Raw genomic sequence first — 57,671 nt, 5'->3', positions numbered from 1 at the left:
TTACAAACTACTAAGAAATCAAATATGTAATTCTCTTTTGCATATATAATACCTGTATTGTTACCATATCCATATCCTTTGTTTTCACTCTCTATAAATATGCAGTCATTAAGTTGTGAAATCTCCTTTATCTTTTTCAATGAATTATCGTCAGCGTAATTATTAATAACAATAATTTTGTACGAGAAGTTTTCACCGCCGGCTATGATTAACTTTGCATTTTCAATGAACTCAACCAAATCGGTATGATTTTTATATGTTACTACACAAAAAACTACATTAACTTGCTCCAAAATACACCCCTCCTATGATAATTTATCAATGTGGGGTCTAATCCCCTTCAAACGTAACCTACAACCCCTTTAAACTCTAAGTAGCATCATAGAATTGTTATAAATGTCCGGCGTTTCAAACGAATCATTGTACCACTTGCTCGGTGATACTATAATCTTCGAATCATTATCCGATAAATATGCCCCCCACCAAGAGAAAGAACTGTTCGATATAATAAAATTACTACATGAATATAACAATCTTAAACTCTCATAGTCTTTAAATCCATCAACATAACATACATTATATTTAAAGTTAAATTGCTCCTTTACTCTATCAATACAATCACTAAATATAAAAAAAACAACATTTTTATTCTTCTCATACATTAAGTCCATGGCTCTATAGTAATAATCATGATTGCATACGTTTAAAGACGCTGAATTAATATAATCGTCCCCTAATCTAATGCTAACTCCAACTGAATTACATTTTGTTATTTCATCTAAGAGCTCTTCTTCATACTTAGTCGGTTTTGTTTTTACTTTTAATTCCTTTACAATTATTGATTTGTATTCTTTGAAATATTTTTCACTTTGGAAATAACCATATATATATTTCACTTTTTTATTGCTCATTACATCCGAATAATAATAACGATCGAAATTATAGTGCAGACCTTGCTTCACCAAAAACTTATATATCCCTTTACCGATCTTATCTTTCTTAGATATAACTTTGTATGCTTTTTGGTATACTCGATATAATTGTTGACTAATCTTCATACACAACAAGCGGGATTTTGATAGCTTAGACTCTTCAAGAGGTCTCACTGAGTCACTAATTACAAGATGTGGTAATGAATAGCTTCTTATTTTGTACCTTTTATAAACAGACGTGTCTATAAATAACTCACTTTTGCTTTCTAAAGCCATTACTCTAGCAAACGCAATTTCAAACATTTGGTTTCCTAGACCACCAATTAATTTTAAAATTACCACCTAATACCACCACCTAATAATACTTGGTATATTATTTAATCTTCTCTAAAAATATCTCTTGTATATATTTTTTCATTAACCTCAGTAATCTCATCTGTAATCCTGTTTGCAACTATAACATCTGATATCCGTTTAAACTCCTCTAAATCTTTAATAACCCTTGAATTATAAAAGATTTCTTCGTTTAGGTTTGGTTCATAGACTATAACTTCTACTCCTTTTGATTCTATACGTTTCATCACACCTTGAATTGATGAATGCCTGAAATTATCTGAATTAGTCTTCATAGTCAATCTATATATACCTACAACTTTAGGCTCTCTTTTTAAAATCATATTAGCTATATGATCTTTTCTTGTTCTATTCGCCTCCACAATAGCAGCCATTATGTTATTCGGAACATCCTCATAGTTAGCAAGTAACTGTTTGGTATCCTTAGGCAAACAATATCCACCATATCCAAACGATGGGTTATTATAATGATCTCCGATTCTAGGGTCTAATCCGACCCCCTTAATAATCTCGCTCGTATTAAGGTCCCTTATTTCAGCATAAGTATCTAGCTCATTGAAATAAGCAACTCTCATTGCTAGGTATGTGTTCGAGAATAGCTTGATTGCCTCAGCTTCAACTGAACTTGTAAAGAGCATGGGAATATCCTTTTTGATCGCTCCTTGTGCTAATAAGTTTGCAAATTGTTCCGCTCTATTAGACTTTTCACCCACAATAATTCGCGATGGGTACAAATTATCATGGAGAGCTCTTCCTTCTCTAAGAAACTCAGGAGAAAAAATTATATTATCGGTTTCAAACATCTCTTTCACTCTATTAATATAACCTACTGGTACAGTAGATTTTATTATCATTAGTGCGTCTGGATTAATTGCTAACACATTGGCAATGACTGCCTCTACACTTCTTGTGTTAAAATAATTTTTCTCAGCATCGTAATTCGTAGGTGTGGCGATTATTACTATTTCCGAATCTTTAAATGCTGTATAGTTATCTGTTGTTCCTCTTAAGTTCAATTCTTTATTTCTCAAATATTCCTCTATTTCATGATCTACTATTGGTGATTGTCTATTGTTGATCATATCTACTTTTTCTTGTATGATATCTAGTGCAATCACTTCATTATGCTGTGCTAACAGAATGGCATTAGATACTCCTACGTAACCAGTACCCGCTATAGTAATTTTCATTTCAACTTACCTCTCACTCCATATTCATTCTTTCTAGAACACCATAATCCTGTTGCTACTTCATCGGTAGTAGTACTTGTAGATTCACGGCTAATTATCCATCCTAGTCAAAAAACTCTCATATCGCCTACCTTGTAGTTTCCGCTTTTTCCCAAAAAGGTTTAGCTCTTCCTGTTAGGATGTTAAATACTCCTACCCATTGTGCACTAATTGTAACGCAGTAATAATAAACCAGCGTCAACAATTTATTATTGTTTTTAGTCACTACTTTGACCACAGCTAAAGAATAAAATAATGCCTGCCCTAAAAAAGTCATCATATAGAACCAAGATTCAGGAATTAATAAAATATTGGAGACTAATACAATTAAATGTGAGATCCATAGTAGGTACCTACACGTTCTATGTCCAAAATAAAAATACGGGAACCATTTGTACTTATAAATATTAAGGATTCTTAAATCAGGTAGAATATGTTTTAATAAATTTCTATTCATTCTTACTTTACGACCAAATTCATCTTCAATAACTTCTCCAGCTTTTTCATATGCTATAGCGTCATGATTAGCAATCGCTCGCTTTCCTTGGAGTGCATACAACGAAGGCATCGCACTGTCGTGACACTGTATTGGATTAAAATCATAATAGTCTTTTGTCCTACAAGCATATAATGCTCCATTGCCAGCAGTTATGGTTTGAATTCTACCTTCAATTTCACGGAGAGCTACATCACTATCCCAATAACTTGCTTCAGCATTACTTACATCACTGGATGCTTGATTAATAAGTGATAATCTACCTGAAACGTAAGCAATATCATCTGAAGTGAATGCTGACATAAGCTCTTTAATTGATTCCTTATCCATAATAGAATTCGCATCTGTCATAACGAGGTATTCAGTTGTCACTGTTTTTTGCGCTTCATTTTGAGCATTTGTTTTTCCTTTTCGCGCCTTAATTTCACAGAGTCTTATTTCTCTATCTGGGTGTTCTTGAATAAACTTTATGACAATTTCATTTGTTCTGTCAGTACTATTATCTGAGGCGACTAAGATATCTATTTTTTCTTTAGGATAGTTTAGCGATAGGAGATTCTGCAATTTTTTAAATATTACTTTTTCCTCATTGTGAGCTACTACCATAACCGTTACATTTGGTTGATGAGAGTAATCTTTTAGAACTTTTCTATTTCCATACAATTTTCCTATTATATTTAAGGATAACGGATAACCAATCATTGCCCACACTATAACAAAACCACTTAAGAAAAATAACACTTTCATTATGGATTCCATTGAGATTCTCCTTTACACCGTCTTCACTGAATCTAACTATATTATGAAGCAAAATTTACATTCCAACGCTATTATCTGGTCTTTTAGTCAGTTCCATTGTAACTCTAGCCTCTGAGTTAATGCCTTCTCTTAGGAGAACTGTTTTTATAGTTGCTAATATAATTTCACACTCTTTTAAGAATCCCATTGTCTCTATGTATTGAATATCAAGGTCGAACGTCTCTTCCCAACTAATGTTATTCCTTCCACTTATTTGTGCTAACCCAGTCAATCCTGGTCGAACTTCATGACGACGACGTTGATGCTCATTATACATAGGTAGATACTCAACTAGTAAGGGTCTCGGTCCTATAAAGGACATGTCACCTTTTATAATGTTAAATAACTGAGGAAGTTCATCGAACGATGTAGAGCGTAAGAAAGATCCGAACTTTGTAAGTCTGACAGAGTCAGGAAGTAACTTTCCATTTTCATCTCTTTCATCGGTCATTGTTCTAAATTTATAAACCGTAAAAATTTTCTCATTTAAACCTGGCCTTTGCTGTTTAAACAATATCGGTCCTCCAAGTTTAATTCGGGCTATACAAGCCAGCAATATTAATATTGGAATCAAAATAATGAACGAAAATAAAGATATAGTAAAGTCCATGGGTCTCTTTACTAATCTACTGTATATGTTACTTTTTGACGTCCTCATTATTAACACCACAATCCTTTAATAATCTCCACTACTCGCACTAAGTCATCATCTGTCATCTTCGTATCCGAAGGTAAACAAACCCCGTTTTCAAACAATTTCTCAGAAACATTTGTTCCTATAAAATCATGTTCCTCGAAAAATGGTTGCAAATGCATCGGTTTCCAAATCGGTCTACTTTCGATATTTTCTTTCTCCAATGCCTTCATTACATCACTAGGCCTAACTTTACCAGTTAATAAAATTGCACTTAACCAATAGTTTGGTTCATCCCAATCATTATCTGGCATTAATTTGATGCCCGGAAGCCTTGACAGCTCATTCTTATAGTATTGATAGATATATCTTTTCTTTGTAACTCTTTGCTCCAACACTTTAAGTTGTCCTCTGCCAATTCCGGCAATAACATTACTCATTCGATAATTAAAACCTAGCTCACTATGCTGATAATGCTGTGCAGTGTCTCTCGATTGAGTAGCCCAAAATCTAACTTTAGACACCCGCTCTTCATCGTTAGAAACTAGCATTCCACCACCAGACGTAGTAATAATCTTGTTACCATTAAAGGAGAAAATTCCGTAATTACCTAGAGTGCCTGTCTGCTTCCCTTTATAGAATCCCCCTAAAGACTCTGCCGCATCTTCAATCAAAGCTACATTATGGCGATTACATAACTCTATGATTTTATCCATGTCTGCCGATAAACCATAGAGATGTACTACAATAACTGCTTTTACATTAGGGTATTTATGAAATGCTTTTTCCAACTGTACAGGGCACATATTCCATGTTTCGTAATTACTATCTATAAAAATAGGGATAGCATTCTGATAGATAATAGGGTTAGCCGTTGCTGAAAAAGTGAGTGTTGAACAGAATACAATATCTTCTTTCCCAACTCCTGCCGCTCTCAAGGCCAAGTGAATAGCACTGGTACCCGATGATAGTGCTGCTGCAGTACCAATCTCAACTTTAACAGCGAATTCTTCTTCGAACTGATCGACATTTTTGCCTAATGGAGCAATCCAATTTGTATCGAAAGCTTCTTGTACATATTTCATCTCGTATCCTTCATCACTCATGTGTGGTGATGACAGAAATATTCTATCTCTCATTGCTAAGTTGCTCTCCTTTCTATGCACTCACTGGGTTTCATAAACACAAACTTTTGATATAATTAACTTTCACTTATACTTACCGCTCACTTAACAATTTTACGTGGTTATACAAATTGAATTTATTACCTACGTTACTGGATTAGTGTATCTTAGGATCTAACTTGGGATTTATACTCATCAATGATGGACTCTAAGTGCTCTAGTAAATCACTCTTCAAGTCTTCCCTCTGCAATGCAAATTCTAATTGAGTCTTAATAAAACCAAGCTTCTCGCCTACATCATACCGAGTGCCTTCGAAGTCATAAGCGTATACCGCTTCGAAGCGGTTCAAATGGGCGATGGCGTCGGTGAGTTGGATCTCACCGCCTGAACCTGGAGATTGGTTTTCTAAGATATTGAAAATACTAGGGCTAAGGATGTAGCGACCCATAATGGCGATATTCGATGGAGCTACTTCAAGCTTCGGCTTCTCGACAAGATGCGATACGCTGTAGAGCCGATCTTGGACAAGATTTCCATCAACGATACCGTAACGGGAGACTTCGTCCTTCGATACAGTCTGTACACCAATAATCGATGATTTATAACGGTCATACTGCTCAATCATCTGTCTTAAACATGGTTTATCTGCTTGTACGATATCATCACCTAGTAATACAGCAAAAGGTTCATTGCCTATAAACTTTCGAGCACACCATATTGCATGTCCTAACCCTCTAGCCTCTTTTTGACGAATATAATGTATATCCACCATTTTTGAAGATTTTTGCACTTCGTTTAACAGCTCAAACTTCCCTTTTTCGAATAAATTTTGCTCCAATTCGAATGAGTTATCGAAATGATCTTCAATAGCTCTTTTTCCCTTGCCAGTGACAATAATGATGTCTTCGATTCCTGATTCTATTGCTTCCTCTACAATATATTGAATAGTAGGTTTATCAACGATCGGCAGCATTTCTTTTGGCATAGCTTTGGTCGCTGGTAAAAATCTTGTCCCAAGACCAGCTGCCGGTATGATAGCTTTACGAACCTTCAATTTATTGCCCCCAATAACTATAATGTTACATCTTTTTATTTTTCGTTAACAACCTCATCATAAGACTTCCCTTTACTCATCCCATACTTCTTAGCCACCTGAATCAACTCATCATATTGCTCAGCAGATAACTTATCGAGGATAATGCTGCGAGCTTTTTTCTTCTCCTCTACACTCATTCCACCACTAGCAAGAGCTTGCAACTCTTTTATATCCGACATACTAAGCTCTTTAAGCAATACGGTTGAAACCTGTGCCTTCTCAGACACCGTTATTTTTTCTTGAAGATTCTTAGCTTTTTCTAGTGATACCTCGGCGCTATAGCCGTCTTTTGACTTATCGTCTTCTTTTGATTCAATAGAACCAGTTTCAGCCTTGTTCGAACCTTCTGATTCTACTTTCTCAGTATTACCTGCAGGGTCTTTCACTGTTTCATCCGTACCAACCGTAGACGAAGGATCATCCGTTACTATCTTATCCTCGGCCTGCTCATTTGGCTTCGTATCTGGAGTTACCACTTCATTCAACAAATCACTTTCAAGATCAGCAGCTAACGTGGAAATAAACTTATCCACAGCATAATTAGCTGCAAATAAGCCTCCCACTCCGAGTATTACAATAATTGATGCGACCCAGACTAAAATCTTCTTCCATTTTTTCTTACGCATATGTAATCTCCTCCGTTATGTTTGGTTGTCTGTTAGGATACATGTGAATAAAAAGGAACAAGATGCTCGATAACATCTTTAATTGTCGTTTGATTTTCTCCAATGACTTTCTCAATTCGCTTGAACTGAAGCTCAAGTTCTACTCTATTAATTTGTGTTGGCTTGCCTATGTAAATCCGTTCATGTTGAGTAGACGATACTGCTTCTTCATCCGTTAGCAGCTCCTCGAACAGCTTCTCACCTTCGCGCATGCCGCTAAAATTAATTTCAATATCCACGTTAGGCTCATAACCTGATAATCGAATGAGATCTTGAGCTAAATCCAGAATTCGAACCGGCTGTCCCATGTCTAAGACGAAGATTTCTCCGCCCTTGGCGAATGATCCCGCTTGAATAACGAGCTGAACCGCCTCAGGTATCGTCATGAAATATCTGACCATGTCGGGATGAGTAACGGTAACCGGTCCGCCTGCAGCAATTTGCTGCTTGAACCTTGGAATAACGCTGCCGCGACTTCCCAGTACGTTACCGAACCGAACTGCTACGAACTGGGTCTCACTTATTGTATTAATACTCTGTATGTACATCTCTGCTATTCTCTTGGTCGCTCCCATTATGCTTGAAGGATTAACAGCTTTATCGGAGGAGATCATTACGAACCGTTCTGCTTTATATTTATCCGCACAATCCGCTACGTTTCTTGTCCCAAACACATTGTTCTTCACTGCCTCTGATGGGTTTCGTTCCATTAGTGGTACGTGTTTGTGCGCAGCTGCATGGAATACGACCTGCGGTCTAAACCTGCGGAACACGTCATCCAAACGGCTTCGATCTTGAATATCTGCAATAACCGTTTCCAAATGAACATCTGGAAACTTCGTTTTTAGCTCCATCTCAATCGTATAAATACTATTCTCGCCGTGTCCAAGCAGAAGTAATGTTTTGGGCCTAAAAGAAGAAATTTGTCTGCATAGTTCTGAACCAATCGATCCGCCAGCACCTGTTACAAGAACGACTTTATCTGATACATAATTGGCTATGCCTTCTAAATCCGTCATAACAGGTTCTCTTCCAAGCAAATCTTCTACTTCAACATTACGTAAAGCTTTTACTGCAAGGCGGCCTTTAATAAAATCATTAATAGAAGGAATAATCTTGACCTTCGCTCCGGTAAGCTTGCAAATATTTATAATCTCCGTTATATGTACCCGCTTTGCGGAAGGCATCGCGATAATAATGTCTTGGATATGATGTTTATGTACAATCTCTTCAATGTTCATCCGAGTACCAAGAACAGATAAACCTACTACCTGCATATTGCGTTTATGTGGATCGTCATCAATAAATCCAATAATTCGATTACCAACAAAGCTGTTGCTTGTCATAATTTCCTTTGCAATTAGCGCTCCACAGTCTCCAGCACCAACGACAAGTACATTATTCGTTAAAGCAGTCTTTTTTGTTCTATTTACTCGGATTAATCGCCAGAGGAAGCGTGATCCACCCATTAATAACAGCATGAGTTCAAGCGTTCGGCTAGTAATGGAAATAGGAACTCGTTCCCCACTAATTGCGTAAGCTGCTCCGTAAGATAAGATAAGCCCGATTATTATTGCCTTAGCAAGCTCAATAATTTCCCCAATACTGGCATATTGCCACATTCGTCTGTACATTCGGAAATAGGCTAGGCTGAATCCGCAAATCACGGTTGTTAAAAAAGCGAACTGAAGCATCTGTTTTTCGTAGATGGGAGGGATATTTCCGTCAAAACGAAAGAGATAGGATATCCCTATTGCTATCCATATAATACAAATATCTACCACCAGTATGACAAGCATTCTATTTCTATTACTCAACTAACTCATCCCTCCGCACAAAGACATCTACGAGTATTTTTCTTTATTTCTCTTGAACACCATAATAATAGTAATAAGCCTCTTCATTCGCCTTGCGCTTCACATTATTCAGCACGACACCCAAAATACGTGCATTCACGCTTTCCAGGTTCTTTACTGCTTTGCTAGCGATATCCCTCTTCACTTTGCCTTGATCAACGACAAGAATAACGCCATCACTCTTGGTAGCTACAATCTGTGCATCCGTTACCGCAAGCAGCGGAGGCGTATCAATTAAGATAATGTCGTACATCTGTCTTAGCTGCTCAATAATAGAAGTCATTCTCTTTGAGTTCATCATCTCTGCCGGGTTAGGCGGTATGGCACCTGATGTCATCACATCCAGATTAGGAATATCTGTACCTTGTATTCCATCCTCTAGCGAGCATTGCTGTGAAATAACGGAAGATAAACCAAGCCGATTAGTAATAGAGAATGTATGATGCGCAGTAGGCTTACGAAGATCGGCGTCGATAAGAACGACCTTCTTCTCGGATTGTGCGAAAGTGACAGCCAGATTCGTTATGGTTGTCGACTTCCCCTCACCAGGGCCTGCCGAGGAGACCATTAACACTTGTAGCTTTTCATCTATTGAAGAGAACTCTATGTTCGTCCTCAGAGCGCGATAGGATTCTGATATGGGAGAACGAGGATTCGTTAGCGTAATGATCTGACGCTTATTTTTCAATCGAGACACCCTCTAATTCACCTGCCTTGTAAGTTTGTTTTGTTTTGCTGGTTTGGCTAGAATTAGCATCCTCCGTATTCATTCTTGAGATCATGGCAAGCGTGGGCTGGCCCAAAAACTGCAGCACATCTGCTTCGGTTTTAATCGTGTCATCCATATACTCAAGCAAGAATGTAATACCTACAGCAATCATTAAAGATACAATAAACGCAATTGCGGTATTAAGAGGAACGTTAGGAGAAACAGGACTTGGCTGTGCATCGACCACGGCTTCATTCAGAATCGATACATTCTCGACTTTAAAAATATGCTGGATCTCTTCACGGAAAACATTCGATACCGCATTTACAACTTGAGCCGCTTGCTTATAATCCACATCTTGTACGACTAATGTCATGACCTGTGTATTATTTACAGAGCTAACCTGAATTTTACGGGAGAGCTCAGTTGCTGTAAGTCCAAGCTGCGGATATTGCTTAGCCACTTTATCCAAAATAGCCGGTGTTTTGATAATCTCTTTGTAAGTATCGATCATCTTAATGTTGGAGTTAATTTGATTCAGATCAAGCTGGCCGGTTGCCATCTGTGTTGTGGTTTGATTTACGATTATTTTTGTTGAAGCCTCATAAACAGGATCTTTAAAAAACATACTAATAACGGCCGCTACTGCTGTGCAAAGGAAAACAAATACTATGATAAGCGCTAATCTCTTCTTAATGATCGCCATATACTGTCGTAAATCTAGTTCGTTAGACATACTATATTCCTCCATCGGATATAGTCATTTAGAATGAGAATATAATCCTCAAGAACTATATCTTACCACATAATAATCTATAATCTAGCAATACCCTATATATTCCCGAAAAAAATCTTCCTCTCATCCACATGAGAGGAAGATTTTGTGTATATTTTAGCTTAGTTGTCGAAATTTAGGGCACGGTAAATAATTACAGCTGCCTCTGCACGAGTCGCATTGTTATTTGGCAAGAACTTGCCTGCATTTCCAACTACGATTTTGTGAGTTGCCGCAAATGCAACGCCATCTTTTAATGACGCATTAATTTTACCAGCATCTGCAAAGTCCTTCAGAGCAGCATTTACATCAGCCACGTCTGATGCCCCTTGCGATACTTTCAATGCGCGAGCGATCATCGTTGCCATCTCAGCACGAGTAATCGTTGCATTAGGATCAAATTTGGTATCCGAACGGCCGTTAATGATTTTCAGTTGTGCTGCAGCAGCTACGTAAGGAGCATACCAAGCAGCTGAATCTACATCGGCAAAACCTTCTGTAGCTGAACCATTCTCTAGATCAAGAGCACGGATAAGCATCTTCGCAAACTCAGCGCGAGTTACTTTATCCTTCGGTGCAAATAGACCCACCGATTTACCTTCGATTGCGCCTTTAGCAGCGACAACGCTAATTTCGCGACCAGCCCAAGCTTCTACAGAAGCAATATCACTGAACGAAACTTTGTTTTCTACAACTACATAAGAGGAGAACGAATCACGAGATTCGATAATTGAGCTGCCAGATACGCGTCCACCGTGGAATACAAGCTTGCCATCAACGATTTTTGCTACTGAAAGCAGCTCTTTATCAAGGCCAGTTGTATCGCCCAGCGGGATGCTGATTACGATCGGTTGATCGAATGAAGTTTTCGCAACACCGCCAACCGTTAGGTTGAAGTCATAAACTTCCGACACTGATTTCAATGTGCCTACAACCTCTGCTGATGCATCACTCTTCTTAATGGTAAGAGCAATAGCAGAAGAGAACGAACCGCCAACTGGAACCGTCACTTCAAATTTACCAATCGTGAATGTAACACCTGATACATTGCCGTCTGCTGCAGCCTTAACAACTGCATCAGAAAGGTTAAGAACAACATCCTTCTGCGATACTGCACCTAGATCAATTTTCAAAGTAGTCTTCGCAACTGCTGATGCTGGTGCTACTTCTTTAACTTTAGCTGCAACAGCATTAATGCCGGCAATTGCTGACAACACACTTTTCTCATCCAATTGAAGAACTGCTTGACCGTTTACAATAGTAACACTCGAAGATGCGCTAATTGCAGCTAGCTTAGCAATCTCTGCTTTCGCATCAGTAACAAATTTAGCCACAATAGCAGCTTTCTCAGCATCTGTCGCTTTATCAAGCGCTGCTTTCAAATCATTAAGCAATTTGTCAGTTGATACAGGAAGTGGAGTAACTGGTGTTACTATGCCACCGCCTGGAGGATTAGTGGTTGGAGGTGTAGTTGTGTTCAGTGATTTATAAGCAGTGTATAAAGCTCCAGCAGCAGCAAGAAACTTAGTATCGTCCTTAATTGCTATTTTTGCTTGAGACAATACTTCAAGTACATCTTCAGTCGTTACGCCATAGTGAAGGAATATCTTCTCAACTGCATATTCATTGTCAGGCAGTGCAGCAAGCACATCCTGCAGCAGCGCATTAAGGCTGTTCGAATCCTTAATAATATCTAAAAGTCCCGCCAAGTCCTTAGATTCAACTTGCTTAATAAGCTCTTTTTGAATATCAAAGAAATATTTAGCAATATCATCTACTGTAAGATCAGTCACTCCTGCTTCAGTAGCAAAAGATTGAAGCAGTGTTCCATATTTTGTGCGCAATTCTTCAAGTCCAGCAACGGAAGGGTTATATGATAGCTTCACAGCATCATGGAAAAGGTTTTCCAATTGTGTTTCTTCGCTGCCCGTAGGTTTGAACTTGTCTACAATCGGCGCTACGATGTCACCTTTTACATTAACGTCCAAGGCATCCAGTTCAAGCTGAAATGCTTCAACTGCAGCTAATCCGCCAGTGCTAACAAGAGCGGCACGCAATTTTTTCAAATCCGATACTAGCTGAGTATCAGCCAACGACGAGGATGCATGAACAACCCCATTCACTCCAAGCTTCTCTGCCAAACCTTTGCTGCTTAGCGGAATGCCAGCGAGTGCCGTAAGGGCTACGCTTGCCGCAATTGTAGAAACTGCTATTTTTTTTCTTAATGTCACTTTCTTCACTCCTAATTATATGATAATAGTTGCACTCATCTAATAGATGAATGACTAATAACGCCGGTAGAAGCAATTTATGTATGCGATTCCTTCAACTGTCAATCACTCTAGCATACACTATTTTTTGTAAAAATAGGAAATAAAACGACGCAGTACCCCGTCAGAAGAAGATATTGTAACAGGCTGATTATGTATAGGTTTGTCTTCTAACACGGACTGAGCGTTCAATTGCAAATAATTCACCCACTGTTCTCCCATCCGCCTCTCAATGGACGCATAGGCTTCACCAAGACGAAAGCCGCGCCGCTCAATATGATGAGCATCGGAAGAAACAAAATGGATATGCCCCGCCTTCAACAATGACCATGCGGATTGTTCTATGCGCTTACCAAATCCCCCAAGCAGTGAATGGGTCGTAACCTGTGCGAATGCGCCTGCTTCAATGAGCTCAGCTAATCGATCTGGATGCTTCACAACCTCTGCATTTCTTTCGGGGTGCGCGATAATTGGTTTCAACTTCAACACCTTAAGCTCATGTACGAGCTCAATCATCGCCTTCGGGATACGAGAGGATGGCATCTCAACCAACACATAACTAGAGCCGGCTAAGGGAAGCAGCTCTTTTCTATACCAAGCATCTAGCAGATCATCATGAACGCGAATTTCTTGACCTGAGCGTACAGCAAGAGGCACACCCGCAGCTATCAACTGGTCGTTAATAGTGTGAGTGTGCTTGGCTACGTCATCCGCTGTATTGATATAGGTTCCATTGGCATGGTGCGGAGTTGCGATGATTGTTGTAATTCCCTCTGATACAGCTGCCCGGGCCATATTCAAAGTATCATCGAAACTAGCCGCACCATCATCCAATCCAGGTAAAATATGCGTATGGATGTCTATCATGCTGATTTCACTTCCTAGTAGAATTTACCCGATAGGTAGGTTTGAATCTATTCTACCATAGGAAAATGGATCTTTCAGCACTTCTCCCTACAATTCGACAGTAATTACTCTCACTTTTTTTATTATATCCTACTATTTCCAAAAGTGTAAGTAAAAAATTGTAAAATGGAAAAATTGTTCAAAAAGGTTTCAGACTACAGCAGCTCTTTACGCAGTTCTGCTGCGGATTTTGGTGAAAGATAGCCGTACGGAATGTCGAACACAGTCTTCGCTCCAGCTTGTCCTTCGCGAGCAAACTTATAAGCAGCTCTAGCGTAAGCAACGAGCACACTTGCCGTAAACTCCGGGTTGCTATCGAGCTTCAAGCCGAATTCAATAATTTGCGTGCTATTTTCACCTGTCTTGCCGCTGCGAAGCACCATACCGCCGTGAGGCATTGTGGAATGTTCGGCTTTCAAAGTCGCTTCATCAATGAAATGCACAGTTGTATTATAATCCGAGAAATAGTTCGGCATCGTGCGAATTTCCTCTGCAATCGCCTCTTGATCAGCACCTTCCTCTGCTACGATGTAGCAATCACGGATGTGCTTCTCACGCGTTGTAAGCTCAGGATTTTCGCCGCCACGAACTCGTGCCACTGCTTCATCGCTCGGAATTGTGTATTGAACGCCGTTCTTTACACCCTTCACTCGACGAATCGCATCCGAATGGCCTTGGCTTACGCCTTTGCCCCAGAACGTATACTCCTTGCCTTCCGGCAATATAGCTTCAGCAAGTAAACGATTCAAAGAGAATAAGCCTGGGTCCCAGCCTGTAGATATAACACTTACTTTATTACTCGTTTTGGCTACTGCATCAACCTGATCAAAATATTCAGGAATACGCGCATGCGTGTCGAAGCTGTCAACCGTATGGAATAAGCGGGCAAAAGCAGGAACCTGCTCTGGCAAGTCCGTTGCCGAGCCGCCGCATAAAATCATAACGTCGATATCATCGACAAAGTTCTCAGCATCTTCAATCGTATACGCTTTTGTAGCTGACGGTATAGATGCCGGGTCTCTGCGAGTAAATATCGCATCCAATCTCATATCTGGACTTTGTCTGATCGCAAGCTCTACGCCGCGTCCAAGATTGCCGTAACCGACAATACCGATGCGAATCTGTTCTGTCATGACGCCGCCACCTCTTCTTATTTTATAAAAATATTAGATCCAACCTCTAGCTTCCATTGCTGCTGCGATCCGTTTAATTGAAATCATATAAGCAGCCGTACGAAGATCAGTGTCATGCTCCTTAGCAAGATCACGAACAGCTACATAAGAAAGAATCATATTCGTCTCAAGCTTCTCAAGAACTTCTGCTTCGCTCCAGTAGTAGTTCGCCAAGTTTTGTACCCACTCGAAGTACGAAACCGTAACACCGCCTGCATTTGCAAGTACGTCAGGAATAACTGTGATGTCGTGGCTCCAAAGAACGCGATCCGCTTCTGGTGTCGTTGGTCCGTTCGCAGCTTCTGCAACGATTTTTGCTTTAATGCGATCTGCATTTTTAGCTGTAATAACGTTCTCTAGAGCAGCTGGTACCAAAATATCAACATCAAGCTCAAGCAAATCTTCGTTTGAAATGTAATAGGACTCGCCATACTCACGGATGGAAGTCGTATCCTTTAGTATGGATACCTGTTCGATATCCAATCCATTCGGATCGTAAATTCCGCCTCTGGAGTCGCTAACTGCTACAACTTTAATGCCTGCTTCGCTAAGCAAACGCGCAGCAATGCGGCCAGCGTTACCGAAACCTTGAATCGCTGCAGTAGCATTTTGAACAGGAATATTCTTATCTTGAAGTGCTGCCAAGATTGTGTATACACAGCCTTGTGCTGTTGCTTCATTACGACCTTTGGATCCGCCAAGGATAAGCGGTTTACCTGTAATAACGCCAGGTGAGTTAACACCTTTTAGTCTGCTATAAGTATCCATCATCCAACCCATGATTTGTGGAGTCGTGTATACGTCCGGTGCAGGGATATCTTTGTCAGGACCTACAAAGTCAGCGATAGCTTCCATGAAAGCGCGGCTAACACGTTCTAGCTCGCCTTTGCTAAGAAGATGTGGATCACAAATAACTCCGCCCTTGCCGCCGCCGTATGGCAGACCAACAACGCCGCATTTAAAGCTCATCCACATGGAAAGTGCTTTTACTTCATCAAGCGTTACATCTGGGTGAAAGCGAATGCCGCCCTTAGTCGGTCCAATCGCGTCATTATGCTGGGCACGGTAACCTTCGAACACACGAATAGAGCCATCATCCATACGAACTGGGAAGTTAACCGACAGCACGCGCTTCGGTTGCTTCAAGATGTCTGTAACATGCTTAGGCAGCTGGAGATGTGCCGCTGCAGTATCAATTTGCTGCTGTGCGATTTGGTACGGATTTAACGTTTCTTCTACTATACTCACTGTCATTTTAAGTTCAGTCCTTCTTCGTAGAGTCCGACTCCCATTCCATGGATTAGCCGCTTTTTTGATTTTACCTTTTTCGTACGTATTTTAAAAGAAAAATTTCGCTATAAAGTGCAAAAATTCAACATTTTTATCCATTGTCATGTAAGGTTTCATTCAATGTTAGTAACCTTGACACTATTTGTGCTTTAATAATCCTTTTTATGTAAAAAATAAAAGGGTTTCACGATAAGCTAGTGCAGCTTATTGCGAAACCCTTACATGAGATTTTTTTAAAGTAACTAACATTTCGTTCCGTATACTTCCAGACCAAAACACTAATTAAAGCACTTAACCGCCTATCTCCGCCGCTGGCACGGTCGGTTCGGTTCGTGGTTTGCTCTCGATGCTGATCCAAATCAATCCCGCTGCCATGCAGCCTGCACCGCACATTTGCAGCAGCGCAATTTTCTCATCGAACATCACGTAACCAGCCACAACAGCTGCTGCTGGAACCGCATAACGAAAGAAGTTCGACCGCGTCGCTCCAACCTTAAACATACAAGCATTCCAAACAACAAACGCTACTACCGTGCAAATCAACACATTATATCCAATGGATAAATAATGTCCTGTCTTAAGGCCGGACCAGTCCGTTTGCCCCCAAGCACCGAAGGTGAGCGGCAGCATAAACAACGACCCAAATGCAATCGTCCACGTACTTACCCGAAGAGCTGAATATTGCTTCATAAGCGACATGGAGCTTAGATTAAATAACGGACCAACGATACTGACTCCAAGCGCCATCGCGTTGCCGATCATATTCTCTGAAGAGAGACTGAAGCTTTCACCGCCGCCAAGTATGACGAAGCATACCCCAACAATGGATATCGCCCCGCCAACAACAAGCCTCTTCGTAATGGTTTCGCGCATGAACAAAGGTGCAAACAATGCAGCGAAGATCGGCCATGGCGCCACGTTCAGCAGCGACGCATTGGCTAAGGTTGTATATTTAATCGAGTACATTACCGTAATTTCAAGCAGCGTAATGCCGACCAGCCCAATTAAAGCAAGCTTCGGCACGATTCGCCACGGAATACCCACGCTGCCCTCAGTCAGCTTAAGAATGAGAAAGAAAAATGGAATAGCCAAACCAAATCTCAAAAACGAGAAAACGATTGGATTAAACGACTCCATGGCTAACCGCGATATGCCGAAGTTCGCCCCCCACACAACAGCGATTAGAATAAGACCGCCATAATTCATCCATTTGTTATTCATGCTCTCCGCCCCATCTATTCACATTTGTCGCCTGATCTGGAAATATCTCATCCATCATAGCATGGGAACAATCAGAAAAATGCCTTCTATTTGGTTTACTTCTTATGCATTTTAAACTCGAGGAACAACTCGTTGTAATGGGCTAACATTCTTTTGCCGAGATTGTCATAAACCTCAAGCCTTCCAGTCAGCTCCTCATTCGGATAAAAGCGCTCATCGGTCGCAATATCCTCCGGCAGCAGCGCCAGCGCCGCATCATTCGGGGTCGAATAACCGACATACTCCGCGTTCTGAGCAGCCACTTCAGGGTCGAGCATAAAGTTAATAAATTGATGCGCGCCCTCGATATTTCTTGCCGTCTTCGGAATAACCATATTATCGAACCACAGGTTCGAACCTTCCTCTGGAACGATATAATCCAGCTTATCGTTCTCATCCATAATTTCCGATGCATCGCCTGACCAGACAAGCCCCACAGCTGCTTCCTCATTCGCAAGGAGCATCTTAATCTCGTCTCCAACGATAGCTTTGACGTTAGGCGTCATCTGAAGCAACTTCGCTTTTGCCTCCTGCAAATGAGCCTCATCTGTATCATTAAGCGAATAACCCAAAGAGTTTAAACCCATGCCCATAACTTCGCGCGCGCCATCCAGCAGCAGGATCTGATTGCGCAGACTATCATCCCACAGATCATTCCAACTAGTGAAGGTAAGGTCACCCACTAGCTCTGGATTGAACACAATCCCGACTGTCCCCCAAAAATAAGGAATGGAATAAGCATTATCGGGATCAAACGACAAATTCATGAAACGTGGATCGATATACTTTAAATTCGGAAGCTTCGAGTGATCGAGCTTCAAGAGCAAACCTTCCTCGTTCATTTTGCTAATCGCATACTCAGAGGGAATACTCACATCAAACGTCGTACCGCCTTGTCCAATTTTGGTCATCATAGCTTCATTCGAATCGAAGGTTTGATAAATGACCTTAATGCCTGTCTCGTCTTCAAAACGCTCGAGCAGTTCGGGATCGACATAATCGCCCCAGTTGTAAATCGTCAGTGTATTGTCACCGCTGTAGCCCTCACTATCATTCAGATAGGCAGTCAGGTAGATAAGGCCAAATGAAACAACAAACACGACAACGAACATACGCACCAACTGTGTCATTAGTGCCCCTCCTTGCTAGACGGCTTCACATTCCGTTGGTTAATGAAGTAATAACCAACGACGAGTATGATCGTAAATAAGAAAATAAGTGTCGATAACGCGTTGATCGATAGCGACACACCTTGGCGCGCCCGTGAATAAATTTCCACAGACAACGTCGAGAAGCCGTTCCCTGTCACGAAGAATGTTACCGCAAAGTCATCGAGCGAATACGTCAGCGCCATGAAGAACCCTGCGAATATACCCGGCTTGATGAACGGAAGCACAACGCGTGTCAGCACCTGCCATGAGCTTGCACCTAGATCATGCGCCGCATCAATCAGCGTCGAGCTCATTTCCTGCAGCTTCGGCAGTACCATAATAACGACAATCGGAACACTGAATGCGATATGCGATAGCAAGACGGACACAAAGCCCAGCTTGATGCCAATCATCGTAAATAGGATTAGAAAGGACGCGCCGATGATGACATCCGGACTGACGATCAGTACGTTATTGAGCGTCAAAAGCGATTGCTTCGGTCGATTCCTGCGGATGTGATGGATAGCAATGGCGCCAACAACACCTAGAATCGTCGAGATTGCAGCGGACAACAGTGCAATGACGAACGTATTCAAGACGATGATGAGCAAACGCGTATCCTCGAAAACCTCTTTGTAATAATCGAGCGTGAAGCTCTCGAAATTGCGCATCGATCCGCCGCTATTGAACGAGTAAAACATTAAATAGAAAATAGGCGCGTAGAGCACTGCAAATACGAGTACGAGATAGATGTTCGACCATTTATTTTTTCCGCTCATCTGCCGCACCTCGCTTTCGATTGCCGGTTAACAGCATCATTGCAGCCATCGCTAGAATCAAGAACACAGCAATAGTCGAGCCCATACCCCAGTCCTGCGTCACGAGAAAATGCTGCTCGATTGCCGTACCGAGTGTAATAACCCTATTGCCGGCAATAAGTCTCGTGATCATGAACAGCGATAGTGCAGGTATGAATACAGCCATACAGCCGGACTTCACACCACTGATGGTTAGAGGGAAGATGACACGACGGAACGTCGTCCATGCCGAGGCGCCAAGATCACGCGCCGCATATACGAGCGTCGGGTTCATCTCCTCCAGCGCATTAAAGATCGGCAAAATCATGAACGGGATAAAGATATAAACGGATACGAATATAAAGCTGAAGTCAGTAAACAAAATTTGCTGTTTCCCAATGCCGATCGCTTCCAGCACGGAATTTGCAAAGCCATATGTACCGAACAAACCAATAAACGCATAAGCCTTGAGCAGCAAATTAATCCAGCTTGGCAATATAATGAGCAGCAGCCATAGCTGTTTATGCTTGGTCTTCGTCAATAAATAAGCAGCCGGGTACGCTACGAGCAATGATATTGCTGTTATCAGAAACGCGTACCAAAAGGAGCTAAGCGTCATTCGCATATATACCGGCGTGAAAAACTTCACATAATTGTCCAGCGTGAAGTTGCCTTCCACATCAAAGAAGGAGTAATAAGCGATTAATACAATCGGCGCAATAACGAAAAGCACGATCCAAGCCATATAAGGTATGAGATAAAAACTACGTGATTTATTCGACATCTGCAGCCTCACTGTACGCTTCAAGACGCTTATCGAATTCTTCTTCCGTTTCACCCAGTCTCATGACATGTATCGCTTCTGAGTCAAAGGTCAATCCGATCTGCTCTCCGACCGTCGCTTTGCGAGTGGAATGGACAAGCCACTCATTACCCGATTCATCGTAACAGCAAATCTCGTAATGCACGCCGCGGAACAGCTGTGAATCAACCCGCACCTGCAGCTTGCCGTTCTCCGATGAAGTAATTTCCAAATCCTCCGGCCTGATTACGATATCAACTGCCTCGTTCGGCGTGAGTCCTTGATCGACGCATTCAAAAGAATGACCTGCGAACTCCACTTCGAAGTCGCGTACCATTCGGCCTGGCACAATATTGGATTCTCCAATGAAATCAGCGACAAAGCGATTGATCGGCTCATCATAAATATCTGTTGGCGTTCCGCTTTGTTGAATTTTCCCTTCATTAATAACGAAAATTTCGTCAGACATCGCCAGCGCTTCCTCTTGGTCATGCGTAACAAAAATAAACGTGATTCCAAGGCGGCGCTGCAGCTCGCGCAGCTCGTACTGCATCTCTGTGCGAAGCTTAAGGTCAAGCGCAGAGAGCGGTTCGTCCAGCAAAATAATTTCCGGTTCGTTCACGATTGCGCGTGCGATTGCAACACGCTGCCGCTGACCGCCAGACATCTCAGAAATCTCCCGTGATTCATAGCCGTCCAAGTTGACGAAACGAAGCGCATCCTTAACTTTATTCGTCACATCGGCGTTTTTCATCTTCTTGATTCGCAGGCCGAAGGCAACATTCTCGAAAACATTTAGATGAGGAAATAGAGCGTAATCCTGGAACACCGTATTCACTTGCCGCTCATTCGCAGGCACGCGGTTAATGACTTTTCCATGAAAATAGATTTGACCCTCCGAGGGTTCAGTGAAGCCAGCTATCAGCCGGAGCACCGTCGTCTTGCCGCAGCCAGACGGACCAAGCAGCGTATAAAATTTTCCTCGCTCTATTGTAAAGCTGACGTCTTTGAGAACGGCAGCAGCGTTATGAGCATATTGCTTTGTCACATGTTCAAAGCGAATAATCGTTTGGTCTTGCATATCGCATTCCCCTTTGCATTTTTAGAAGAAACAATAGTGATTATACAGCATCCCCGAAAATCAGCAATACTAAAAGGAAAAATGATGTCAACAATGCTCATGACGCAACCTATTTTTCAATTCATTGAATATGAAAGCGCTATACATTACGATTAATTCAGGTTCACTTAGTGAACATTATTATACATTGGAGGTTTAAGCATGAGTAAACTGACATCCGAGCAACCGGTATCCGGCGGAGTTAAAGTTTCCGTACAACGATTTGGTCGTTTTTTAAGCGGCATGGTCATGCCGAATATTGGCGCTTTTATTGCATGGGGACTCATAACGGCACTATTTATTCCAACAGGCTGGATTCCGAACGAGAGTCTAGCAACGCTTGTTGGACCGATGATTACCTACTTGCTCCCTATACTCATCGGTTATACCGGTGGTCAAATGATTCACGGCGTACGCGGAGGCGTAGTCGGCGCAATCGTCACACTCGGCGTTATTGCAGGGGCGGATATTCCAATGTTCCTCGGAGCCATGATCGTCGGCCCTTTCGCCGCATGGGTGCTGAAGAAATTCGATCAATCTATTGAAGGAAAGATTCCTTCCGGATTCGAAATGCTCATCAATAACTTCTCGTCTGGTATTATAGGCGGCGGGCTTGCATTGATTGCATTTAAGGGCATCGGACCCGTCGTAGCCGCAGTAAGCAAACTACTCGCTTCAGGTGTGGAGTGGCTAATCAACACAGGTTTTCTGCCGCTTGCGAATATTTTGATTGAGCCAGCTAAAGTATTGTTTCTCAACAACGCCATTAACCACGGCATACTAGGACCGCTCGCGCTGGATCAAGCATCGCAAGCAGGCAAATCCATCATTTACATGCTGGAATCCAACCCAGGACCAGGTCTTGGCATTCTACTTGCTTATTGGGTGTTTGGCAAAGGAATGGTTAAGCAATCGGCGCCAGGCGCTGTTGTCATTCATTTCTTCGGCGGTATTCATGAAATTTACTTCCCGTATATCCTTATGAATCCGCGCTTGATTATTGCAGCTATTGCCGGTGGTGTAGCCGGTACATTCACCTTCTCTATCTTCGGAGCAGGCCTTGTCGCCGCACCTTCGCCAGGCAGTATTATCGCCTACATCACCATGACACCAAAAGGTGGATTGCTAGCCATGTTGAGCGGTGTAGTAGTCGCAACAATCGTTTCCTTCCTTGTCTCTGCATTGCTTCTAAAAACCAGTAAGCAGAATGAGGATGCCGATAGCGAGCTTGAACTCGCTGCACAAAAAGTTCAGCAAATGAAAGCCGAATCCAAAGGCAATGTCGCTTCACCTTCCGCAGAACAAGTACAGCTAACGAAGGAGCAAGTCAACAAAATCGTATTTTCTTGCGATGCGGGCATGGGCTCAAGCGCTATGGGGGCTTCTATATTACGCAAAAAAGTAAATGCTGCTGCGCTGCCGATCACTGTTATTAACACGGCGATCAATGATATTCCAGGCGATGCAGACATCGTGATCACTCATAAAACATTAACCGACCGCGCAAGGCTAAAAGCGCCAAACGCCGAGCATATTTCTATCGATAATTTCCTCAAAAGTCCTGAGTATGACTTGCTCGTACAAAGACTAAGTTCATAACATCATACTTAACGCTGACAGATTTCTGTCGGCGTTAAGTCCATTCTTCTGCTAAGGAGGATAGCCTATCAAAGCCTCAACTAGGCAACGTCGAATTATCGAACTGCTGCTGAGTCAAAAGCAAGAAATTACCGCAGCCGATATCGCGTCCATCGTCGGAACGAGCACAAGGACGATCCATCGCGAGCTTACCGATATTGAATCGTTACTAGCCGCAAATGGTATTGTTCTTCACAAAATAGCTGGGCTTGGCATCCGAGTAGAAGCAGACAAAGATACTCTCGAGCGATTCAAGCAATCGTTCGAGCCGTCTGATTTCTTTGAATATTCGGCTGAAGAACGCAAAATTATTATTCTCTGCAGGCTGCTCGAACATGACGAGCCGATAAAGCTATTTTCTCTCGCTCACGAGCTGCGCGTAACGATGCCAACCATCAGCCACGATCTTGATGAGCTGGAGAAAATGATTGTAAAGCAAGGGATGACCCTCATTCGAAGAAGAGGTTACGGCGTTGAAATTATTGGACCTGAAGAAGCAAAACGTCATTCAATTAGCTTGCTTGCAATGAATCATCTCGACGACTCTGATTTATTCGGGCAATTCAAGAACCTCGCGGTCTCGAATCCGATCACGGCACAGCTGCTCGACATGATCGGCAAAGAAAACTTTAAGAGACTCGAGCACACTCTATGGGAACTAAACGATGAATGGCCCATCACTTTAAACGAGTCTGACTATACAAGATTGCTTATTAAGCTGTCGGTTGCGTTAACCCGCATAGAGCAGAACTACTTCGTTTCGGCGAGTGAATATCATTCAGGCGAAATCATTTCATTACTGCGGAGCCTGCTTGATGTGCTTAATCTACAGCTTCCAATAGAAGAACAAATTTATCTTTCTCAATTGCTAGGCAGCGAAGCTTTTCCAGAGAGTGGTCTTTTGATCCATCATGACGATATGCCGACCATCGAAGGCGTCAAGCAGCTCATCCACTATGTAGAGGATCAGCTGCACATGCCGCTTATGGAGGATCGATCGCTTGAGGAAGGACTTATTCAGCATATAAAACCAGCTTTCCAACGCATTAAGGACGGTATCGCGATACGTAATCCGATGCTAGTGCCAATAAAAAAGGAATATGGCCCGTTATTTTCGATTGTTCAAAGCGGTGTGCAACAGGTTTATACACATTTAAAAGTGCCTGATGAGGAGATCGGTTATATCGTCATGCATTTCGGAGCTTCCTTGGAGCGGTTGAAGCCTTTTCCAAGAAAGATAAGAGCTGTTCTCGTCTGCACGAGTGGCATTGGTTCCTCCAAGCTTTTAGCTGTCAAAATTGCTAACGTACTGCCGCAAATCGACCTGATCGGTCATTATTCATGGTATGAAGCGACAAGACTTCCGCCTAGCCGCTATGACTTGATCATTTCAACTGTTGATTTGCCTTTAGAGCCGGACCGCTACATTAAGCTGAGTCCCATGCTCACGCCGGAAGAAACAAATAAGCTTCGCAGCTATATAGAGGGCACAACCTTAAAGAAGGTCAACCCCGCCCTTTCAGCAGACGAAGACAAGGCCGGTCAATCACCTATGGATCGCTTGCTGCAGCTTCAGCTGTACTCCGGCATCGTTCTTCGGCTGCTTGATGGCTTCCATGTGCATGACCTGCCGCTATTAGAAGGTCAAGAGCAGTTGGAGAATCAGCTGCCTAGCATGCTCTTCTTGTTCGAGAAACCGTATATTGCTGCAAATAGCGATAAAATAGTCGATCAATTGCTGGCAAGAGAGCAGCAAGGCAGTCTTGTCATACCAGACACCGAGCTCGCCCTGCTTCATACACGCAGTGAGTGGATCAAAGAGCCGCTGCTTGCCCTATATCGGTATGATAGACCTCTGCAGCTTGGCGAGGACGAAGAAGCTCAGGCCAAGCACCTGTTGATGATGCTTGGCCCTCTCAAGCTTGATTCCTATAGTCTGGAGCTGCTTAGTGAAATTAGCGCAATGCTGCTGCTGCCGGATCTGCTTACTTTACTTGCGCATGATCATGCGGCAAGCATCAAGTTGTTTATCTCAAAGAAGCTGGAACAGTATATAAAAACCAAATTGGATTGGAGAGAATAGTCATGACCATTCTATCTACAGAGAAAGTAAAATTAAACGTTAATATAAAGGACAAATACGAAGCGATCCGCATGGTTGGACAAATGCTTGTAGACGCGGGACATGCGCCGCAGTCTTATATCGACAAAATGATTGAGCGCGAGGAGTCTCTTTCCACCTATATTGGCGGAGGACTCGCTATGCCTCATGGCACTAACGAATCAAAAGCGCTCATTCAATCGACAGGGATGGCGATCATTACCGTACCGGGAGGCGTGGACTTCGGCGGCGAGGAGCCGGCTCAATTAATTATCGGTTTAGCGGCAGTCGGCGACGATCACCTTGATATTTTGACCAATGTTGCTGTGCTCGTATCTGAGGAAGAAGACATGCAGCGCATATTGAACGCTTCCTCGGCACAAGAGCTGATTTCTATTTTTGAATCGGGGATGGAATCATGAAGGCTGTTCACTTCGGTGCAGGCAACATAGGCAGAGGTTTTATCGGTCTGCTGCTGCATAACGCGGGCTACGAGGTATGTTTTGTTGATGTGAATGACACCCTTGTGTCGCAGTTGCAAACAAAAGGGCAATATGCGGTGAAGATCGCTAACGAACAAGGCGATACGTATCTCGTTGACCATGTAACAGCTATTGACGGCAAAAATATCGATTTAGTCGCTGAGACAATTGCAGAAGCCGATATCGTCACAACAGCTGTTGGCGTATCGGTACTGAAGCATATTGCTGCTGCGGTTGCCAAAGGAATTGAGCTGAGACTAGGGAGCGGCAAAGCCACTCTTCCCATTATTGCGTGCGAGAATGCGCTTAGCGGCAGCACAATTTTGAAGCAATTCGTCTATGGCCACCTATCTGCGGAAGCACAGGCGGAGGCCGATCAGCATATCGTTTTCCCTGACGCCGCCGTTGACCGTATCGTTCCGCAGCAGCAGAACGAGGACCCTCTGCAAGTTACGGTCGAGCCTTTCTATGAGTGGACTGTAGAGCGCTCCCCTTTGCTAAATTCGTTAAAGGAAATTGACGGGGTACATTACGTCGATCAACTGGAGCCGTATATCGAGCGCAAGCTGTTCACTGTCAATACAGGGCATTGCGTTGCAGCGTATCACGGTTACCTAAAAGGCTACGAGACGATCCAAGAGGCGATGAACGACAACGAGGTATTGGCTGAGGTACGTGGCGCTTTGCAGGAATCGGGTGCCGCTCTTGTACAAACTTATCAATTCGATGAGAAAGAGCACGCTCTCTATGTTGAGCAAATTTTGGAGCGCTTCGTCAACCCGTACTTGGTAGACGAGGTTGTTCGAATCGGCCGCTCGCCGATTCGAAAGCTTTCTCCGAATGACCGTCTGGTTAGACCGGCCTTATTAGCTTACCAATACGGCATGCCTGCTACTCATTTGACAGCTGCTATGGCTGCAGCTTTACACTTTAATGCGACAGATGATCCCGAGGCTGCTCAGCTGCAAGCTTCCATAAAGGAACATGGCCTTCATTCTACGATAACCAAATATACAAGTTTAGATGAGCAGCATCCGCTTCATATACATGCAGCTGAGCAATACCGCAAGCTTGAGCAATCACTCCAATCCGCGGCGAAAGGAGAAAGAAATTAATGACACTATCACTTAAAGGGATAGCAGCATCACCGGGCATCGCCATCACCAAAGTGTTCCATCTCGCAGCCGATCGTTTCATTCCGGTTCAGCAATCTGTTCAAAACAGTGCGCAGGAGATTGAAAAGTTTCGCCATGCTGTTGCAATTACCCGAGATGAGGTCGAGGCGATTCGTACCTCAACGGAAGAGCGCCTTGGAGCAGACAAAGCGGAAATTTTCGAAGGACATCTGATGATTCTTGAGGATCCTGATCTTATTGAAGCGATTGAGCAAAAAATTTCCGATGAGGCCATGAATGCCGAATTCGCGCTGCACGAGGTCTCCCAATCCTTTATCGAGCTGCTGCAATCGATGTCCGATGAATTGCTGCGCGGGCGTGCTGTTGATATTGAGGATGTGTCCGGCCGCATCATGAGCCATTTGCGCGGCGTTTCGCATATCGACCTCGCCAACCTTTCGGAGGAATGTATTATCGTTGCGCGCGATTTGACGCCATCTGATACCGCCCAACTCAATCTGGATTTCGTACGAGGTTTTGTAACCGAAGTAGGCAGCCGGACATCCCATTCCGCCATAATGGCGCGTTCATTGGAAATACCCGCAATCGTGGGGATCGGCTCCGCGATTCATGATATTCCGGCACATGCCGTGATCGTCATGGATGCGAATCAAGGTGTCGTCCTTATCGAGCCAACTGAAGAGGAGCTGGCGGCTTATCAAGACAAGAAGCAGAAAGATGATCTGCGCAGAGTAGAATTAAGCAAGCTGAAGGATCAGCCTACTTTATCCAAGGATGACAAACAGGTTGAGCTGGCAGCCAATATCGGCAGCCTTGAAGATATTCAGCGGGCAATCGACAACGGCACCGAAGGTATCGGACTTTTTCGTACCGAATTTCTATATATGGGTCGCAGCTCCCTCCCTACTGAGGAGGAACAGTTCACCAGCTACAAATATGCGCTTGAAAAAATGAACCAGAAACCCGTCGTTATAAGGACGCTTGATATTGGCGGCGATAAGGAGCTTCCTTATATGGAGCTGCCGAAGGAAACCAATCCATTCCTCGGACAGCGCGCCTTGCGTCTGTGTCTGGATAGACAGGACTTGTTCCGTACGCAGTTGCGGGCGCTTCTCCGCGCCAGCCGCTACGGGAACTTGAAAATTATGTTCCCGATGATCGCTGTATTAGAAGAACTGCTTGAAGCGAAGAAGCTGCTTGAGGAAGAAAAACAGAAGCTAATTGCCGAAGGCGTTCAGCTTGCCGAGCATATCGAGGTTGGAATGATGGTTGAAATTCCAGCTGCGGCAGTCGCTGCCGACCTCTTCGCGCCTGAGGTTGATTTCTTCAGCATCGGAACTAACGATTTGATTCAATATACAATGGCGGCAGACCGTATGAATGAAACGGTATCGTACTTGTATCAGCCTTGGCATCCTTCCCTGCTTCGTCTCATTCGATTCGTCATTCAAGCGGCAGAGAAGGAAGGCAAATGGGTTGGCATGTGCGGTGAAATGGCAGGAGATCAGACGGCAATACCTTTGCTGCTCGGACTTGGCCTGCATGAATTCAGTATGAGCGCAGGCTCGATTCTACAAGCAAGAGAGCTGATTGGACAGCTCGACCAGTCCGAATGGTCCGTCCATGCCAATCAAGCGCTGACCATGCGGAGCACGCAGGAAATTACACAATTTGTAGAACGCACAAGAAACGGAGTGATTCATCATGATTAGCAAAACTTACACTATCATCAATCCGACAGGCTTTCACGTTCGTCCGACTAAAACCTTCGTCCAAACCGCCAGCACCTTCCCTTGCAAGATTAACGTGATTAATAAAGGGAAAAGAGTGAACGGCAAAAGCTCGCTAAGCATGCTTACACTAGGCATCGCGGCGAATGAAGAAGTCACTTTGGAAATTGACGGCGAACAAGAAGAACAGGCGCTCGAGGCGCTGGGTCAGCTGCTTACTGCCATACATGAATAGCTAATAATTAGCGGTTGTCCGAGAAAGAAGGCATCATGCCTTCTTTTTCGGACAGCCGTTTTATTTTATCCGGCATAACTAAGTTATGTATAGCGATTGGCCATTGGGCGCGCTGATCGTAAATGCTTAACACTTAACGGGATTAAAAGTTTATCCTCCTACACATCCGCTATACCAACTTGGCTACATTGCACTAAATACAACAGAAACCTCACATGGCACTCGTCATCATGAGCTGCACTGCAGAAATGCAATAGAACTAACCATTAATGCTGAATAATTAAAAGATACAAGGAAATCTGTTGTACTTTCTACAATGTAACGACAGTGAAGCCGCTTGGAAGCCTTGTACATTGCATAAACTACAATGTAGACCTAAGATGTTGTTTACGATTAGAGATGCAAATGAACAATTACGACACCATCCTGTTATATACGTAATATGCATCTTCTTGCGCTATTCTAACGCAATGAGCCTGTGACTGGGCTGTCATTTCTCAGCCCTTACAAGGATATCGACTAGAGATTAGTAAACTCTGCATAAAGCGCCACAGCTGGGAACACAAAAAAAACCGGCCACGAGGGCCGGCTTCAATCATACTTTCAATTATATAATAGCCATTAAGACATAGTCGGTGCTGCTGCAATGTCTGCATTTTTCTCTTTCCGGTGAGTAACGATAAAGAAAGTAAGCGTCAATGCCGCGAACAATACCGCATAACCAGCTAACAAAGCTGCGTATTTCCACATCGAATCAAAATCACCGGTAGAGATAACATCCTTAAAGCCAGCCACTGTATAAGTCATAGGCAGCCAAGGCGTTACCTTTTGAAGCCAGTTCGGAATAAGTTCAAGCGGGAACGTACCTGCGGAAGTCGTCAATTGGAATATCAATACGACGATTGCCACGAAGCGACCTGGATCGCCAAGCGTTGCCACGAAGAACTGAACGAGCATCATAAAAGCAATACTAGTCAAAATGGAGTACATAATGAATAGCGGAACACTTTGTACTTCGAGATGAAGGATAAAGAATAGTGCCGCATCAGCAATAAGCGCTTGGATCGTACCAATCAGAACAAGCGTTAACGCCTTACTTGCAAACCAACTCCACGCATTCGGCGGGCGAATGGCAGGAATGCGTACCGGATATACAATGGTAATAAGCAATGCACCTACAAACAGACCAAGTGATAGGAAGTAAGGCGCAAAACCCGTACCATAGTTCGGTACTTCATTTACTCTTTCAACATCAAGCTTGATTGGATCTGCAAACATATCCACCATGTCGTCAGTAAGCTCTAATCCTGCTGTCTTGTCAGATGCATCACTTAGCTTGCCCGACAATTCATGTGTGCCTTCATCCAGCTTAAGCAAGCCGGAAGCTACCTGCTGCGCGCCATCTTCAAGCTGCGTTGAGCCATCAACGAAAGGAACGATACTCGTCGACAGTTGTCCAAGGCCCGCTGTCAGCTCAGAAACACCGCTACTCAGCTGCTTCGCACCTGCTGCCAACTTCGTGCCGCCAGCACTTGCTTCACTGAACTTCACGCCAAACTGTTGCATACCGCTCGTAAACTTATTTGCACCAGCCACAAGCTTCTCTCCACCTGCTCCAAGCTGGTTACCAGCCGTCGCAGCATCCTTCAGCTTCGCATCGAATGTGCCTAGTCCTGCAGATAGCTTCACAAGACCCTCATTCAACTTGGTTGCTCCACCATTCAATTGCTGCTGAGCTTCTGAGGACTTCACCAAACCAGCCTCTAGTTGCTTGCTAGCTGCAAGCAGCGCTTTAAAGTTCGCATCCTGAGCAAGCTCTGAATCAGACTGAGCAAGCTGCTCGAGCCCCTTCGCCAGCTTAGCTGCACCAGCCTCCAGCTCAGCCGTCCCAGAAGCCGCAGCGTCAAGTCCGCCAGCTAGCTGTCCTGCTGCTTGCTGCGCACCTGTTGCACTCGTCGCCAGTTGACCACCAGCGCCCGATAGCTCCGACAATCCCGCGCTCAGCTTCACAGCGCCAGTCCCAACGCTCTTCACGCCTTCACCAAGCGATGCGGCTGCATCGCCAAGCTGCTTCTGCGCGGTGCCAAGTTGGCCTAGCCCGCTTGCAAGATTAGCAGCTCCGCTGTTAAGCTCACTGCTTCCTGAAGCCAGCTTCTGACCGCCTGCTTCAAGCTTGCTCACACCTTCTTGCAGCGTCAATGAACCGCTGACGAGCTTGCTCAGATTTTGCTCAATAAGTACCGCGCCATCCTTCGCTTTCGTCGTGCCTTCCGCGATTTCACCTGCACCATCGCTCGCTTGACCAACTCCATCAACCAATTGCTCCATTTGTTCGAACACGGTACGCGTATAAGCTGATGTTACCTCTTTGTTCAATAATGATTTGAGCTGATCGATTGCCGTGTTACCGATTTGAGAAGCTAGGAAGTTATAACCCTCATTCGGAACATATTTGAGCTGTGCCGGCATCGGTTTATCGGAAGTGAGAGAAGTCGTCTTCTCCGAGAAGTCTGCAGGAATTTCAATTGCCATATAGTAGCTATTATCCGCAAGCCCCTTTTCCGCTTCTTCCATGCTTACAAATACCCAATTAAATTTCGGATTTTTCTTCAGCTGTTCCTCAAAATCAGCACCGATTTGCATTTTCTCGCCATTAAACTCTGTACCTTTATCTTCATTAACTATTGCGACCGGCAGATCAGCCAGTTTCGCATAAGGATCCCAGAATGCCGTAAGAAACATCGCTGTATATAAGACCGGAATGGCCAGTACCGCGATAACCGCTATGAGCACCTTCTTATTACGAGCAATTGCCGCTAGTTCCTCACCAAATTGTTGTATGCCTCTCAACTTCAAGTACTTCACTCTCCTATTTACTAATTGACCATATTCCTCATACGGTCATTTTATGGTGAAAAAAAAGGCACCTGATCTACTCCGGAGCCAATCCTCCCTGCAAATAAAAACTCATCTGCTCAGAAACCCCACGCTTATCCAGCGGCTCATATCTCAGCTTCCAATCCACCGTGAGCGCCATATACATCTTAAGCATAATAAATGCAGTCATTTGCGGATTGCATGGTTTAAGTTCACCCTTATCAACCGCCCGCTGCACTTCCTGTTGAATGTAGCTTACGACTGCCCTCTCCAGCTGCTCAATACCTTCGCGCGCCATCGGCGTGCCGATCTCCCTCACCTCATGTGCCAGCTTCATCGCCAGCTCATGCTGCTCTCGGAAATCAAACATTTGCTCAAGCACAGCATTCAAGTTATCGAAAAACTTCTTCTCTCGATCAACAACCTGCTCTGCAACATGTTTCATATCTTGAATCATTCGATTCATTATTTCCTGAAACAGCACTTCCTTATTCGCAAAAAATGTGTAAATGGTGCCCTTGCCTACGTTAGCAATCTTCGCAACCTGATCCATCGTCGTTGCCTTATATCCGAATAACGCAAACGACTTTGTCGCCGCATCGATTATTTGCTGCCGTCGGTCAACCGCCATCCTGTCACCTCCTGAACAACTGACCAAAAAACCAATTCGGTCATTTCGTATAATGTATCTTAGCATGGCGTTTTCCATATTGCAATAGTTAAATCACAACTTTTACGCTGCGAGGTGACTTTACACTTTAATTAACGATATAATAAGTGAACACGGTCATCGAGGCCTGTCCAAACCTACCAAAAGGAGTGTTTCCCTTATGTCATACAAAGAAATTACATCTATTGAAGAATGGAACAACGTTTACGAAGCTTCAGCTACTCGTCCACTCGTTGTTTTCAAGCACAGCACAACTTGCCCGGTTAGCGCGAACGCTCATCAAGAATTTAATCAATACCTCGATGGAAAACCAAGAGAAGACGTAGAATACGTTCTCGTGAAGGTCATTGAGTCGCGTCCGGTCTCCAACCAAATTGCGGAAGACACGTCTGTAAAACATGAATCCCCGCAAATTATCTTTATTGAGAAAAAAGAAAAAGTGTGGACGACATCCCACTGGTCGATTACTAAAGCTCATATTACAGCTGTACTCGACTAATTTTAGATACAGGCCTATTAATATTTTGAAGCAAAGCTTCCAGCCCTGTGCCATCGCGCATAGGGCTGGAAGCTTTTTTCATACTAAAGGCATAAAACGGTCACTTTCTCGATTGCGATCAAAAAATAAACTCAGCTCATCGCATATCCGTTATCCCTCCGGATCGAGCTTACACTCTGCTAGTGTCAACATTCGGGTGCGATGCTTCCATTTGTGGCCGATGAAGATAGCGAGGAACATCGGGATACCGATGTAGGAAGCGACGATATAAGCCCAATCGATGCGACCATCATTTAGGGCGCCAACAAACTGACCGCCAATCACAACGATACAGAGCAGCATAGCGAGAATCGGCCCAAAAGGAAACCATTTGGCCAGGTAGGCCAGATCTTCAAGCTTGTGGCCTTGCGATAGGTAGGCTCTGCGAAAGCGATAATGGCTAATTGCAATGCCAAGCCAAACGATAAAACCAGACATCCCCGACGCATTCAGCAGCCAAACGTAGACGACGCCGTCGCCGAAGAAGGAAGCTAGAAAAGCAAGCATGCCAAGAGCCCCAGTCGCGAGGAGCGCTGCTACCGGAACTCCGCGTACGTTCAGTCGTGCTAGAAAGCGAGGTGCCTTACCCTCCTTCGCCAGCACCCAAAGCATACGAGTAGAGGCATACATACCAGAATTGCCAGCTGACAAAACCGATGTTAAAATGACTGCATTCATTATCGAAGCAGCAACCGCCAGCCCCGCTCTCTCGAAAATGATCGTGAACGGACTCGTTGAAATGTCTCCGCTCGCCAGGTGTTCGTTTGAATACGGGATCAGCATGCCGATTAGCAATATAGCCAATATGTAGAACAAGAGGATTCTCCAAAAAATCGAACGAATGGCGCGTGGAATATTTTCGCGAGGATTCTCACTCTCACCGGCCGTCACTCCGATCAGCTCCGTGCCTTGAAAGGAGAAACCAGCTGCCATAAAAACACCTAACGTAGCGAGAAAGCCGGCAGGAAACGGATTATCCGTCAGATTGCTGATGCCAACCGCCTTCCCATTCCATATACCAATCACCATCATCAAACCGATAGCGATAAACACGATCACCGTTACAATTTTGATCATCGCAAACCAGTATTCCGATTCGCCATAACCCTTAACAGATAGAAGATTAAGGCTTAGCATCAACAATAGAAATAAACCGCTCCATAAAATAGATGGACTGTTCGGAAACCAAAATTTCATAATTAGCGTGGCCGCAGAGAGCTCCGCAGCAATCGTTATCGCCCAGTTGTACCAATAGTTCCAGCCAAGAGCAAATCCAAGCGAGGGATCAACAAAACGGGTTGCATAGGTGCTGAACGTACCCGACACAGGCATATAGGTAGCCATTTCCCCCAAGCTCGTCATTAGAAAATACACCATAATACCGATAAGGGAATAAGCAAGAACCGCGCCTCCCGGGCCCGCAGAGTGAATGGCGCCGCCACTTGCAAGAAAGAGGCCCGTACCGATGGAACCTCCAAGCGATATCATTGTCATGTGCCGAGCCTTCAGACCTCTGCGCAGCGTGTTTGAGTCATCTCGTTGCTCACTCATTGACGCGTTCCTCCATTCTTAGCTGTTATTCTTATTGTTAGCGCGTTGTGTCGCATCATTTTTTACTGCATCTGCCGCACTCCACTACATACACGCTTTTCATCTCCTCAGTTTGTTGAATTTTCCGTATTTTATCCATCCGATGGACAAAACTTCACTAGACCTATGATCGAAGAGTATCGTTCAAAGGATTCGAAGTCACAGAGATACTCCAAGCACCGAAACCAACTATCTCTTACCTCTGTTGCATAAAGTACAATAGAAACCTTACATGAGACTCGAATTAAGCGACTACACTGCAGAAATACAACAGAAACAGCCGCCAAAAAGAAAAAAAGGATCAATCGAGGAACTTCTATTGTAGAATCTACAACGCAGCATTGGAGGTGACGGTAAGAAGGCTTCCAGGTTGTATAAAGTACAACGTACTGCGCCAAAATACGACAAACGGACTATCATAATTTCCATTTTTTAATATATAATGAATAGGTATGAATTCAATGCAACTCGAAAGGAATGGTACCATGTTTGGAAAATTAGCCGCAGACGCGCTTGGAATAAGTGATATTGGCGCGATCATCAAACCTGCAGATTTCAGCAAAGCCGATGCTGACGATTACGTCATGCACGAGGATAATGAGAAAATCTATTTTCTCATTAAGTCAAAAACCGACGAATATTGCTTCACAAACCTTGCACTCATTCATCTTGACGGCAAAAGCGCACTTAGCAAAAAACGGATATTGAAGCGTTACTCCTACAGCGCTAACCAAATTTCGCAGGTTGCATTGGAAACAGCAGGCACCGTCGACCTTGATGTTGAAATCAAGTTCACGATTGGTTCAGTTCCCTTCTCCATAGATGTCAACAAGAAGCATATCGAGGAGCTGAAAGACCTCTATAAAGCGCTCATCAAAATTTCTGAAGTTACACGCGAGAACGAAATCTCGCTTGAATATGCAAGACGCAGTCTCGATCTTGCATCCACGACATTGCAACAATTCCATAAAGGCGACTTCAACGTCGTCGAGCAGTTCGACGGACTGAACAAATCCGCGTTCAACTGGCTCGTAAATACCCACAAACAGTATCGCATCAAGGATTTTGGCGCTATTTTTGAGCGTTATATCAACAACTAATTTTGAGATCAATATCATACGATAGGAAAACGAAGAAGAACGTCCTTCTGCTCATGGCAAAGGGACGTTCTTTTTGATACTAAAATAAGAGGAAAACTACTTAGCCTACATCTTATAAACATCCATAGCCGCCTGCAGCGCTCGCCCCGCTTCCAGCTGATGACCATGACGCAGCAGCACCGCTTCCAGCGCACCAAGTGTGAGCAGCACGTTTCGCTTGCTGCAGCTGTAGCCCATCGTGCCGATTCTCCATATTTTCCCCTTCAAGGGTCCGAAGGAGCTGGCGATCTCAATGCCGTAATGATCAAGCAGCATCGATCTAACGGATTCCCCGTCTACCCCAGATGGAATTTCAATACAGGTAACCACGGTCATTTTGCAGGCAGGGTCGCCATAGAGCCGCAAACCCATTGCTTCTAAACCAGCAATCAACGCCCCTTCATGCTCGCGATGCCGGGCAAAACGAGCCTCTAGTCCCTCCTCCAGCACGAGCCGCAGCCCTTCGCGCAGCGCATAAAGCATCGACGTAGCTTCCGTATGATGATTGAGCCGCGCCGGACTCCAGTAATCCTGCAGCTGACTTAGATCCAAGTAGTTGCTTTGTATCGGACGTAGAAGCGGATCATCCTCATCAGCAAGAAGCAGCCCTCTTTCAACCTTTTTACGGCTTAACAGCTTGGCTTCTACCCGTTTATTGTACGTAATCGGCGCCATACCCGCCGGTACCGACAAGCACTTCTGCGTGCCGCCGATTACGGCGTCGATGAGCAGCCGATCCGTTGCTACCTCAATACCGCCAATTGTCGCAACAGCGTCCACTACAAAAAGTGCGTTCACTTCCCTGCATGCTTGACCGATTCCTTCAAGCGGCTGCATTCTTCCCGTCGATGTCTCACCGTGCACAAGAGCTACAACGTGAGGCTGATTTTCTTTTATGGCATTAACAATTTCCTCTGTTGTAAAAACGGTGCCCCATTCCTTCTCCAGCGTCACAACCTCTGCGCCGCAGCGCTTCGCAATCTCCGTCAGCAAATGTCCGAATCGTCCATAAATCGGCACAAGTACCTTAGCGCCAGGCTCGATCAAGCCAACAAGCACCGCCTCTATCCCCGCCCTTGACGTTCCATCGACCGGGAATGCCCATTCGTTAACGGTCTTAAATAATTGGCGCAGCATTTCCATCGTTTCATTCATTAATGCCGTAAACTCTGGATCAAATTGCCCCAGTATCGGATAAGACATCGCCCGCAGCACCCGCGGATCAACCTCGACCGGACCTGGAGTCATAATCGTGCGCGGCGACGGCGCCAAATCCCTGTAAGTCTTCATAGCTTCTCCCCCTCATAACCTAATCGATATAGCAGCTCAGTCAAGACGAGTACACCAACCGCGAGATCACGAGGCTCGGTATATTCCTCCGGTGAATGCGAAACGCCTCGTCTACTTGGAACAAATAACATGGCAGTCGGACAAATATGCTCAAACATCTGGGCATCATGCCCCGCTCCGCTAACCATTCGTTTCGAGGAAATTCCCATTTTGCCACATACATCGTCCATATATTGTTTGAGCAAGCCATTCATCGGAACCGGCTCTTCCCTAAACCATTCCGTTCCATGCATTTGGAGCTGCCGTTCACCCGCCAATGCCGCAAACTCCTGCACGACCCATCGGCAAAAGCTATCAAGTTCTTGTTCATTGGCGTGACGCGCATCTACTGTAAATACAACCTTACCCGGAACGACATTTGGTACATTCGGATGCACCTGCAGTCTGCCAACGGTCGCCACTAATGGCGATCCGAGCCGAATGGCTTCTTGACGCAGAGCCCCAATCATTGCGCTAACACCCTCAAGCGCATCCCTGCGCATATGCATCGGAGTAGTTCCCGCATGGTTCGATTCGCCAATGACTTCAAACTTCAGCCTTCGCTGGCCTGCGATTGTTTCTACTACACCGATAGCAACGCCTTCCTGTTCCAGCACTGCCCCTTGCTCGATATGAACCTCAATAAAAGCGCCAATATCGTGACGGCGACTATCTCTGCCGGTTCCCTCGCCAAAGCCGCATTGCTTCATCGCATCCGCAAAAAACACCTCATGAGCATCCTGCAAATGCACAATTTGCTCAAAGTTACGTTTTCCGGCGATGCTGCCCGAGCCCCAGTAGGCCATCGGAAACCGGCTTCCTTCCTCTTCGCATAGGGATACAAGCTCCAGCGTTCGCCTCGGCTTGCCGAATTGCTTCTGCAAATAATCAAGCGCCAGCAAACCCGCTGCAATCCCATAGGCCCCGTCATAATGCCCGCCTTGAATAACTGTATCGATATGTGAGCCTGTTATAATAGAAGGCGCATCCAGATCGTCGCCTTGTAATTTTCCGAATAAGTTGCCAACGTTATCAAACTCTGTTGTTAGACCGCAGCCTTCCATTTTGACCGCAAGCGCCTGCTGCGTCTTAAGCCATCCGTCGGTATAAAGCAGCCGCGTTATGCCGCCTTCTTCATCCGGGCTATAGGTTGCCAGCCAATTCAATACTTGCATCACTTGCGTCTCAAAATACGATAATAGCCGTTCCTTCTCTCTCGGATGGGAAAGTACACTTCGCACCATAGCTGCTCCTCCTTCCATTTCATTGGGCCTGTTGCCTAACCCATTCGCCCTGCTTGCTCTCGCTTATTCCTACTGTTTCTTCATACACCTGATGACCGCGTAAATAAGTAGCCTTTATTTTGCAGCGTAGCTCTTCACCGATATATGGACTATGCTTATGGCGTTGATACAAATGCTCCGCTTCCAGTCTATAGGACTTGTTCAAATCAATCAGAATAAGGTCAGCGTCTGCGCCGATTCGTATTTCACCTTTCGAAGCCTGTAAACCAAATCGTCTTGCCGGTCCACTCGCCAGCAGCTCACTGATCAGCGTGAGCGGCAGCCCCCGCTTCACATGCCCTTCTCCGACCATGAGTTCTACCGAGCTTTGCGCGCCGGCAATGCCGCCCCAAGCATCAAAGAAGTTGTCCGCCTCCTTCATCGAAGCTGGACAAGGCGAATGATCCGACGAAACCATATCGACACGCCCTGTTGCAATGGCATTCCAAAGCTTCTCCTGCTCCCCAGCATCTCGCAGCGGCGGAGAGCACTTAGCTACCGCTCCCTTATGATCCAAATCCGCCGCCGTTAAGGCCAAATAATGCGGACAGGTTTCTACCGAGACGTTCATCCCGCGCTCGCGCGCAGCTGTAATCAAATTAACACCCGCCTCGCTGCTAATATGAACAAAGTGAAGTGCACAGCCCGTTTGCTCCGCGTAAAAGAGTGCCCGATTAATCGCCTCCAGCTCAGCAATAATAGGCCGCGAAGCCACATAATCAGCCGGTGTCAACCGCCCTTCCGCCCGCATAGCCAGACCAAGCTTAGCAACAATCGGCTCGCTCTCAGCATGCAGAGCGAGCACCTTGCCGAGACCAGCGATTATTCTCATGCCTTCGAGCAGTGTGTAATCATCCACTTCACGGAATGCATCCTCACTCGGATCACCCGGGGATGACATAAATGCTTTAAAACCAACAACTCCCGCTTCATGCAGAGGCGCAAGCTCATGCAGCTTGCCAGGCACTAATCCGCCCCAGATGGCATAATCCACATAAGAACGACCCTTGGCAGCAGCTAGCTTCTGCTGCATAGCATCCACAGTAACTGTAGGCGGAATGCCATTCAACGGCATATCAACATAGGTTGTACAGCCCCCAGCCGCAAGAGCTGCAGACCCCGTCTCAAAGCCTTCCCATTCCCCTAAGCCCGGCTCGTTGAGATGGACATGGACATCAATCATGCCAGCCATAATCATCAGGCCGGTTGCATCCACCACTGAATCTGCATGAATGCCACTTAGATCCTCGCCGAGCACAACAATCCGTCCTGCTTTTATTCCTATGTCGAGCATCCGTACCTCATTTTTCAATACGACGCTGCCGTTTTTGATCCATACATCCAGCATATCCAGCTTATCTCGTCCGACCATTTTGCCCTCCGCCTTTCATTTGCCCAATCACTCTGATGCAGTTTATGAGCCGAATCCGCCAAATAGTAAAGCAACTAAGAGCACTCTTTAAATAAATAGGCCGCGGACAACGAGGTCCGCGGCCCGATTAACTACCTTCCACTATCCGTGTGCAAAACAGTTGCAAAACAGTCATTTTCGACCCATTAACATTCTCTATCAGCCTTCAATTACTTGAGCTCTGTCACGATTAGGCTTGCATCTACCTCTTTCAGCAGGCTTAGATCATGATAGGAAGCTGGTGCCGGAATCGATTTGATATTGCCAACCGATTTCAGGTACTCACCGACAGCGGGCCCATTGCTTCCATTCACATAGGTATCGCCAACTTCCATCGAATACACATTGCGTGACATGATTTGTGTTAGCTCTTCCTCGCTTAGGTGGAGCTCAGGAGCTAATGTTTTAATAGCATCCTCACGGTTGTCATTAATGTAATTCGTCGCTTTTTGCAAAGCGCGCAGTACAGCCTTCAGCGTATTCGGGTTTTTCTTAAGGAAATCATCCGAAACTTGAATTGTCGTATGCACGCTCATCCAATTCACATCGCCTTGCTTGTCAGGCAGCTCGCTTTTTGTGCCGCTGAAGAGGAACTTGCCGCCGCCTTGGATTGCCTTCGTAATGAACGGTTCCCAAGCAGCCAGTGCATCGATGTCACCCTTCTCCAAAGCAACAACCGCGTCGCTCGGCGCAAGGTTTACATATTTGATTTTGCTGGCGTCTACGCCAAGCTCTTTGGCCATATTGTTGATCGCAATCGTAACGTCAGCTCCGCTCGGAATACCAATCGTTTTGCCTTCAAGATCCTTCGCGCTCTTCAGTTCAAGCTTGCTCGAACCCACAACAGCTTGCGTGCCGGCAATTTGTGCGAGTGGGGCAATGATCTTGACCGGAATATCCGTTGATTTCAAAATAATATCCATAAAGTTCGTTTGAATACTTACCGGCGCACTGCCTCCGGCAACCATCGGTCCGATGTCCGGCCCGCTCTCGATCAGTTGACTCGTAACGTTAAGTCCCTCTTCCTTGAAATAACCAAGTTTGTCGGCAATAATTTGCTGCGATGAGATTTGGGCATCACGAACACCAACTAACGTTAGATCTTTCATCTCCAGCTCTGTGGAAGCTGGCGCATTTGCATTTGCTGGCGCCTTCTCATTGCCGCCGCAAGCAGCAAGCACAAAGGTTAACGATGTGAGGATAATTGCTGATTTAAACCATTTTCCCGATTTTTTCATTGGTATTCCCTCCACTTATCTCTTTTTAGTTGTACTGCTCCGGCTCCGTATGTAGCGTTACTTCTCGATGGCATCTCGAAGTCCGCCTTTACGCCAAGCCATTACTCTCTTCTCAACCAGCTTCAGCAGATAAGAGAACAAGCTATATTCCAAGCCAATCAATATGATGGCAATGAACATATTCGATATTTTAAAATAATTTCTCGCATCTACAATGATGTAGCCCAGTCCCGACTTTGCACCCATCATTTCGGAGACGATGAGCGCGGAGAAGGATAAACCGAGACTGACCTGTGCGCCAACGAGAAAATTCGGGATTGCGGATGGCAGCATTACTCTCGTAAATATTTGCCGCTCCGTCGCACCCAAGCTGAGCGCGGAGCGGATCAGCGTTGAAGGTACTGACTTAAAGCCGTCAAGTGTGTACACCAGCACCGGGATAAACGTCGTCCACGCAATAAGCAGAACCTTCGGAAACTCGCCGATACCGAACCAGATAATAAATAAGGGCAGGAGCGCTAAGGTCGGGATCGGGCCAACCAAGTTGAGAATGGGTGAAAACCACCGTTCCACCGTTTTAAACTTGCTCATGATGACACCAATCCCCACTGCCACTGCACTTCCAATGACAAAACCTAACGCAATACGAATCGTGCTGGAAATCAAGCTGTCTGTAATAATCCCCGTCTTCGCCAGCTCCCAGCCCTCCGACAGCAGCACGGTTGGTGCAGGAAGAAAGTTAGGATTAAAAAACTTTGCTGTTTCATTCACTCTAGAGAACAGCTCCCAAAAAACGAAAAACAAGAGGGATGGGAGTATGTTGTATTTTTGAAAAAACTGATGGATTGCAGATGGACGCTTGCCTCGCGCCTGCTTGCTTATTACTGTCGTTGCCGGCCGTGAAGCCTGCATGGTTCCTGTGTCCTTCACGGTAGTTAATTTTGCACCATTCATTATGACCCCACCTTTGCTTGCGCCAGCTCTAGATGCTCCTCATCCATGAGAACCCGTTCAATGCGGCTCATCATTTCACCGAAACCAGCAGAATGAGAAGAACGCGGATGCTTGATTCCGACCTCAAAAATCTCTGCAATTTCACCATGCTTCATTACAACGACACGATCAGCCAAGTACACCGCTTCGCTAATGCTGTGTGTCACGAATAGAATGGTTGGTTTGAGCTGACTGCAAATCTTTTGCAGCTCCACTCGCATCGTTTCTCGTGTCAGTACGTCCAGTGCGCCAAACGGCTCATCCATAAGCAAAATATCCGGCTTGCTCGCAAGCGCCCTTGCAATACCTACGCGCTGCTTCATGCCTCCCGACAACTCTCCAGGATAATGAGCTGCATATTGTTCCAAACCTACCAGCTTCAGAAACTCCATTGCCGTTTCCTTCGCCTGTGCTTTAGGCATCTTCTGCACCTCTGGGCCGAAGGCAATGTTATCCTTTATGGTCATCCATGGGAATAATGCATGATCCTGAAATACCATTCCTCGTGATTTGGAAGGCCCCTTAATTTCTTCTCCATCCACTGTAATAGCACCATCATCAGGCAGTAGGTAACCTGCAATCATATTTAACAGCGTCGACTTGCCGCATCCGCTATGGCCAAGTATGCAAATAAACTCGTGAGAGTTAACTGTAAGATCTACATTTTTCAAAATCGTTCTGCTTCCAAAGCTCTTCCCAACCTGATTCACTACTAATTTCATTTTTACCAACCCCAATCCATTATTGTTGTCAGGTTATATAACATGAATTTGTTTTGTAGCTACATCATAATCCGAATCCATGTCATTGTCATTGTGCAACGTAGCTAAAAATATCCCGTATTTATTGAATAACCTGCACAATCCTATATTTACACCTCGCTGCATAGATGATATATTGTGTCATATAATCTAACACAAAAAACCATTGGCGGTGTTGTCATGCTTCTTAAAGAGCTTCTCTCTCTCCCTATATACGCGAATGCAAAAATACTTGCCGGGCATAACGGCATGACAAATAGCGTCCAATCGGTCAACATCATGGACGCTCCTGATATTATTAATTATTTGAAACCGCAGGAATTGCTTCTAACGACGGGTTATGCGATGAAGGATCAGCCAGAAGCGCTGCTGTCGCTCGTCAAAAGCATGGCCGAGGTCGGCTGTGCTGGTCTAGCTATCAAAACCAAGCGTTTTTTGCAGGAGGTGCCGAGCGATGTGCTCCAGTGTGCAGAGAAGCTGCAATTTCCGATTATCGAGCTGTCGCTCGAGCAATCACTTGGAGATATATGCAACGACTCACTTAGTCATATTTTGGAGAAGCGTACCGATGAGCTTCATTACGCATTGACGACACATAAACAGTTTTCTCAAATGATCATGCAGGGTAAGAGCACGGTCGACGTCATTGAAGCGTTGTCCCTTCTTATTGATTCCCCAGTCATGCTGACGAATCCACAAGGAGAACTGTTGTATCACTCAAATTCTATGACAGAGGAACTTTATCTCGAATTGTCGTCTGAGCTTCAAGCAGAGCTGATCTCACCCTCTCTGCATAGCTCTTACAGCATCCCGTTCACTCCGCTTTCTTTCACTGACACACCCTTTTCGGCAGCTGAGCTGTACCCCATTGTAACCTTTCAACTAGAAGGCATATTGATTGTTCTGACGAGTGATAGCAGCAAACACTTCAGCAACCTGACGAAACATGCGATGGAACAAGCAGCTAACGTCATCGGACTCGAGCTCATAAAAAAACAAGCAGTCAAAGAGCGGTCGCGACGTTACAAAAATGAATTTTTCTCCGACTTTGTCGACGGCCTCATTACCTCAGAGCAAGAGCTTATTCATCGCAGTAAAAATTATGATTTATTGAATCATCCTGTTTACGTCAGCATTGTCGCTAAGCGCGACACCTCTTTTGATTCCTTTCGTCCCTCAAGCGCGCTTGAATCAGATGGCCGCTTCATATCAGAGCGCGATCGTCATTACAATCTGCTGAAAAGCGAATTTACAAAGCTTGATTTGCGTTTTGTGCTTTTTACGAAAAATGAATACTTCTGCTTCCTTATCGCGCTGAAAGCAAGCCAAGATGTTGCCAAGGGCAAGGAAAATAAATTTTTGGGGCAGTTGAAGCAAATGGTCCTTTACCTAAGTGAGCAGCACGGTATTCCGATCTCGATTGGCATCGGTAATCCGGTATCACAACTTACTCACATCCCTTTATCTTACAAAGAAGCGATAGAGGCGCTGCAAACAGGTTACGATGCGCGAAAGAAGCAGTTCATTCAACCTTACCGCGCCAAGGATTTCAACTATTTGCTTCGGATGATTCCGAAGGAAGAGCTTAAGGAGTATTACGAGGAGACCTTCAAGGATTTGTTAGACATTGAAGGCAAGGAACGCAGCGATTTACTTAAGACGCTCAGCACCTTTTACGATACGCATTGTCAGCTTGCCGAGACTGCGAAGCAGCTGTTCGTCCATCGCAACACCGTTACCTATCGCCTTGAAAAATGCGAAAGGCTCACCGGCCGCGATCTGCGTGATCCCGTCGAGAGCCTTCGCTTCCGCACCGCGTTCTCGATGGAGTCGCTGTTCTTGGTAGACTAATGTTACTTTGGTGCTGTAAGAGCATATGTGCTCTTACAGCGATATTTTGAGCTAGCTCACCAGCAACATCTTACTTAACCCCGCGCTTCGCTTTTTTAATTTTGACCCTGTAGGTCTTCCCATAAGCCTTGCCGTAGCGCACAATTTTACGAAGCATTGATCGGTCATTGAGCAGCGAGAACGGGGAAGGATCAGGCACAGTGTTGACTTCAAGTATCCAAGGCTTAAGCTTGCGGTCAAGCGCAAGATCAACGCCTAACTCCTTGATGCCAGGATACCTATCGTGGAGGCGTTTCGCTGTAATTAAGCCAATTTTATCCATTTTCTTCAACATGCGCCGCTTCAGTGATGCACTCGTATAGCGTTTCAGCAAAAACGCCGTTGGGTAAATCGTCCCTCCTTGACTGCCGTTCGTTACTATTTTATGAGGATGAGCTACTCTACCTAAAGTTCCTGTCGCTTCCCAAACCCCGCGCGGCGACTTCTGTACCACGAGGCGTATGTCAAACGGGCGTCCCTTATGCTTCAGCAAGCGAATACCCTTTTGCACAAGATAACCCTTCCCTCTCGTATCCTTCAAAATAGACCGATAAGCTGCTTTATAAGAGGAAAAAGCTAACTTCTTTCTCCCAAGCTGGTACCTATAGCATCGCGCCTTCCCCTCGCCCAACTCCACCTTCATCACACCGTTTCCTTGCGACCCTCTGATCGGCTTCACGTATACCATACCCCACCGTTTCAGCATCTCACGCAAGCTCTGCTTTGTCATGCGCTTTGCTGGAGGCAGATACTCCCTCAATATTGAATCACGTTGCATCATTTCCGATTTGGCCCACTTATCCGCAACACTGCGGCTATGTTTCTTCTTAGACGATATAGAAGCCACACTCTCTCTCACAAGATCCCTCCACTTTGTTATTCACTCCTATTAGCATACGAACCTTGAACGAAATGGATGTAGGCTGTTGTCCCCATAATCAGAACCTAGAAGCGCAAACGACATATGCTTAATTAACGCAATCATGCGAGATATTTGTCCTTTAGGAGGTTCAACGTCAAATGTCACCATTAACTCAGCTTCATCAGCATATCAAGCGAATATGCCATCATCACCCATGGTACAAAACTCTCCTTAAACAGGATGCAATAGATCCGCAAACATGCCAGTTATCTGAGCTGCCGCTCATCACGTCGGACATTTTGGAGCAGCATTATTTTACCGGTGAAGCCAGAGAAGAGGATGGCTTGTCCGTTTACAAAACCTCGGGCACCTCATCAGGCGTTCGCAAGGCGATTTATTACTCAAAGGAAGACGACGAGCGCTACATTGACGCAAAAACAGCCTGCTTTCAGGAATGGCTAACCGCCACTGCCACTAGCACTCCTAATCAGCACCCCGCTCCCATTCATAAAGCATTAGCCGATATGGGCACAGGGCATGCAGCAAACACGGCGATGACAATCTTTGACCGACTTGGCTTAGAAGCGGATTCTCTATCCTTCTCGCTGCCGATCGAAGAACATATTGCGAAGCTGGAATCCACGCGTCCAGAGCTTCTCTATACGATGCCATCGATTTTGGACGCAATCGTCTCTAACTCGGAAGATCCGAAACTTTTTGGCATCAAAAAAATAATACTAGTCGGCGAGATCGCCCCGCTCTACTGGCAGCACAACATGACCGAACGGTTCGGAATCGAACCACAGCATATTTTAGACACCTATGGCTCGATTGAAGTTGGAGCTATCGCCTCCTATTCTCATGAGCTTGGGCAATATGTCATTGCTGATGGCATTCATGCCGAGGCACTTCCATCAGAGCAAATCGATGATCGCTTTGAGCCGCTGCAAGAAAACGAAGCAGTTCTCGTATTAACCTCTTATGTGCGCACGTTATTCCCAGTCATTCGATACGTAACCTATGACGTCGTGCGTGATTTCCAAACCATCTGCATTGATGGCCGGGAACGGCAGTGCTTCAGCTGTATCTCCAAGCGAATCGGCACGGATCTAAAGCATGGGGAGAAAATTAGCCTATATGATATCGAAAGTGTCGTACACCAATTCATTCATGATGCCGCGCTTCGAGTAAGGCTCCGCGATAATAAGCTGTTCGTTCATATTCAGAGTAAATCGTTAAAAGATGAAATGCTTGTTCATATTCAGCATGCTATCGAGCATAAAATTGGTGAGATTGGTCAAATGATTCAAAATCGAATGCTTGAGGGCATTTCGGTAACACGCGCAGCGGAAAATGAACAGCTTGAACGCGGGACAGTGAAATCCAAAAAAATTTATTCTTAAGGGGTGCTCGCCTTTGGAGAAAAATGTGTTGTCCATTATCGGGAATACGCCGCTCGTTCAGCTCACGAAGCTGTTTGCGAGCGATCGCGGTATTAAGGTATTCGCAAAGCTCGAATTGCTAAACCCGGGTGGCAGCGCAAAAGACCGCTCCGCCGCTCGAATTATTAATAACGCATGGAATGAAGGATTGATCGGACCCGGCTCCGTCATCATCGAGTCCAGCTCTGGGAATATGGCCATTAGTCTCGCCGCAATCTGCTCCTATCTCGGTATGAAATTCGTCAGCGTCATCGATCCAAAAGCGACACAGCAAAACATCCGCATCATGCGTGCTTATGGTGCCGAGATCGAACTCGTTGATGAGCCGGACGCTGAAACAGGAGAATTTCTGCCAGCAAGATTAAATCGCGTTCAACAATTACTAGAGCGCATTCCGAACAGCTTCTGGCCGAACCAATATGCGAATAAGAATAACTATCTGTCCCACTATGAGGGGACGATGCGCGAAATCATTGAAGAGCTGGGTCATGTCGATTTTGTCGTCGGCGGCGTCAGCACATGTGGCACCATGTTAGGCTGCTCGCAATTTGTGCGCGATCACAAGCTTTCAACGCAAGTGGTAGCAGTCGATGCGGCAGGAAGCGTTATTTTTGGCGGAGTAAACGGCAATCGTCGATTCCCTGGACTTGGAACAGGAATCATACCTCCTTTTGCCCAGACGAGGTTTATGGACCAGGCTATAAAGGTAGCTGATAAAGATATGGTTGATGGCTGCAGGCTGCTCGTTGCGAAGGAATCCATTTTGGCAGGACCATCCTCCGGTGCAATTATCCATGCCTTAAAAACGATCGAGCACGAGCTGCCGGATGATTCCGTATGCGCCGTTATTATACATGATCGCGGCGAGCGTTACATGGATACCGTATACAACGATGAGTGGGTAAAGCAGCAATTTGGCTGATACCACTTCGACGTTCGTCGTCAAATCTATACAATGGTATCTATTCACTTCGTAATCTAAAAACGAGAGGATCATGTCCGTGCTATATCTCGGTGATGAACATATTCGCACCATCGGTTTGCATTGGGAAGAGCTTGTTGACAGCGTTGAGGTTGCGGTGCAAATTATCGATTCAGGCGATTATGCACAGCCGATAAAGCCCTACCTGCGTTACCGTAACCCAGCTAATCGAATCATTGCCATGCCCGCTTACATCGGCGGCTCCGTGCAAGCTGCCGGCATCAAGTGGATCGCCAGCTTTCCTGGGAATATCGACGCCGGCTTGCCAAGGGCGCACAGCGTTACGCTCCTCAACAACGCCGATACCGGCATTCCTTACGCTATGATAGGCACCCCTCTGCCGAGTGCTGCTCGGACAGCGGCAGTCAGCGGCTTGCTAATCCGCCATTATCTGAAGGCGCGCGCAGCTTCAAAGCGTTTGAAGCTTGGAATCATCGGCTTCGGGCCCGTAGGTCGGCTTCATTACGATATGTGCTGCCGATTGTTTGGGGAGCACTTAGAGGACATACAAGTGTATGATATTCGCGGATGCGAGCTGGATAGCCCTGATCTTATTGCTGCCCAAGACACTCTGCGCCGCCGCACGCGACTTGCGAGCAGCTGGCAGCAGCTATATAAAGAATGCAACCTCATTATTACTTGTACGGTAAGCTCTCAACGTTATATCGATATTCCGCCCGCTGAAGGCACTCTTCTCCTTGATGTATCCTTGCGGGATTATACAGCAGCAGCCATAAACGGCATTAACGCGATTATCGTTGACGATTGGGATGAAGTTTGCCGCGAGAATACCGACATTGAGCTGCTGCATCTTACGAGCGGTTTAACAGAGGCACAAACTAGCTCCTTAACCGATGTTGTATGCCGCGGAGCACTGGCGAGTTTACCGGCTTCGGAGCCCGTATTATTTTGCCCGATGGGTATGGCCGTGTTTGATATGGCGGTAGCCGATTATTTCGTCCAGCGCGCGCAAGCGCTCGGGATCGGATTACAACTCAAATAATGCTCCCAGCAGCAGTCTGGCAATCATCATGCCATACCATTCACTGGGAGCATTCATTCGCCACTCACATACTCTTCTTCTCCATCCGATACTGGCTCGGCGTACTCTCGCAATATTTCCGAAATACTTGCGTGAAGTGCCTGACATCAGAATAACCGATGAGCTCGCCTACCCGCGTCACGCTCATATCGGGATCAACCAGCAGCTCTTTCGCCCTCTCCATCCGAAGCTGGGTTACATATTTACAAACAACAAAAAAAAGATGACACCAGCAGCGCGCATGGCATCATCCTTTATTTGTTAGTGATATTCTGTTATTATGGGCAGGCCTGCTCGGTTTAAGCAGATTGACCAAGTCGATTGACCGGAAACGAATACACTTTTGAACGTTCTCCGGCCTCAGCCGCTTCCTCGTTAGCTTTCTTTGCATTCGTCAGCTCCATAAACCAAGCCTCATCCCAAGTATCTAAAGCTAAGTCAATGGCATTTTGAAAAACCTGTGCATCATTTATAGTAATATCGGATACGTTTTTGAGCCATGATGAACGAACAGCAACGGTTTTCCCTATAACTTCCTCGTTATCCGACTTTACAACGCTCACGGTTACAAACCCTTGCAAAATATCGATGGTTTCGACAAAACCATGAATGAGCTCGCCATCTTTTGTTTTACCTTGTACCCAATCGCTTATGTTGAATTTCATCTTCAAACACCACCTATCCCTAATAGTAAGAATACCCCGTTAACTGTAACTTTTTTCGGTACACTTGCTTTAAAAAAGTAGACGCTTCACTTACGATCAAGCAACGTCCTATTGGTGACTTCCATACTGTAAGTTTAATGATTACAGTTACCTTTGTCAAGTTATTCATGAGAATTGGACGTTTCGGCTTTAACGCCCAGCTTCTCACTACGTTACTTTGCGCTTTAGCTCCAGCCCCAGAAAAAACCGTCTCTCTCCCAAGCCGCCTTCCCTTTATGCAGCTTACGGAATACTTTCTTCACTTCTTTGTCGATTGAAGCGTTGCCGTGCTCATTCACATATATAAACGATTCGCCAAAATGGCTTTTTATATGCTCTACTGCGGCGCTTTGATGCAAAATTCCTTTTTCCTTCAATTCGTTCAGCATCCATTCTGCAACCTCATTAGCAGTATGCGACATCGCTCTCACTCCTTCATTAAATAAACGCTGTAACTATAGCATACTTCATCATCACTCATCAATATAGTGAGCTCATATGCGCATTGACAGTGTCTTGTCCATTCCTCTATATTATATTTATCACAATTTAATTTTGTTAAACTTAGACTCTTGCTCATTACGGTTAAGACAAACAAATTCACCTTCCCACGGAGGACAACAACATGGATAGCAACGATATTTTAAAACTCGACAATCAAATTTGCTTCGCCTTTTATGCGTGCTCCAGAGAAATTACTAAGCTGTACCGCCCTATGCTCGAGAAGATCGACCTTACTTACACACAATATGTTACGATGCTCGCACTATGGGAGCAGGACCATGTGACGGTAACTGCGCTTGGCAACAAGCTTTATTTGGATTCGGGCACTTTGACCCCTCTGCTTAAGAAGCTGGAGGCTGCCGGACATATTACGCGCACGCGTGACCGCAACGATGAGCGCAGCGTGCTGGTAGAGCTTACAGAGCAAGGCCGAGCTTTGAAGGAACAAGCCATCGATATTCCTTATCAGCTCGCATGCAAGCTTGACGGCACACCTGAAGAAGGCGCTGCGATGCTTGAGCTTATGCATCAATTCCTAAACCGAATACAGCAAAGTGCAGCTAAGGAAGGTCGATAAAGAAAGCTGCCAATCCTCTATTCTGAAGGGAGCAAGCCATGACACTACCTATTGTTAGGCCATTTGGCCAGACGAATTTGCAGTTATCTCCGCTCGGCCTCGGCTGCTGGCAATTCAGCAATGGCAAAGGGCTCGTCGGGAAGTTTTGGCCCGTTCTGAAGGGTGAAATCATTAATGATATCGTCAAAACAAGCTACGAAGGCGGCATCAACTGGTTCGACACCGCTGAAATTTACGGGAAAGGTCAATCCGAGCAGCTGCTCGCTCGCGCTTTGCGGGAGACCATTCCAGCGGAAGATCCTGTCTATATCGCGACCAAATGGTGGCCGATACTGCGCACCGCCAGCAGCATTGGGCGTACGATTGATGAGAGAATTAAACTGCTTGAGGGGCGTACGATCCATTTGTATCAGGTACATCAACCCTTTTCCTTCTCTTCAGTAAGCAGCGAGATGAAGGAAATGGCGAAGCTGGCCGCTGCCGGTAAAATCAAAAATATAGGCGTAAGCAATTTCTCCGCTAAACAAATGCGCGAGGCTGATCGCGTTTTGCGCGAGCACGGTTTGCAGCTTGCCTCCAATCAAGTGAAATACAGCTTGCTTGACCGTCGCATCGAGCAAAATGGTATCCTCGAGACGGCACAGGAGCTTGGATGTGCAATCATTGCTTATTCTCCACTGGAACAGGGCATATTAAGCGGGAAGTTCCATCATGATCCATCGCTGGTCAAAGCCATTAGTGGCCCTCGTAAATGGAGCCCGGCTTTTCAAACGAATGGCCTAAAACGTTCTAAGCCGCTTATTGATTCGCTTGAGCAGATGGCTGTCCGTTATGAGGCTACTGCAACGCAAATAGCGTTAAATTGGCTCATCCATGCTCACGGTAATACCGTATTCGCGATTCCGGGCGCATCAAAAATTCATCATGCCGAGCAAAATGTGAAAGCCATGCGCTTCAAGCTGACAATAGATGAAATCAACGAAATTAGTGAAGCTTCGAAATTTACATCCCGTTAAGTCAGTCTCCCGATTCAAAGCAAGGAGTGGAGGGTATAAGTAGATGTAACCTCATTCCAGCTGAGATGCGAGAGGAGGGCTCACCATGACGGTGGCCATCGGTATATTCGAGAAAGAAGAAGGTGTCTTGGAAGCAATCAAAAGATTTCAAGCGACGAGGACGAATGAGCATAATCTGCGTATTGTAGTAAAGAACAAGGAATCAGCTCCATTACTTGCAGCAGAGACGAATACTCCTATTGAGGAAGTATATGAGATCCGAGAAGCGCAAGAACTCAACAACGCTAGAGTGGTTACGCCCATCGGTGTCGCGCCGTTTGCGGCCGGGGGCTACACTCCGGGAAGCACTGGAGTGAATGGCAACCCAGCAGGCATTGTTGCAGGAGCTGCTGAGCTCGATCAGGGGTTAAGCAACAAGGATGTGCTGCATGATATCGGCATACCCGATAAACACACTAAAGAATGTGGAGAAGCCATTGAGCAAGGACGATATTTGCTAGTGGCCGATACTGATTCCGAGACTGCCGCTGAAGCTTTGCTTCTCCAGTCGGGCGCATATAAAGTCATTTATTAATAACACGAGGCTGTTCCTAACCAATAGGGGCAGCCTCTTATTCTTTTCAGCCCGAGCACGATATCCTCCGGTCACGAAAAAGGTACCCTATACATTTCATTTGACACCTCCATTTAGATTGAGTACAATTGAATTATAATAAATATAAAATCGGTTAATGGAGGTTGTTTCCTATGTCCTTATACAATATTGAAGTAAAGACAATTAGAGGCGAAAAGCAGACTCTAGCCCCCTATAAAGGCAAGGTCATGCTCATCGTGAATACAGCTACCAAATGCGGCTTCGCGCCGCAGTTCAAAGGTCTTCAAAAACTTCATGATACGTATAACAAGGAAGGATTTTCCGTACTCGGCTTCCCATCCTCGCAATTTGCCAATCAAGAGTTATCTGAAGACAGCAAGGTTGCAGAAGCGTGTGAAATCAATTTCGGAGTATCGTTCCCGTTATTTGCAAAAATCGATGTGAACGGCAATAATGCTCACCCTTTATTCAAACACTTAACGAATGAAGCACGTGGTTTCCTCGGTACGAGGTCTATCAAATGGAATTTCACCAAATTCCTTGTCGACCAGAACGGCAAAGTATTAAAGCGCTTCGGATCGAAGGATACGCCTGAGAAAATCGAAGGATATGTACAGAAGCTTCTAGGAGTTCCTACACACGCCTAATACCGAATATGACGGTTTCAATAAACCGCTTCAGATAACATTCACGCAAAAAAGAAGCCTTCTTCCCCACTTAGCAAGTGGATTAGAAAGCTTCTTTTTTCGGGATGATGAGACGGTCTATTCCACTTTGCCCTTACTGAACAGTTCTACCCTCTGCCTCTTTCGCTATCAAATAGACATCACACTTTAGCAAGCCAACAGTTCTAATGTAGTTCATACAATAGAAACCTAACATGAAAGCCATACTTGGCAGCTACATTGCAAATTTGCAACAGAACGCTAGGATATAAGCGATAAATGAGCTGCTTTTGCTGTTTCTATTGCAATAACTACAACCTACGATGACGACTTCTCCAAATGAAACACTCCCATTGCACTAACTGCAATGCAGACCAACCAGCCACCGGCCAATGAGTCTGCCCATGACCTTCTGACCAATTTATTCAAGCATAGATTCTCACAATTTCCAATTAATTCAGCGAGCATTGCTCTTTTAGACATTTTCATAAAAAAACTATCGGATGATCACTTCTTTTAGCGATTAACCACTACCTTTGTCAGCCGTGCAGGAGAGCATGGATTAGGAACGAATTACTCTAGTAATTAAAGAGTGAGGTGATGACAATGGCGTTGTTAAAAACCAAAGAAGCCGCTCAGCTGCTTACTGTCAGTGAAACAACAGTCAGACGTTGGGTATCCCAGTTCCCCTCTTCCTTTCACAAGGATATGCATGGTCACTATACTTTTGACGAGACAGCTCTTGATAAGCTCCATCTGATTAAGCGAGAATTAGAGGACGGGAGCAGCCTGCAAGCTATTAATCTCTCACCTGACTTACCTGACCCGCTTCCTCTTACCCCGCCTCCCCCTGCATACGAGGATCGTGAAGAACTGCTTAATCGACTGAGCCGTCTGGAAACTTCTCTATCCCAAAAAGCGGATGAAGTCGTCACATACCAGCTACTGAGCCATCGGCAGGAGCTGGATGAGCTGCGTCACATTCTCACTCAGCTAACCAGAAGCATGGACGCTCTGCAACTTCCTCAGCAGCATATTGCCGCAGCATCACTCTCAGCAACGGATCGTAACAAACGACGCAAGCTGCTCCGTATCCTATTCCCATTCCTTTAAAGACAAATCCTCGATCTCTTCCACTGTGACCATTACGAGATTCAATGGCGAGCAGCCAAGATGACTAAGACGAGTACAACTTGGCTGCTCCAAAATGAGACTCGATAATACGTTAATCACGTTAATCCTTTTCCTTAGCCACTTACATTTTCTAAAATATAAATGGCTTCATCGATACTCATTTCTCTTTCCACCCGCTCCTCCATATCCTTCAAGCGAACCAGCCCCGCCTTCCATTCGGATTCTCCTACGAGCAGAGCGTAACGAATTCCGCTGCTTGCTACCGAAGCAAGTATATTTTTCAACTTCCGCCCGCTAGAGTCGAGCTTCACTCGAATGCCGCTTGCACGCAGATCCGCTGCGGTTTGCAGCAGTTCTGCAGCCGTTACGCTTATAGGAATGAGGACTACGTTAACAGACGTAGTTGCCGCAGCTGCATAACGCTCTTCAAGCAGCGCCATAATTGATTCCATGCCAAACGACAATCCAACCGCTGCATATTCAGCATCGTCACTGCCAACTAGCTGTCCAATAATGGCATCATACCGTCCACCGCCGCCAAGGCTCGATGAGAAGCCACCCGCTGCATCAAATATTTCATAAACAGTACCCGTGTAGAACGGTAGCCCTCGTGATAGAAAAGGATCAAACACACAAACGGACTCTAATCCAAGCTTGCGCAGAATATCGCGTACCTCTATCACTTCCTGCGTCCCAACACTGTTCTGCAGGCTATATTTGTCCATCAAAGCCTCCAAAGTCGGCTCCTCCAGCTCAATCAACTCTATAATCGCAGTGATCGCCTCGTCAGCCAAACCATTCTCGTTAAGCTCCTCCTTCACACTGTTTATTCCGATTTTTGCGAGCTTATCTAGAGTCAGCATAACCGACAGCGAATCCCTACCTTGGACGCCAATAGCTGCAAGCATTTCGCCGAGAAACCGCCTATTATTCCATTTCAATTGGATATCCAGCTCAAGGGTGCGAAACACATCGATAGCCAGCTGCATCATTTCCACCTCTGCCTCCGGCCCCTTCACCCCAACAACGTCCACATCACATTGCAAAAATTCACGCAGCCGTCCGCGTTTAACAGGACCGTCACGGAATACCTTGCCCATTTCATATCGTTTGAAAGGCAATTCAATACTTGGGTTTAATGCCATCACCTTGGCAAAAGGGATCGTCAAATCATATCGCAAGCCTAATCGTCGCTTCCGCTGATCAGTAAGCTGGTACATTTCCTTAATAATTTCATCGCCGCCAGCATATTTGGATGTCAAGAAAGCGAGATCAGTCAGCTCGGTTGTCACCATCTCATCAAAGTCATATAGCTCGAACTTTTCCCGAAGGGTCTCCTGAATCTTTCTTCTAAGCGCTTGCTCCCTGCCATAATAGTCATAGGTTCCCTTTACATTTTGCATCACGATCATTCCTCTCCCTAAATTATTGGAATAAAAAAAACGCGCAGGACCTCTTGGTCCTGCGCGCATCGTATGCTGCAGGGAGGCCAACGCGAGAAGCGCTAGCCCACCCTGAATGTTGATCAGGGGTGCTAACGCTTGGTGAAATGATGAAGCTGATTCAATTGGAATGTGTACATAGGACCCAATCCCTTCGACTGAATTAATGTGATTATAGCGAATCGCAGCTTTTCGCGCAAGAGTTACGATGGATTCGCATTTAAATCATGCAATATGATATTATACAAGTTGGATATAAAAGGTGAATGCTGCGTGAATCAGATCGTTTCGAGGTCATTTGCATTCGCAAATTTAAGGAGGATATTGAAATGCTGTTTAAGAACAAACGTCTTGGGATCATGCTTCTTCTTGCACTTACTCTGCTCGTTGTAGCATCAGGCTGTGGTGCAAACGGGAGTACGGAGAAAACAGGATCAGGCGGTGGCAATACAAGCACAACTCCCCCTACTGAAGCACCTGCTGAGGAAGGCCCTGAGCTTCTTGGCTCGGACAAGCATCCTGTTGTAACGATTCAATTAAGTAATGACAAAATCATTAAACTTGAGCTTTACCCAGAGGTTGCACCTAATACCGTAAACAACTTTATTTCTCTTATTAATAAAAACTTTTATGATGGCGTAATATTCCACCGCGTTATTCCAGGCTTTATGATTCAAGGCGGAGACCCAGAAGGTTCAGGAACCGGTGGTCCAGGATACAGCATTCCAGGCGAGTTTCTCAGCAATGGTTTTGAGAACAAGCTGAAGCATACACGCGGCGTCCTCTCAATGGCACGCACGAACGATCCTGACACGGGCGGATCGCAGTTTTTCATCATGGTAGCAGATGCGCCGTCACTCGATAACGCATATGCATCTTTCGGCAAAGTAACAGAAGGCATGGAAGCGGTCGATGAAATCGTCAATCAGAAGGTTGGCGCGGGCGATAAACCAGAAACACCGATTTCCATGAAAAAAGTAACCGTAGACACGCTTGGCATGACATTCGAAGAACCAGTAACGACGAAATAAGAGAAGGGCTGAGCCCTTCTCTTTTTTATTGCCTAGGATATAATAATTTTATTAATCGATTAATATTTATATGAATTAAATGACGTTAACCTAGGAGGATCTTCTACTTGAGAAAACAAAACATTATTTTGATAACCGTATGTATGATGACTTTCATGAGCGCTTGCAGCGGAAACCCTGAAGGAAACACTGCAGCACCGGAGGAGCGCAAGCAGCCAGCAGCAACAAACGAAGCTTCAAATAAGCAAAAATCGGAAGCGGTTACAATGGAGGAGCCCGCATTCACTAACGCTTCCGTTCATGATCCGTCGATCATCAAAGTCCGCGACACCTTCTACATTTTTGGCTCCCATCTCGCTGCTGCAAAGTCGAAGGATCTGATGTCCTGGGAGCAGATGAACTCCAGTGTCTATGAAGGGAACCCAATTATACCGGATGTACTGACAGAAATGAGTGAGGAGCTTGCTTGGGCCGAGACCGATACGTTCTGGGCGGGCGATGTCATCCAATTGCCGGACGGCAAATTTTATATGTATTACAGCATGTGCAAGGGTGACTCGCCTCGGTCGGTGCTTGGTTACGCGGTTGCCGATCAGGTAGAGGGGCCTTATAAAAATAAAGGAACGATTCTCAAATCCGGCATGTGGAATGATTTGAGCGAGGACGGAACTGTGTATGATGCGGCCGTTCATCCGAACGTCGTTGATCCGAATTTATTTTATGATAAAGACGGTATGCTCTGGATGGTGTATGGCTCATACTCAGGCGGTATTTTTATCATGAAAATGAATCCAGAAACCGGCCTCCCCTATCCCGATCAAGGTTACGGCAAACGACTGCTCGGCAACAATCATAGTCGCATCGAGGCGCCTTATATGATGTACAACAAAGAAACGGACTACTACTATCTATACCTTTCCTACGGCGGGTTAGACTCCAAAGGCGGTTACAATATCCGTGTGGCGCGCTCAAAAAATCCCGACGGCCCCTTCCTAGACTCAAAGGGCAAGGAAATGATTGACGCATTTGGCACCTTCGGAACGCTGTTCGATGACGCTTCTATTGCACCTTATGGGGTGAAGCTAATGGGCAACTTCCAGATGGACAATGTCGACGGAGAAATCGCAAATATCGGGACGGGTTATGTTTCACCTGGCCATAACTCCACCTATGTCGACCCTGATGCGGGCAAAATGT

At 45.2% G+C, this 57,671-nt stretch carries 53 protein-coding genes and 2 pseudogenes (2 of these 55 running past the window's edge); 20 read left to right on the top strand and 35 right to left on the bottom strand.

Translation table 11 applies throughout. The features are described 5' to 3' along the window. The 20 genes from AC787_RS18710 to AC787_RS18615 form a co-directional block, all read right to left on the bottom strand. Window positions 1-293 carry the 5' end (the start) of a glycosyltransferase family 2 protein gene (locus AC787_RS18710; protein ID WP_054026169.1) on the bottom strand. It extends 535 nt beyond the left edge of the window, so 293 of the gene's 828 nt are visible here — the first part of the coding sequence; its start codon is at window positions 291-293; its stop codon lies off the left edge, out of view. A gap of 69 nt (window positions 294-362) precedes the next feature. Further along, window positions 363-1,274 (bottom strand): alpha-1,2-fucosyltransferase, encoded by a 912-nt coding sequence (locus tag AC787_RS18705; RefSeq protein ID WP_054026168.1) that lies wholly within the window; start codon window positions 1,272-1,274, stop codon window positions 363-365. A 35-nt stretch (window positions 1,275-1,309) separates the two neighbouring features. After that, on the bottom strand, window positions 1,310-2,476 hold the full coding sequence (locus tag AC787_RS18700; protein ID WP_054026167.1) for a nucleotide sugar dehydrogenase: 1,167 nt from the start codon (window positions 2,474-2,476) through the stop codon (window positions 1,310-1,312). 127 nt (window positions 2,477-2,603) lie between these two features. Further along, entirely contained in the window at window positions 2,604-3,770 is a 1,167-nt protein-coding gene (locus AC787_RS18695; protein WP_054026166.1) for a glycosyltransferase family 2 protein, read from the bottom strand. Window positions 3,771-3,825: 55 nt separating this feature from the next. Next, window positions 3,826-4,467, bottom strand: coding sequence for a sugar transferase (locus AC787_RS18690; RefSeq protein ID WP_054027136.1), 642 nt, complete (start codon window positions 4,465-4,467; stop codon window positions 3,826-3,828). A gap of 2 nt (window positions 4,468-4,469) precedes the next feature. Then, on the bottom strand, window positions 4,470-5,582 hold the full coding sequence (locus tag AC787_RS18685) for a DegT/DnrJ/EryC1/StrS family aminotransferase (protein ID WP_054026165.1): 1,113 nt from the start codon (window positions 5,580-5,582) through the stop codon (window positions 4,470-4,472). 152 nt (window positions 5,583-5,734) lie between these two features. Then, entirely contained in the window at window positions 5,735-6,622 is an 888-nt protein-coding gene (gene galU, locus AC787_RS18680; RefSeq protein ID WP_054026164.1) for a UTP--glucose-1-phosphate uridylyltransferase GalU, read from the bottom strand. A 35-nt stretch (window positions 6,623-6,657) separates the two neighbouring features. After that, window positions 6,658-7,290, bottom strand: coding sequence for a hypothetical protein (locus tag AC787_RS18675; protein WP_054026163.1), 633 nt, complete (start codon window positions 7,288-7,290; stop codon window positions 6,658-6,660). A gap of 32 nt (window positions 7,291-7,322) precedes the next feature. After that, window positions 7,323-9,146, bottom strand: a complete 1,824-nt coding sequence (locus AC787_RS18670; RefSeq protein ID WP_054026162.1) for a polysaccharide biosynthesis protein — start codon at window positions 9,144-9,146, stop codon at window positions 7,323-7,325. A gap of 43 nt (window positions 9,147-9,189) precedes the next feature. After that, window positions 9,190-9,882 carry a CpsD/CapB family tyrosine-protein kinase gene (locus AC787_RS18665; protein ID WP_054026161.1) on the bottom strand — a complete coding sequence of 231 codons (693 nt, stop codon included), beginning with the start codon at window positions 9,880-9,882 and terminating at the stop codon, window positions 9,190-9,192. Then, window positions 9,863-10,630 carry a YveK family protein gene (locus tag AC787_RS18660; protein WP_054026160.1) on the bottom strand — a complete coding sequence of 256 codons (768 nt, stop codon included), beginning with the start codon at window positions 10,628-10,630 and terminating at the stop codon, window positions 9,863-9,865. The genes AC787_RS18665 and AC787_RS18660 overlap by 20 nt, the downstream gene beginning before the upstream one ends. A gap of 161 nt (window positions 10,631-10,791) precedes the next feature. Further along, entirely contained in the window at window positions 10,792-12,900 is a 2,109-nt protein-coding gene (locus tag AC787_RS18655; RefSeq protein WP_054026159.1) for an S-layer homology domain-containing protein, read from the bottom strand. 120 nt (window positions 12,901-13,020) lie between these two features. Beyond that, window positions 13,021-13,806, bottom strand: a complete 786-nt coding sequence (locus AC787_RS18650; protein WP_054026158.1) for a tyrosine-protein phosphatase — start codon at window positions 13,804-13,806, stop codon at window positions 13,021-13,023. Between the two features lie 194 nt (window positions 13,807-14,000). Then, complete coding sequence (locus AC787_RS18645) at window positions 14,001-14,978, bottom strand: diaminopimelate dehydrogenase (RefSeq protein WP_054026157.1); 978 nt, start codon at window positions 14,976-14,978, stop codon at window positions 14,001-14,003. Between the two features lie 33 nt (window positions 14,979-15,011). Continuing rightward, entirely contained in the window at window positions 15,012-16,271 is a 1,260-nt protein-coding gene (locus AC787_RS18640) for a Glu/Leu/Phe/Val family dehydrogenase (RefSeq protein WP_054026156.1), read from the bottom strand. A 327-nt stretch (window positions 16,272-16,598) separates the two neighbouring features. After that, the gene (locus tag AC787_RS18635; protein WP_054026155.1) at window positions 16,599-17,528 is read right to left on the bottom strand and encodes a DMT family transporter; all 930 of its coding nucleotides are present in this window, start codon (window positions 17,526-17,528) and stop codon (window positions 16,599-16,601) included. A gap of 95 nt (window positions 17,529-17,623) precedes the next feature. After that, entirely contained in the window at window positions 17,624-18,697 is a 1,074-nt protein-coding gene (locus tag AC787_RS18630; RefSeq protein ID WP_054026154.1) for an ABC transporter substrate-binding protein, read from the bottom strand. After that, window positions 18,697-19,497: an ABC transporter permease gene (locus AC787_RS18625; RefSeq protein WP_054026153.1), complete on the bottom strand. Its 801-nt coding sequence runs from the start codon at window positions 19,495-19,497 to the stop codon at window positions 18,697-18,699. The genes AC787_RS18630 and AC787_RS18625 overlap by 1 nt, the downstream gene beginning before the upstream one ends. Then, window positions 19,481-20,299 (bottom strand): ABC transporter permease, encoded by an 819-nt coding sequence (locus tag AC787_RS18620; RefSeq protein ID WP_054026152.1) that lies wholly within the window; start codon window positions 20,297-20,299, stop codon window positions 19,481-19,483. The genes AC787_RS18625 and AC787_RS18620 overlap by 17 nt, the downstream gene beginning before the upstream one ends. Further along, window positions 20,289-21,398: an ABC transporter ATP-binding protein gene (locus AC787_RS18615; RefSeq protein ID WP_054026151.1), complete on the bottom strand. Its 1,110-nt coding sequence runs from the start codon at window positions 21,396-21,398 to the stop codon at window positions 20,289-20,291. Before AC787_RS18615 ends, AC787_RS18620 begins: the two co-directional genes overlap by 11 nt. Window positions 21,399-21,599: 201 nt before the next feature. Here AC787_RS18615 and AC787_RS18610 point away from each other — a divergent pair, with 201 nt between their 5' ends. The 7 genes and pseudogenes from AC787_RS18610 (at window position 21,600) to AC787_RS18585 (ending at window position 28,759) form a co-directional block, all read left to right on the top strand. Continuing rightward, window positions 21,600-23,036, top strand: a complete 1,437-nt coding sequence (locus tag AC787_RS18610) for a PTS mannitol transporter subunit IICB (RefSeq protein WP_054026150.1) — start codon at window positions 21,600-21,602, stop codon at window positions 23,034-23,036. Window positions 23,037-23,103: 67 nt separating this feature from the next. Beyond that, a pseudogene (locus tag AC787_RS35400) lies at window positions 23,104-23,277 on the top strand (HTH domain-containing protein); the annotation flags it as partial. A gap of 183 nt (window positions 23,278-23,460) precedes the next feature. Beyond that, complete coding sequence (locus AC787_RS18605) at window positions 23,461-25,158, top strand: BglG family transcription antiterminator (protein ID WP_054026149.1); 1,698 nt, start codon at window positions 23,461-23,463, stop codon at window positions 25,156-25,158. A gap of 2 nt (window positions 25,159-25,160) precedes the next feature. After that, window positions 25,161-25,598, top strand: coding sequence for a PTS sugar transporter subunit IIA (locus AC787_RS18600; protein ID WP_054026148.1), 438 nt, complete (start codon window positions 25,161-25,163; stop codon window positions 25,596-25,598). Continuing rightward, the gene (locus tag AC787_RS18595) at window positions 25,595-26,773 is read left to right on the top strand and encodes a mannitol-1-phosphate 5-dehydrogenase (protein ID WP_054026147.1); all 1,179 of its coding nucleotides are present in this window, start codon (window positions 25,595-25,597) and stop codon (window positions 26,771-26,773) included. Before AC787_RS18600 ends, AC787_RS18595 begins: the two co-directional genes overlap by 4 nt. After that, window positions 26,773-28,506 carry a phosphoenolpyruvate--protein phosphotransferase gene (gene ptsP, locus AC787_RS18590; protein ID WP_054026146.1) on the top strand — a complete coding sequence of 578 codons (1,734 nt, stop codon included), beginning with the start codon at window positions 26,773-26,775 and terminating at the stop codon, window positions 28,504-28,506. The genes AC787_RS18595 and ptsP overlap by 1 nt, the downstream gene beginning before the upstream one ends. Continuing rightward, window positions 28,499-28,759: an HPr family phosphocarrier protein gene (locus AC787_RS18585; protein WP_054026145.1), complete on the top strand. Its 261-nt coding sequence runs from the start codon at window positions 28,499-28,501 to the stop codon at window positions 28,757-28,759. The genes ptsP and AC787_RS18585 overlap by 8 nt, the downstream gene beginning before the upstream one ends. A gap of 621 nt (window positions 28,760-29,380) precedes the next feature. On the opposite strand, the gene AC787_RS18580 is transcribed toward AC787_RS18585, so the two are convergent. Together AC787_RS18580 and AC787_RS18575 are read right to left on the bottom strand one after the other, a co-directional pair. Beyond that, window positions 29,381-31,615 (bottom strand): YhgE/Pip domain-containing protein, encoded by a 2,235-nt coding sequence (locus tag AC787_RS18580; RefSeq protein WP_054026144.1) that lies wholly within the window; start codon window positions 31,613-31,615, stop codon window positions 29,381-29,383. A gap of 76 nt (window positions 31,616-31,691) precedes the next feature. Further along, window positions 31,692-32,267, bottom strand: coding sequence for a TetR/AcrR family transcriptional regulator (locus AC787_RS18575; protein ID WP_054026143.1), 576 nt, complete (start codon window positions 32,265-32,267; stop codon window positions 31,692-31,694). A gap of 199 nt (window positions 32,268-32,466) precedes the next feature. Between AC787_RS18575 and ytxJ the strand changes: the two genes are divergently transcribed. Continuing rightward, entirely contained in the window at window positions 32,467-32,805 is a 339-nt protein-coding gene (gene ytxJ, locus AC787_RS18570; RefSeq protein WP_054026142.1) for a bacillithiol system redox-active protein YtxJ, read from the top strand. A gap of 150 nt (window positions 32,806-32,955) precedes the next feature. Here the strand turns inward: ytxJ and AC787_RS18565 are convergent, their stop codons facing one another. Continuing rightward, window positions 32,956-34,395, bottom strand: a complete 1,440-nt coding sequence (locus AC787_RS18565; protein WP_054026141.1) for an amino acid permease — start codon at window positions 34,393-34,395, stop codon at window positions 32,956-32,958. 524 nt (window positions 34,396-34,919) lie between these two features. On the opposite strand from AC787_RS18565, the gene AC787_RS18560 reads away from it, so the two are divergent. Next, complete coding sequence (locus tag AC787_RS18560; protein WP_054026140.1) at window positions 34,920-35,534, top strand: PH domain-containing protein; 615 nt, start codon at window positions 34,920-34,922, stop codon at window positions 35,532-35,534. A gap of 105 nt (window positions 35,535-35,639) precedes the next feature. Here the strand turns inward: AC787_RS18560 and AC787_RS18555 are convergent, their stop codons facing one another. The 6 genes from AC787_RS18555 to AC787_RS18530 all read right to left on the bottom strand — a co-directional run bounded on the left by AC787_RS18555 (window position 35,640) and on the right by AC787_RS18530 (window position 42,549). Continuing rightward, window positions 35,640-36,863: a pyridoxal-phosphate-dependent aminotransferase family protein gene (locus AC787_RS18555; RefSeq protein ID WP_054026139.1), complete on the bottom strand. Its 1,224-nt coding sequence runs from the start codon at window positions 36,861-36,863 to the stop codon at window positions 35,640-35,642. Then, window positions 36,860-38,146 (bottom strand): allantoate deiminase, encoded by a 1,287-nt coding sequence (allC, locus tag AC787_RS18550; RefSeq protein ID WP_054026138.1) that lies wholly within the window; start codon window positions 38,144-38,146, stop codon window positions 36,860-36,862. Before allC ends, AC787_RS18555 begins: the two co-directional genes overlap by 4 nt. A 19-nt stretch (window positions 38,147-38,165) precedes the next feature. After that, window positions 38,166-39,557 carry an allantoinase gene (locus tag AC787_RS18545; protein ID WP_054026137.1) on the bottom strand — a complete coding sequence of 464 codons (1,392 nt, stop codon included), beginning with the start codon at window positions 39,555-39,557 and terminating at the stop codon, window positions 38,166-38,168. A gap of 209 nt (window positions 39,558-39,766) precedes the next feature. Further along, complete coding sequence (locus tag AC787_RS18540; RefSeq protein ID WP_054026136.1) at window positions 39,767-40,834, bottom strand: ABC transporter substrate-binding protein; 1,068 nt, start codon at window positions 40,832-40,834, stop codon at window positions 39,767-39,769. A 57-nt stretch (window positions 40,835-40,891) separates the two neighbouring features. Further along, window positions 40,892-41,746 (bottom strand): ABC transporter permease, encoded by an 855-nt coding sequence (locus AC787_RS18535; RefSeq protein WP_054027135.1) that lies wholly within the window; start codon window positions 41,744-41,746, stop codon window positions 40,892-40,894. Between the two features lie 41 nt (window positions 41,747-41,787). Continuing rightward, window positions 41,788-42,549, bottom strand: coding sequence for an ABC transporter ATP-binding protein (locus AC787_RS18530; protein WP_054026135.1), 762 nt, complete (start codon window positions 42,547-42,549; stop codon window positions 41,788-41,790). A gap of 177 nt (window positions 42,550-42,726) precedes the next feature. Between AC787_RS18530 and AC787_RS18525 the strand changes: the two genes are divergently transcribed. Beyond that, window positions 42,727-44,439 carry a PucR family transcriptional regulator gene (locus AC787_RS18525; protein WP_152970652.1) on the top strand — a complete coding sequence of 571 codons (1,713 nt, stop codon included), beginning with the start codon at window positions 42,727-42,729 and terminating at the stop codon, window positions 44,437-44,439. A 70-nt stretch (window positions 44,440-44,509) separates the two neighbouring features. On the opposite strand, the gene AC787_RS18520 is transcribed toward AC787_RS18525, so the two are convergent. Next, window positions 44,510-45,337: a YheC/YheD family protein gene (locus AC787_RS18520; RefSeq protein WP_235561007.1), complete on the bottom strand. Its 828-nt coding sequence runs from the start codon at window positions 45,335-45,337 to the stop codon at window positions 44,510-44,512. 161 nt (window positions 45,338-45,498) lie between these two features. Between AC787_RS18520 and AC787_RS18515 the strand changes: the two genes are divergently transcribed. The 3 genes from AC787_RS18515 (at window position 45,499) to AC787_RS18505 (ending at window position 48,767) form a co-directional block, all read left to right on the top strand. Then, window positions 45,499-46,743 carry a hypothetical protein gene (locus AC787_RS18515; protein ID WP_054026133.1) on the top strand — a complete coding sequence of 415 codons (1,245 nt, stop codon included), beginning with the start codon at window positions 45,499-45,501 and terminating at the stop codon, window positions 46,741-46,743. Between the two features lie 13 nt (window positions 46,744-46,756). Next, the gene (gene sbnA / locus AC787_RS18510) at window positions 46,757-47,704 is read left to right on the top strand and encodes a 2,3-diaminopropionate biosynthesis protein SbnA (protein ID WP_054026132.1); all 948 of its coding nucleotides are present in this window, start codon (window positions 46,757-46,759) and stop codon (window positions 47,702-47,704) included. 73 nt (window positions 47,705-47,777) lie between these two features. Next, a complete protein-coding gene (locus AC787_RS18505; protein ID WP_152970651.1) occupies window positions 47,778-48,767 on the top strand; it encodes a 2,3-diaminopropionate biosynthesis protein SbnB in 990 nt (329 codons plus the stop codon). A gap of 64 nt (window positions 48,768-48,831) precedes the next feature. Here the strand turns inward: AC787_RS18505 and AC787_RS33330 are convergent. The 3 genes and pseudogenes from AC787_RS33330 to AC787_RS18495 form a co-directional block, all read right to left on the bottom strand. Further along, a pseudogene (locus AC787_RS33330) lies at window positions 48,832-48,999 on the bottom strand (helix-turn-helix transcriptional regulator); the annotation flags it as partial. A gap of 106 nt (window positions 49,000-49,105) precedes the next feature. Next, window positions 49,106-49,471 (bottom strand): IDEAL domain-containing protein, encoded by a 366-nt coding sequence (locus AC787_RS18500; RefSeq protein ID WP_054026130.1) that lies wholly within the window; start codon window positions 49,469-49,471, stop codon window positions 49,106-49,108. A gap of 224 nt (window positions 49,472-49,695) precedes the next feature. Beyond that, a complete protein-coding gene (locus AC787_RS18495; RefSeq protein WP_054026129.1) occupies window positions 49,696-49,932 on the bottom strand; it encodes a DUF6953 family protein in 237 nt (78 codons plus the stop codon). Between the two features lie 203 nt (window positions 49,933-50,135). Between AC787_RS18495 and AC787_RS18490 the strand changes: the two genes are divergently transcribed. The 5 genes from AC787_RS18490 to AC787_RS18470 all read left to right on the top strand — a co-directional run bounded on the left by AC787_RS18490 (window position 50,136) and on the right by AC787_RS18470 (window position 53,980). Then, window positions 50,136-50,591, top strand: a complete 456-nt coding sequence (locus AC787_RS18490; protein WP_054026128.1) for a MarR family winged helix-turn-helix transcriptional regulator — start codon at window positions 50,136-50,138, stop codon at window positions 50,589-50,591. Window positions 50,592-50,629: 38 nt separating this feature from the next. Further along, on the top strand, window positions 50,630-51,607 hold the full coding sequence (locus tag AC787_RS18485; RefSeq protein WP_054026127.1) for an aldo/keto reductase: 978 nt from the start codon (window positions 50,630-50,632) through the stop codon (window positions 51,605-51,607). An 85-nt stretch (window positions 51,608-51,692) separates the two neighbouring features. Next, entirely contained in the window at window positions 51,693-52,181 is a 489-nt protein-coding gene (locus tag AC787_RS18480) for a hypothetical protein (RefSeq protein ID WP_054026126.1), read from the top strand. A gap of 173 nt (window positions 52,182-52,354) precedes the next feature. Continuing rightward, on the top strand, window positions 52,355-52,849 hold the full coding sequence (locus AC787_RS18475) for a glutathione peroxidase (RefSeq protein WP_054026125.1): 495 nt from the start codon (window positions 52,355-52,357) through the stop codon (window positions 52,847-52,849). A gap of 624 nt (window positions 52,850-53,473) precedes the next feature. Next, window positions 53,474-53,980 (top strand): MerR family transcriptional regulator, encoded by a 507-nt coding sequence (locus tag AC787_RS18470; protein ID WP_054026124.1) that lies wholly within the window; start codon window positions 53,474-53,476, stop codon window positions 53,978-53,980. On the opposite strand, the gene AC787_RS34120 is transcribed toward AC787_RS18470, so the two are convergent. Together AC787_RS34120 and hisS are read right to left on the bottom strand one after the other, a co-directional pair. Continuing rightward, complete coding sequence (locus tag AC787_RS34120) at window positions 53,963-54,100, bottom strand: hypothetical protein (protein WP_161807549.1); 138 nt, start codon at window positions 54,098-54,100, stop codon at window positions 53,963-53,965. The two genes, AC787_RS18470 and AC787_RS34120, sit on opposite strands and share 18 nt — an antisense overlap. Window positions 54,101-54,114: 14 nt before the next feature. After that, entirely contained in the window at window positions 54,115-55,404 is a 1,290-nt protein-coding gene (gene hisS, locus AC787_RS18465) for a histidine--tRNA ligase (protein ID WP_054026123.1), read from the bottom strand. 368 nt (window positions 55,405-55,772) lie between these two features. Here hisS and AC787_RS18460 point away from each other — a divergent pair, with 368 nt between their 5' ends. Then, complete coding sequence (locus AC787_RS18460) at window positions 55,773-56,474, top strand: peptidylprolyl isomerase (protein WP_054027133.1); 702 nt, start codon at window positions 55,773-55,775, stop codon at window positions 56,472-56,474. A 266-nt stretch (window positions 56,475-56,740) separates the two neighbouring features. After that, window positions 56,741-57,671, top strand: partial view of a glycoside hydrolase family 43 protein gene (locus AC787_RS18455; protein ID WP_235561081.1) — the 5' portion only. It continues 431 nt past the right edge of the window; only the first 931 of its 1,362 coding nucleotides appear in the window; the start codon lies at window positions 56,741-56,743; the stop codon falls past the right edge of the window.

The organism is Bacillus sp. FJAT-28004 (assembly GCF_001280845.1).
Lineage (GTDB): Bacteria > Bacillota > Bacilli > Paenibacillales > Paenibacillaceae > Pristimantibacillus.
This window is presented reverse-complemented; position numbering and strand designations above follow the sequence as displayed.

Coding starts and splice junctions, on each gene's coding strand:
- AC787_RS18700 (WP_054026167.1), bottom strand. CDS start 2,476: ATGAAAATTACTATAGCGGGTACTGGTTACGTAGGAGTATCTAATGCC.
- AC787_RS18695 (WP_054026166.1), bottom strand. CDS start 3,770: ATGGAATCCATAATGAAAGTGTTATTTTTCTTAAGTGGTTTTGTTATA.
- AC787_RS18690 (WP_054027136.1), bottom strand. CDS start 4,467: ATGAGGACGTCAAAAAGTAACATATACAGTAGATTAGTAAAGAGACCC.
- AC787_RS18685 (WP_054026165.1), bottom strand. CDS start 5,582: ATGAGAGATAGAATATTTCTGTCATCACCACACATGAGTGATGAAGGA.
- AC787_RS18675 (WP_054026163.1), bottom strand. CDS start 7,290: ATGCGTAAGAAAAAATGGAAGAAGATTTTAGTCTGGGTCGCATCAATT.
- AC787_RS18660 (WP_054026160.1), bottom strand. CDS start 10,630: ATGTCTAACGAACTAGATTTACGACAGTATATGGCGATCATTAAGAAG.
- AC787_RS18650 (WP_054026158.1), bottom strand. CDS start 13,806: ATGATAGACATCCATACGCATATTTTACCTGGATTGGATGATGGTGCG.
- AC787_RS18645 (WP_054026157.1), bottom strand. CDS start 14,978: ATGACAGAACAGATTCGCATCGGTATTGTCGGTTACGGCAATCTTGGA.
- AC787_RS18640 (WP_054026156.1), bottom strand. CDS start 16,271: ATGACAGTGAGTATAGTAGAAGAAACGTTAAATCCGTACCAAATCGCA.
- AC787_RS18635 (WP_054026155.1), bottom strand. CDS start 17,528: ATGAATAACAAATGGATGAATTATGGCGGTCTTATTCTAATCGCTGTT.
- AC787_RS18630 (WP_054026154.1), bottom strand. CDS start 18,697: ATGACACAGTTGGTGCGTATGTTCGTTGTCGTGTTTGTTGTTTCATTT.
- AC787_RS18625 (WP_054026153.1), bottom strand. CDS start 19,497: ATGAGCGGAAAAAATAAATGGTCGAACATCTATCTCGTACTCGTATTT.
- AC787_RS18620 (WP_054026152.1), bottom strand. CDS start 20,299: ATGTCGAATAAATCACGTAGTTTTTATCTCATACCTTATATGGCTTGG.
- AC787_RS18615 (WP_054026151.1), bottom strand. CDS start 21,398: ATGCAAGACCAAACGATTATTCGCTTTGAACATGTGACAAAGCAATAT.
- AC787_RS18610 (WP_054026150.1), top strand. CDS start 21,600: ATGAGTAAACTGACATCCGAGCAACCGGTATCCGGCGGAGTTAAAGTT.
- AC787_RS18605 (WP_054026149.1), top strand. CDS start 23,461: ATGCCAACCATCAGCCACGATCTTGATGAGCTGGAGAAAATGATTGTA.
- AC787_RS18600 (WP_054026148.1), top strand. CDS start 25,161: ATGACCATTCTATCTACAGAGAAAGTAAAATTAAACGTTAATATAAAG.
- AC787_RS18595 (WP_054026147.1), top strand. CDS start 25,595: ATGAAGGCTGTTCACTTCGGTGCAGGCAACATAGGCAGAGGTTTTATC.
- ptsP (WP_054026146.1), top strand. CDS start 26,773: ATGACACTATCACTTAAAGGGATAGCAGCATCACCGGGCATCGCCATC.
- AC787_RS18585 (WP_054026145.1), top strand. CDS start 28,499: ATGATTAGCAAAACTTACACTATCATCAATCCGACAGGCTTTCACGTT.
- AC787_RS18575 (WP_054026143.1), bottom strand. CDS start 32,267: ATGGCGGTTGACCGACGGCAGCAAATAATCGATGCGGCGACAAAGTCG.
- ytxJ (WP_054026142.1), top strand. CDS start 32,467: ATGTCATACAAAGAAATTACATCTATTGAAGAATGGAACAACGTTTAC.
- AC787_RS18565 (WP_054026141.1), bottom strand. CDS start 34,395: ATGAGTGAGCAACGAGATGACTCAAACACGCTGCGCAGAGGTCTGAAG.
- AC787_RS18560 (WP_054026140.1), top strand. CDS start 34,920: ATGTTTGGAAAATTAGCCGCAGACGCGCTTGGAATAAGTGATATTGGC.
- AC787_RS18555 (WP_054026139.1), bottom strand. CDS start 36,863: ATGAAGACTTACAGGGATTTGGCGCCGTCGCCGCGCACGATTATGACT.
- allC (WP_054026138.1), bottom strand. CDS start 38,146: ATGGTGCGAAGTGTACTTTCCCATCCGAGAGAGAAGGAACGGCTATTA.
- AC787_RS18545 (WP_054026137.1), bottom strand. CDS start 39,557: ATGGTCGGACGAGATAAGCTGGATATGCTGGATGTATGGATCAAAAAC.
- AC787_RS18540 (WP_054026136.1), bottom strand. CDS start 40,834: ATGAAAAAATCGGGAAAATGGTTTAAATCAGCAATTATCCTCACATCG.
- AC787_RS18535 (WP_054027135.1), bottom strand. CDS start 41,746: ATGCAGGCTTCACGGCCGGCAACGACAGTAATAAGCAAGCAGGCGCGA.
- AC787_RS18530 (WP_054026135.1), bottom strand. CDS start 42,549: ATGAAATTAGTAGTGAATCAGGTTGGGAAGAGCTTTGGAAGCAGAACG.
- AC787_RS18515 (WP_054026133.1), top strand. CDS start 45,499: ATGTCACCATTAACTCAGCTTCATCAGCATATCAAGCGAATATGCCAT.
- AC787_RS18505 (WP_152970651.1), top strand. CDS start 47,778: ATGTCCGTGCTATATCTCGGTGATGAACATATTCGCACCATCGGTTTG.
- AC787_RS18500 (WP_054026130.1), bottom strand. CDS start 49,471: ATGAAATTCAACATAAGCGATTGGGTACAAGGTAAAACAAAAGATGGC.
- AC787_RS18495 (WP_054026129.1), bottom strand. CDS start 49,932: ATGTCGCATACTGCTAATGAGGTTGCAGAATGGATGCTGAACGAATTG.
- AC787_RS18490 (WP_054026128.1), top strand. CDS start 50,136: ATGGATAGCAACGATATTTTAAAACTCGACAATCAAATTTGCTTCGCC.
- AC787_RS18485 (WP_054026127.1), top strand. CDS start 50,630: ATGACACTACCTATTGTTAGGCCATTTGGCCAGACGAATTTGCAGTTA.
- AC787_RS18480 (WP_054026126.1), top strand. CDS start 51,693: ATGACGGTGGCCATCGGTATATTCGAGAAAGAAGAAGGTGTCTTGGAA.
- AC787_RS18475 (WP_054026125.1), top strand. CDS start 52,355: ATGTCCTTATACAATATTGAAGTAAAGACAATTAGAGGCGAAAAGCAG.
- AC787_RS18470 (WP_054026124.1), top strand. CDS start 53,474: ATGGCGTTGTTAAAAACCAAAGAAGCCGCTCAGCTGCTTACTGTCAGT.
- hisS (WP_054026123.1), bottom strand. CDS start 55,404: ATGCAAAATGTAAAGGGAACCTATGACTATTATGGCAGGGAGCAAGCG.
- AC787_RS18460 (WP_054027133.1), top strand. CDS start 55,773: ATGCTGTTTAAGAACAAACGTCTTGGGATCATGCTTCTTCTTGCACTT.